General features: G+C 41.9%; 48 protein-coding genes and 3 other annotated features. Of the genes, 45 read left to right on the top strand and 3 right to left on the bottom strand.

Translation table 11 applies throughout. The features are described 5' to 3' along the window. Positions 1-121 precede the first annotated feature (121 nt). Complete coding sequence (locus BA1_RS08965; RefSeq protein ID WP_008357988.1) at positions 122-1,165, bottom strand: lactonase family protein; 1,044 nt, start codon at positions 1,163-1,165, stop codon at positions 122-124. A 432-nt stretch (positions 1,166-1,597) separates the two neighbouring features. Between BA1_RS08965 and ilvE the strand changes: the two genes are divergently transcribed. The 17 genes from ilvE (at position 1,598) to BA1_RS08885 (ending at position 21,938) form a co-directional block, all read left to right on the top strand. Further along, the gene (gene ilvE / locus BA1_RS08960) at positions 1,598-2,512 is read left to right on the top strand and encodes a branched-chain-amino-acid transaminase (protein WP_008357987.1); all 915 of its coding nucleotides are present in this window, start codon (positions 1,598-1,600) and stop codon (positions 2,510-2,512) included. 8 nt (positions 2,513-2,520) lie between these two features. Continuing rightward, positions 2,521-2,768: a binding site (T-box leader), on the top strand. A 122-nt stretch (positions 2,769-2,890) separates the two neighbouring features. After that, complete coding sequence (gene ilvB, locus BA1_RS08955) at positions 2,891-4,615, top strand: acetolactate synthase large subunit (protein ID WP_008357985.1); 1,725 nt, start codon at positions 2,891-2,893, stop codon at positions 4,613-4,615. Next, positions 4,612-5,130, top strand: a complete 519-nt coding sequence (gene ilvN / locus BA1_RS08950) for an acetolactate synthase small subunit (RefSeq protein WP_008357982.1) — start codon at positions 4,612-4,614, stop codon at positions 5,128-5,130. Before ilvB ends, ilvN begins: the two co-directional genes overlap by 4 nt. A gap of 18 nt (positions 5,131-5,148) precedes the next feature. Beyond that, complete coding sequence (ilvC, locus tag BA1_RS08945; RefSeq protein WP_008357979.1) at positions 5,149-6,177, top strand: ketol-acid reductoisomerase; 1,029 nt, start codon at positions 5,149-5,151, stop codon at positions 6,175-6,177. Continuing rightward, positions 6,164-7,717 carry a 2-isopropylmalate synthase gene (locus BA1_RS08940; protein ID WP_008357978.1) on the top strand — a complete coding sequence of 518 codons (1,554 nt, stop codon included), beginning with the start codon at positions 6,164-6,166 and terminating at the stop codon, positions 7,715-7,717. Before ilvC ends, BA1_RS08940 begins: the two co-directional genes overlap by 14 nt. Positions 7,718-7,735: 18 nt before the next feature. Beyond that, positions 7,736-8,833, top strand: coding sequence for a 3-isopropylmalate dehydrogenase (gene leuB / locus BA1_RS08935; protein ID WP_008357976.1), 1,098 nt, complete (start codon positions 7,736-7,738; stop codon positions 8,831-8,833). 42 nt (positions 8,834-8,875) lie between these two features. Beyond that, positions 8,876-10,291, top strand: a complete 1,416-nt coding sequence (gene leuC, locus BA1_RS08930; RefSeq protein ID WP_008357974.1) for a 3-isopropylmalate dehydratase large subunit — start codon at positions 8,876-8,878, stop codon at positions 10,289-10,291. 13 nt (positions 10,292-10,304) lie between these two features. Next, positions 10,305-10,904: a 3-isopropylmalate dehydratase small subunit gene (leuD, locus tag BA1_RS08925; protein ID WP_008357972.1), complete on the top strand. Its 600-nt coding sequence runs from the start codon at positions 10,305-10,307 to the stop codon at positions 10,902-10,904. A gap of 127 nt (positions 10,905-11,031) precedes the next feature. After that, on the top strand, positions 11,032-12,039 hold the full coding sequence (gene ddcA, locus BA1_RS08920; protein WP_008357970.1) for a DNA damage checkpoint antagonist DdcA: 1,008 nt from the start codon (positions 11,032-11,034) through the stop codon (positions 12,037-12,039). 241 nt (positions 12,040-12,280) lie between these two features. Then, positions 12,281-13,555 (top strand): trigger factor, encoded by a 1,275-nt coding sequence (tig, locus tag BA1_RS08915; protein ID WP_008357969.1) that lies wholly within the window; start codon positions 12,281-12,283, stop codon positions 13,553-13,555. Positions 13,556-13,806: 251 nt separating this feature from the next. After that, positions 13,807-15,072 (top strand): ATP-dependent protease ATP-binding subunit ClpX, encoded by a 1,266-nt coding sequence (gene clpX, locus BA1_RS08910; protein WP_008357967.1) that lies wholly within the window; start codon positions 13,807-13,809, stop codon positions 15,070-15,072. A 136-nt stretch (positions 15,073-15,208) separates the two neighbouring features. After that, the gene (gene lonB, locus BA1_RS08905) at positions 15,209-16,870 is read left to right on the top strand and encodes an ATP-dependent protease LonB (RefSeq protein WP_008357964.1); all 1,662 of its coding nucleotides are present in this window, start codon (positions 15,209-15,211) and stop codon (positions 16,868-16,870) included. A 171-nt stretch (positions 16,871-17,041) separates the two neighbouring features. Continuing rightward, positions 17,042-19,366 (top strand): endopeptidase La, encoded by a 2,325-nt coding sequence (gene lon / locus BA1_RS08900; RefSeq protein WP_008357962.1) that lies wholly within the window; start codon positions 17,042-17,044, stop codon positions 19,364-19,366. Next, the gene (gene yihA, locus BA1_RS08895) at positions 19,363-19,950 is read left to right on the top strand and encodes a ribosome biogenesis GTP-binding protein YihA/YsxC (RefSeq protein ID WP_008357961.1); all 588 of its coding nucleotides are present in this window, start codon (positions 19,363-19,365) and stop codon (positions 19,948-19,950) included. The genes lon and yihA overlap by 4 nt, the downstream gene beginning before the upstream one ends. A gap of 230 nt (positions 19,951-20,180) precedes the next feature. Next, positions 20,181-20,321, top strand: coding sequence for a hypothetical protein (locus BA1_RS19020; protein ID WP_155887859.1), 141 nt, complete (start codon positions 20,181-20,183; stop codon positions 20,319-20,321). A 72-nt stretch (positions 20,322-20,393) separates the two neighbouring features. Then, entirely contained in the window at positions 20,394-21,542 is a 1,149-nt protein-coding gene (locus tag BA1_RS08890; RefSeq protein WP_008357959.1) for an MFS transporter, read from the top strand. Beyond that, positions 21,543-21,938 carry a glycine-rich domain-containing protein gene (locus tag BA1_RS08885; protein WP_008357957.1) on the top strand — a complete coding sequence of 132 codons (396 nt, stop codon included), beginning with the start codon at positions 21,543-21,545 and terminating at the stop codon, positions 21,936-21,938. 216 nt (positions 21,939-22,154) lie between these two features. On the opposite strand, the gene BA1_RS08880 is transcribed toward BA1_RS08885, so the two are convergent. Then, positions 22,155-22,640, bottom strand: a complete 486-nt coding sequence (locus tag BA1_RS08880; RefSeq protein WP_008357955.1) for a hypothetical protein — start codon at positions 22,638-22,640, stop codon at positions 22,155-22,157. 240 nt (positions 22,641-22,880) lie between these two features. Between BA1_RS08880 and hemA the strand changes: the two genes are divergently transcribed. The 8 genes from hemA to ysxE all read left to right on the top strand — a co-directional run bounded on the left by hemA (position 22,881) and on the right by ysxE (position 31,724). Further along, the gene (gene hemA / locus BA1_RS08875; protein ID WP_008357953.1) at positions 22,881-24,248 is read left to right on the top strand and encodes a glutamyl-tRNA reductase; all 1,368 of its coding nucleotides are present in this window, start codon (positions 22,881-22,883) and stop codon (positions 24,246-24,248) included. Between the two features lie 7 nt (positions 24,249-24,255). Then, complete coding sequence (locus tag BA1_RS08870; protein ID WP_008357950.1) at positions 24,256-25,086, top strand: cytochrome c biogenesis protein; 831 nt, start codon at positions 24,256-24,258, stop codon at positions 25,084-25,086. A gap of 37 nt (positions 25,087-25,123) precedes the next feature. After that, the gene (gene hemC / locus BA1_RS08865) at positions 25,124-26,059 is read left to right on the top strand and encodes a hydroxymethylbilane synthase (protein ID WP_008357947.1); all 936 of its coding nucleotides are present in this window, start codon (positions 25,124-25,126) and stop codon (positions 26,057-26,059) included. Beyond that, the gene (locus tag BA1_RS08860) at positions 26,056-26,847 is read left to right on the top strand and encodes a uroporphyrinogen-III synthase (RefSeq protein ID WP_008357945.1); all 792 of its coding nucleotides are present in this window, start codon (positions 26,056-26,058) and stop codon (positions 26,845-26,847) included. The genes hemC and BA1_RS08860 overlap by 4 nt, the downstream gene beginning before the upstream one ends. Continuing rightward, positions 26,847-27,815, top strand: coding sequence for a porphobilinogen synthase (gene hemB, locus BA1_RS08855; RefSeq protein WP_008357943.1), 969 nt, complete (start codon positions 26,847-26,849; stop codon positions 27,813-27,815). The genes BA1_RS08860 and hemB overlap by 1 nt, the downstream gene beginning before the upstream one ends. A 27-nt stretch (positions 27,816-27,842) precedes the next feature. Next, on the top strand, positions 27,843-29,135 hold the full coding sequence (gene hemL, locus BA1_RS08850; RefSeq protein WP_008357941.1) for a glutamate-1-semialdehyde 2,1-aminomutase: 1,293 nt from the start codon (positions 27,843-27,845) through the stop codon (positions 29,133-29,135). Positions 29,136-29,419: 284 nt separating this feature from the next. Next, positions 29,420-30,655, top strand: a complete 1,236-nt coding sequence (locus BA1_RS08845; protein WP_008357939.1) for a LysM peptidoglycan-binding domain-containing protein — start codon at positions 29,420-29,422, stop codon at positions 30,653-30,655. A gap of 37 nt (positions 30,656-30,692) precedes the next feature. Then, on the top strand, positions 30,693-31,724 hold the full coding sequence (ysxE, locus tag BA1_RS08840) for a spore coat protein YsxE (protein ID WP_008357936.1): 1,032 nt from the start codon (positions 30,693-30,695) through the stop codon (positions 31,722-31,724). 65 nt (positions 31,725-31,789) lie between these two features. Here ysxE and BA1_RS08835 read toward each other — a convergent pair whose 3' ends face one another. Further along, positions 31,790-31,978, bottom strand: a complete 189-nt coding sequence (locus BA1_RS08835) for a hypothetical protein (protein ID WP_003216497.1) — start codon at positions 31,976-31,978, stop codon at positions 31,790-31,792. Between the two features lie 169 nt (positions 31,979-32,147). Next, positions 32,148-32,377: a binding site (T-box leader), on the top strand. A gap of 59 nt (positions 32,378-32,436) precedes the next feature. On the opposite strand from BA1_RS08835, the gene BA1_RS08830 reads away from it, so the two are divergent. The 20 genes from BA1_RS08830 (at position 32,437) to pheA (ending at position 50,510) form a co-directional block, all read left to right on the top strand. Then, complete coding sequence (locus tag BA1_RS08830; protein ID WP_008357933.1) at positions 32,437-35,079, top strand: valine--tRNA ligase; 2,643 nt, start codon at positions 32,437-32,439, stop codon at positions 35,077-35,079. 65 nt (positions 35,080-35,144) lie between these two features. Further along, positions 35,145-36,449, top strand: a complete 1,305-nt coding sequence (locus tag BA1_RS08825) for a bifunctional folylpolyglutamate synthase/dihydrofolate synthase (RefSeq protein ID WP_034738903.1) — start codon at positions 35,145-35,147, stop codon at positions 36,447-36,449. A gap of 148 nt (positions 36,450-36,597) precedes the next feature. After that, the gene (locus BA1_RS08820; RefSeq protein ID WP_008357929.1) at positions 36,598-37,329 is read left to right on the top strand and encodes a prepilin peptidase; all 732 of its coding nucleotides are present in this window, start codon (positions 36,598-36,600) and stop codon (positions 37,327-37,329) included. Beyond that, positions 37,310-38,503 (top strand): SPOR domain-containing protein, encoded by a 1,194-nt coding sequence (locus BA1_RS08815; RefSeq protein WP_008357926.1) that lies wholly within the window; start codon positions 37,310-37,312, stop codon positions 38,501-38,503. Before BA1_RS08820 ends, BA1_RS08815 begins: the two co-directional genes overlap by 20 nt. 177 nt (positions 38,504-38,680) lie before the next feature. Then, positions 38,681-39,250, top strand: a complete 570-nt coding sequence (locus tag BA1_RS08810; protein WP_008357924.1) for a Maf family protein — start codon at positions 38,681-38,683, stop codon at positions 39,248-39,250. Between the two features lie 48 nt (positions 39,251-39,298). Beyond that, positions 39,299-39,973, top strand: coding sequence for a RadC family protein (radC, locus tag BA1_RS08805; RefSeq protein WP_034738900.1), 675 nt, complete (start codon positions 39,299-39,301; stop codon positions 39,971-39,973). A 90-nt stretch (positions 39,974-40,063) separates the two neighbouring features. After that, positions 40,064-41,086: a rod shape-determining protein gene (locus BA1_RS08800; RefSeq protein ID WP_008357919.1), complete on the top strand. Its 1,023-nt coding sequence runs from the start codon at positions 40,064-40,066 to the stop codon at positions 41,084-41,086. 17 nt (positions 41,087-41,103) lie between these two features. Next, the gene (gene mreC / locus BA1_RS08795; protein ID WP_008357916.1) at positions 41,104-42,003 is read left to right on the top strand and encodes a rod shape-determining protein MreC; all 900 of its coding nucleotides are present in this window, start codon (positions 41,104-41,106) and stop codon (positions 42,001-42,003) included. Beyond that, positions 42,000-42,518, top strand: coding sequence for a rod shape-determining protein MreD (gene mreD / locus BA1_RS08790; protein WP_008357915.1), 519 nt, complete (start codon positions 42,000-42,002; stop codon positions 42,516-42,518). Before mreC ends, mreD begins: the two co-directional genes overlap by 4 nt. 54 nt (positions 42,519-42,572) lie before the next feature. Further along, on the top strand, positions 42,573-43,256 hold the full coding sequence (gene minC / locus BA1_RS08785; RefSeq protein ID WP_008357913.1) for a septum site-determining protein MinC: 684 nt from the start codon (positions 42,573-42,575) through the stop codon (positions 43,254-43,256). Positions 43,257-43,258: 2 nt separating this feature from the next. Next, entirely contained in the window at positions 43,259-44,062 is an 804-nt protein-coding gene (gene minD / locus BA1_RS08780) for a septum site-determining protein MinD (protein ID WP_008357911.1), read from the top strand. 109 nt (positions 44,063-44,171) lie between these two features. Further along, positions 44,172-44,963, top strand: coding sequence for a M23 family metallopeptidase (locus tag BA1_RS08775; RefSeq protein ID WP_008357909.1), 792 nt, complete (start codon positions 44,172-44,174; stop codon positions 44,961-44,963). Then, complete coding sequence (locus BA1_RS08770) at positions 44,956-45,825, top strand: M50 family metallopeptidase (RefSeq protein WP_008357907.1); 870 nt, start codon at positions 44,956-44,958, stop codon at positions 45,823-45,825. Before BA1_RS08775 ends, BA1_RS08770 begins: the two co-directional genes overlap by 8 nt. Before the next feature lie 66 nt (positions 45,826-45,891). Next, positions 45,892-45,964: a sequence feature (ribosomal protein L21 leader region), on the top strand. 12 nt (positions 45,965-45,976) lie between these two features. Then, complete coding sequence (gene rplU / locus BA1_RS08765) at positions 45,977-46,285, top strand: 50S ribosomal protein L21 (RefSeq protein ID WP_008357905.1); 309 nt, start codon at positions 45,977-45,979, stop codon at positions 46,283-46,285. Positions 46,286-46,299: 14 nt separating this feature from the next. Next, a complete protein-coding gene (locus tag BA1_RS08760; RefSeq protein ID WP_008357903.1) occupies positions 46,300-46,638 on the top strand; it encodes a ribosomal-processing cysteine protease Prp in 339 nt (112 codons plus the stop codon). Between the two features lie 12 nt (positions 46,639-46,650). Beyond that, on the top strand, positions 46,651-46,935 hold the full coding sequence (gene rpmA / locus BA1_RS08755) for a 50S ribosomal protein L27 (RefSeq protein WP_003216586.1): 285 nt from the start codon (positions 46,651-46,653) through the stop codon (positions 46,933-46,935). 277 nt (positions 46,936-47,212) lie between these two features. After that, the gene (locus BA1_RS08750) at positions 47,213-47,806 is read left to right on the top strand and encodes a sporulation initiation phosphotransferase B (RefSeq protein WP_008357900.1); all 594 of its coding nucleotides are present in this window, start codon (positions 47,213-47,215) and stop codon (positions 47,804-47,806) included. A gap of 21 nt (positions 47,807-47,827) precedes the next feature. After that, the gene (obgE, locus tag BA1_RS08745) at positions 47,828-49,114 is read left to right on the top strand and encodes a GTPase ObgE (protein WP_008357898.1); all 1,287 of its coding nucleotides are present in this window, start codon (positions 47,828-47,830) and stop codon (positions 49,112-49,114) included. Positions 49,115-49,169: 55 nt separating this feature from the next. Beyond that, the gene (locus BA1_RS08740) at positions 49,170-49,613 is read left to right on the top strand and encodes an ACT domain-containing protein (RefSeq protein ID WP_008357896.1); all 444 of its coding nucleotides are present in this window, start codon (positions 49,170-49,172) and stop codon (positions 49,611-49,613) included. A gap of 18 nt (positions 49,614-49,631) precedes the next feature. After that, positions 49,632-50,510, top strand: coding sequence for a prephenate dehydratase (pheA, locus tag BA1_RS08735; protein ID WP_008357894.1), 879 nt, complete (start codon positions 49,632-49,634; stop codon positions 50,508-50,510). Positions 50,511-50,571: the final 61 nt, after the last annotated feature.

The raw sequence follows: 50,571 nt of genomic DNA, 5'->3' as shown, positions 1-50,571 counted from the left end.
CGTCCTTCCTAGACTGCAAAGGTTTTCAGTTGACGCTGAAAAGAAGATAAAGGGCTAAAATAAAGATCATTTTAGCCCTTTGTCAACAATCTGAAGCCTCCAAAACGGAGGCTTTTTTTCATTACCCTAAAAATTTCACGCAAACTGGATGAGGAACGGTGATGTCTGATTGTAAGACAGTGAGTCGTCCTGTTTCTTTGTCGCGTTTGTATAATACAAGATTGCTAGATTCTTGGTTTGAACCGACAAGGAATTCTTCTGTTGGGTCAAGAACAAAGTCTCTAGGCCAATTTCCTTCAGATGAAGCGATCTCGACAAGGCTTAATTTGCCGTTCGCATCTGCTTTGAAAATTGCGATGCTGTCATGTCCGCGATTTCCTGTATATACAAATTTGCCGTCTGAAGAGACATGAATTGCGCTGCCTTGATTGTTCTCTGTAAAGTCACTTGGAATGGTTGCAATCGTTTGAATCTCTTCAAAATGACCGTCTTCAAAGTAACGAAGCACAATAACCTCTGAGCTGAGCTCTGTCATGACATATGCCACCGGTTTCGTTGGATGGAATGTGATATGGCGCGGACCGCTACCTGGTTTTGTTTCAAATGTATGAACGAGCTCGAGCTTGCCGTCTTCTTTCTTGTACGTATAAATCCCGTCTGTTCCAAGGTCAACAGCCACTGCAAATTGTTCATCTGGTGTCAGACCCATAAAGTGCGTATGCGGTTTTTCTTGACGGTCTTCGTTAGGGCCAGTTCCTTCATGCTGCGCCTGTGACAGCGTGCGGATGACTGAGCCGGTTTCAGCATCGATTTCATACATCTCTGCTGTTCCTTTATGATAGTTCGCTGTAAAAGCTGTTTTCGTTTGACTGTCCACACTGACGTGACAAGGAGAAGCGCCATCGGCAAGCTCTTGGTTGATGAAACTCAGTGCGCCGGTTTCTGGATCAATTTGATATGCAGCAAGACCGCCCTGCGATCCTTTTTTGACAACAGCATACACAAATTTTTGAGAATCTGAGACTGTTAAATATGTAGGATTTTCAAGTTCAGCAGCCACTTCTACTTGTTCAATCTGCTGCTTGTCCGTATTTAATGTAAAAGAATAGATTCCTTTGCTATCTCCCTTAGTATACGTTCCGATATAACCTCTGATGTTAGCCATGTGTTGCCCTCCTTCTATAAGATGCTCTCATTCTATCATAATTTGATAGGAAAACGCTTTATAAAGGCATTCCGAATGAAAAAACAAAAAAGATGAAATCTGACAACATTCATCAAAAACCATGTGAAAAAATATCACAAAAGTTTGTTCAAAAGAAAACCGTTCATGTAAAGTAAATAAATTGAAGAGAAAATACAAAAAAATTAAAGTTTTTTTATTCCTTGTCTAGCAAAGGTGTAAGCGTATACATTTTATTTTGATTAGTCTAAATTGTCTAATAATTTTAAAAATGCTGTTGACACTGCATGGAAAGCGACGTAAGATGGGTTCAACAAAAGCAAACAAACACGCAGAGCATGCGAGAGAAACTTCAAAATTAAGTGTCAGAAAATTCAACTACTTCTTGATTGAAAGAGAGGGTGCTCACTGAAAATGGAAGACCAAAAGGAACAGTGGATCTTTTTAAACGATGAACTCGTGAAAAAAGAGGATGCGAAAATTTCAGTTTATGATCATGGCTTCTTATATGGTGACGGTGTGTTCGAAGGAATACGCGTGTATAACGGAAATATCTTTCGAATGAAAGAGCATTTAGACCGCCTGTATGATTCCGCCAGATCCATTATGCTGAACATTCCATATTCACTTGAGGAACTCACTGAAAAAATGATTCATACAGTTGAAAGGAACGGCCTAAAGGATGCCTACATCCGTCTTGTCGTCTCAAGAGGAGCGGGTGATCTTGGTTTAGATCCTAACAACTGCGGGAGAGCCAACACAGTGATCATTGTAGAGCCGCTGGCCATCTTTCCAAAGCACCTATATGAAACAGGTATTGATATTGTGACAGTACCAACGAGACGAAATCGTCCGGATGTACTCAGTCCAAAAGTGAAATCATTAAATTATTTGAATAACATTCTTGTCCGAATCGAAGCCCAAATGGCTGGTGTAAGTGAAGCGCTGATGCTGAACGATCAAGGGTACGTGGCAGAAGGTTCTGCGGACAACGTGTTTATTTATAAAAAAGGCAAGCTTTATACACCGCCAGGTTATATCGGCGCACTTGAAGGCATCACAAGAAATGCCATCATGGAGATTGCAGAAGACCTAGGCTACGAAGTGAAAGAAGAACCATTCACAAGACATGATGTGTATACAGCTGAAGAAGTCTTCCTGACAGGAACCGCAGCTGAAGTCATAGCCGTTGTCAAAGTTGACGGTCGTACAATTGGTGAAGGAAAGCCAGGATTCCACACAAACAAACTTCTTGAACAATTCCGTAAGCGAGTCGTTGAAGAAGGAGAAAAAGTAGTCTTTGCAGATGAAAACATTCACGCAAGCTAAATAGATATCGATAAACGTTGAAGAGGAATAGTAGCTTTAGAGTCAGTATCTACAGAGAGCCGGTGCTAGCTGAAAACCGGTGTTACTTTCTAAAGTGAACTCACCTCTGAGTGTCTGCTTGAAATGATAGTAGGGCAGGCCGAGTGACATTGCTTCACTCGTTACCAAAATGGACGAAAGATGTCCATGAGACGGCAGCATGATTTGCCGTGAACAAGGGTGGTACCGCGAAAAACAAAGCTTTTTCGCCCCTTTGACCTAGTGAAAAGTAGTGTCATTGTGGGGTGAGAAGGCTTTTTTATATGGTCTCATATCTCGATCTTGAATGGAAAAGGGTGAAAAAACTTGACTGAAGCAAGACAAAGAGGAGGAAATCAAATGGGGACAAATGTACAAGTGGAGACGGAAAAATCAACTGCACCACAAACGATGAACGGTGCACTCATGTTAATTGAAGCACTCAAAAGAGAAAAAGTAGAAGTCATTTTCGGATATCCAGGCGGAGCCGTTTTACCAATCTACGATAAAATTTACGATTCTGGTTTATTTCATGTTCTGCCAAGGCATGAGCAAGGAGCGATTCACGCAGCAGAAGGGTACGCAAGAGTATCTGGTAAACCAGGCGTTGTGATTGCAACATCAGGACCGGGGGCGACAAACCTTGTTACAGGTATTGCAGATGCAATGATTGATTCACTGCCTCTTGTTGTATTCACAGGACAGGTGGCGACCTCAGTCATTGGATCAGATGCTTTCCAAGAAGCAGATGTACTCGGTATCACAATGCCGATTACAAAGCACAGCTATCAGGTCAGACGTCCAGAAGATTTACCAGGTGTCATTAAAGAGGCGTTCCACATCGCAACAACAGGCAGACCTGGTCCAGTCTTAATTGATATTCCAAAAGATGTCGCAAGCATTGAAGGAACATTTGAATACGATCAGCCGATTGATTTACCTGGCTATCAGCCCAAAATCGAGCCGAACTATTTGCAAATTCGCAAATTAGTAGAAGCTGTAAGCAGAGCAAAGAAACCAGTCATTTTAGCAGGAGCTGGCGTTCTTCATGGTAAAGCGTCAGAAGAATTAAGAAAGTATGCGGAGCAGCAGCAAATTCCGGTTGCTCATACGCTCCTTGGACTTGGCGGGTTTCCGGCTAAGCATCCACTTTTCCTTGGGATGGCAGGGATGCACGGCACATACGCATCAAACATGGCGCTTCATCAATGTGACCTGCTCATTTCAATCGGAGCTAGATTTGATGATAGGGTAACAGGCAACCTCAATCATTTTGCAAAGCATGCGAAGGTTGCTCATATTGACATCGATCCAGCGGAAATTGGCAAAAACATTCACACGCATATCCCGGTTGTTGGCGACAGTAAGCTAGTGCTTCAAGAGCTGATCAAGCAGGACGGGAAACAAGGTGAATCAGATGAGTGGAGAAGCCAGCTAGATCAGTGGAAGGAAGAATATCCACTTTGGTACGTTGAAAACGATGCTGAGGGCTTTAAGCCTCAAAAGCTGATCGAATACATTCATCAATTTACAAAAGGTGAAGCCATTGTCGCAACAGATGTTGGACAGCACCAAATGTGGGCTGCACAATTCTACCCATTTGAAAATGCAGATAAGTGGGTAACATCTGGAGGGCTTGGCACAATGGGATTTGGTTTGCCGGCAGCCATTGGCGCACAGCTAGCTGATCAAGAGGCAACCGTTGTGGCGATTTTAGGAGACGGAGGTTTCCAAATGACCCTGCAAGAACTTGCCGTTATCCGTGAGCTGAACCTTCCAGTGAAAGTGATTGTTCTCAATAATCACAGTCTTGGAATGGTAAGACAATGGCAAGAAATTTTCTACGAAGAACGCTACTCACATTCTAAATTTTCAGAGCAGCCAGACTTCGTAAAATTATCTGAAGCTTATGGCATTAAAGGAATCAGAATTTCATCAGACGAAGAAGCGAAAGAAAAGCTTGAAGAAGCGTTAACGTCTAGAGAGCCTGTTTTCATCGATGTCAATGTAGCGAGAGATGAGAAAGTATTCCCGATGGTAGCGCCGGGGAAAGGACTTCATGAGATGGTGGGGGTGAAACCTTGAAAAGAATTATTGTGTTGACTGTATTAAATCGATCAGGCGTACTGAACAGAATCACAGGCCTTTTTACAAAAAGACATTATAACATTGAAAGCATTACGGTCGGCCATTCTGAGATTCAAGATGTATCACGCATCACGTTCGTCGTCCATGTAGACCAAGAGAAAGACATCGAACAGCTGACAAAACAGCTCAACAAACAAATCGATGTCCTCAAAGTAATTGATATTACAAACCAATCAATCGTTCAGCGAGAGCTGGCTTTGATAAAAGTCGTATCTGCACCAGCATCTAGAATGGAAATCACAGGGGTCATTGAGCCTTTTAGAGCTTCTATTGTCGATGTGAGCAGAGAGAGTGTCGTCATTCAGGTGACAGGTGAGTCTTCAAAAATTGAAGCACTCATTGAATTACTTAAGCCATATGGCATTAAAGAAGTCGCCAGAACTGGCACAACGGCCTTTGCGAGAGATAATCAGCAAAAGCCGCAAACAAATAAAACAATTTCAATTGTCTAAACAAAAGGAGAGAGTCAAATGGTAAAAGTATATTATAACGGTGATATTCAAGAAAACGTATTAAACGGTCAAAAGGTTGCCATCATTGGTTACGGATCACAAGGTCATGCACATGCACTAAACTTAAAAGAAAGCGGCGTAGATGTGATCGTCGGCGTGAGAAAAGGTGGTTCTTATAATAAAGCTCAAGAAGACGGCCATCAAGTGTTCACAGTAAAAGAAGCAGCAGCACAAGCAGATGTTGTGATGGTTTTACTTCCAGACGAACAGCAAAAGAAAGTATATGACGAAGAAATCAAAGATCAATTAGAAGCAGGTAACTCACTTGTATTCGCACACGGATTCAACGTTCATTTCCATCAAATTGTTCCTCCTAGTGACGTAGATGTGTATCTTGTGGCTCCAAAAGGTCCAGGACATCTTGTAAGAAGAACTTATGAGCAAGGCGCTGGTGTACCTGCACTATTTGCCATCTACCAAGATGTATCAGGTCAAGCGAAAGACAAAGCACTTGCTTATGCAAAGGCAATCGGCGGAGCAAGAGCGGGTGTACTTGAAACAACATTTAAAGAAGAAACGGAAACAGATCTATTCGGTGAGCAAGCAGTACTTTGTGGAGGTCTTACTTCATTAGTAAAAGCAGGATTCGAAACGTTAACAGAAGCTGGATATCAGCCAGAGCTTGCATACTTCGAGTGTTTACATGAGCTGAAGCTGATCGTTGACCTAATGTATGAAGAAGGATTAGAAGGCATGAGATATTCAATCTCTGATACGGCACAATGGGGTGACTTCGTATCAGGACCACGCGTTGTTGATGCAAAAGTAAAAGAATCAATGAAAGCAGTCTTGACTGACATCCAAAACGGAACATTTGCAAAAGAATGGATCGTTGAAAACCAAGTGAATCGTCCACGTTTCAATGCGATCAATGCAAGTGAAAGTGAGCACCAAATTGAAATCGTAGGAAGAAAGCTTCGTGAAATGATGCCTTTCGTTAAACAAGGAAAGAAAAAGGAAGCGGTGAGCGTCGGTGCGAAAAATTAATTTTTTTGACACAACACTTCGAGATGGTGAGCAATCACCAGGAGTGAACTTAAATGCACAAGAAAAGCTAATCATTGCAAAGCAGCTTGAGCGCCTTGGGGTAAATATCATTGAAGCGGGTTTTCCCGCTTCATCCCGAGGGGATTTCTTAGGTGTACAAGAAATTGCAAGAACCATCAAAAACTGTTCTGTAGCAGGGCTTGCACGATGTGTGAAGGGTGATATTGATGCTGCATGGGAGGCGCTAAAAGATGGGGCGCAACCAAGAATCCACGTTTTTATTGCAACTTCTGATATTCACCTTAAGCATAAACTAAAGAAAACACGTGAAGAAGTTGTGGAACAGGCTGTTTCAATGGTGAAATACGCAAAAGAACGTTTTCCAGTTGTTCAGTGGTCAGCAGAAGATGCATGCCGTACCGATCTAGCTTTCTTAGCAGAAATTGTAGAAAAGGTCATTGATGCAGGAGCCAGTGTCATTAACTTACCTGATACAGTTGGATACTTGGCGCCAAAAGAGTACGGAAATATCTTTAAATATATGAAGGAACACGTTCCAAATATTGACCGCGTGAATTTGTCAGCACATTGTCATGATGATTTAGGGATGGCGGTGGCAAACTCACTTGCCGCGATTGAAAATGGAGCGGATCAAATTGAAACGGCTGTCAACGGGATTGGAGAGCGAGCAGGGAATGCCGCTTTAGAAGAAATTGCAGTGGCTCTTCACATTCGAAAAGATTTTTATCAGGTCGAATCAACGATTCAATTGAATGAAATTAAGCGCACAAGTGATGTAGTGAGCAAATACTCAGGTATGATTGTGCCGCGTAATAAAGCAGTCGTTGGAAACAACGCGTTTGCACATGAATCAGGCATTCACCAAGATGGTTTCCTCAAAGAAAAAACAACCTATGAAATTATTTCTCCAGAGCTTGTAGGTGTCACAACAGATGTGCTTGTCCTTGGTAAACACTCCGGAAGACATGCGTTTAAAGACCGCTTGAAAACACTAGGCTTTAAACTAACTGAAGAAGAAATCAATAAGTTCTTCCAAACATTTAAGAACTTAACAGAGAAGAAGAAAGAAATCACAGATGATGATTTGATCTCTATTATATTAGAAGAAAAAGTAGCAGACCGTAAAATCGGCTATGAATTTGAAAGCCTTCAAGTCCACTATGGGACAGAACAAATGCCAACTGCGACGGTTTCTCTTAAAAACCAAGAAACGCAGGAACTCATTCAAGAAGCAGCTACAGGTGCTGGCAGTGTAGAAGCTGTATACAACACACTCGAGCGCTGTATGGAGGAAAGAATTCATTTGCTAGACTACCGTATTCAATCAAATGGAAAAGGTAGAGACGCGCTAGCGGAGGTATATGTCACTGTTTCAATAGAAGGAAAAGAAACAGCAGGACGCGGTGTAGCGCAAGATGTGCTGGAAGCATCGGCTAAAGCTTACGTCAATGCGGTGAACAGGCATTTAATCTTTAAATCAAATCTCATTGAAATTGAGAAACATCACGCAATCTCATAGGAAAGGAGGAAGGGACTCATGAAAAAGAAAATTGCACTTTTGCCCGGCGATGGAATCGGACCGGAAGTCGTGACATCAGCAGTCGCTGTTTTGCAAGAAACAGCGGCTCAATTTCAACACGAATTTGAATTCGAAACAGCCCTCATTGGCGGTATAGCGATAGATGAAAAAAACCATCCGCTTCCTAAAGAAACAGTAGATGTGTGTAAAAGCGCAGATGCGATTTTATTAGGAGCAGTTGGCGGACCTAAGTGGGATCAAAATCCGCCAGAACTTCGCCCGGAAAAAGGCTTGCTCGCTATTCGTAAACAGCTGGACTTATTTGCAAACATCCGTCCTGTCAAAGTATTTGATAGCTTGAGCGAGGCTTCACCGTTAAAACAGGATCATATTAGCGGAGTAGATTTTGTCATCGTTCGTGAATTAACAGGAGGCCTTTATTTTGGTGAACCTAGCGAGCGCTATACGGATGATGAAGGCAAAGAAGCTGCTGTTGATACGCTTCTTTATACAAAGGAAGAGATTGTCCGTGTATTAAAAGAAGCGTTCGACATGGCGTTAACGAGACGGAAAAAAGTAACGTCTGTGGATAAAGCGAATGTTCTTGCTTCTAGTAAACTATGGCGGGATGCGGTTGAAGAAGTTGCTTCCCAATATCCAGAAGTCGCATATGAGCACATGCTCGTCGATAATGCTGCCATGCAGCTTATTTATAAGCCCGCTCAATTTGATGTCATCGTGACAGAGAATATGTTTGGGGACATTTTAAGTGACGAAGCTTCTATGATTACTGGCTCACTCGGTATGTTGCCATCTGCTAGTTTATCAAGCACCGGACTCCATTTATATGAGCCGATTCATGGTTCAGCACCCGATATTGCGGGGCAAAACGTTGCAAACCCTCTGGCTACCATTTTATCAGCAGCCAGCTTGCTAAGAACATCTTTTGCATTAGAAAAGGAAGCGGCTGCAATCGAAGAAGCCGTCGAAGCCGTTCTTGCCTCTGGCAAACGAACAAAGGACTTAGCAGCAAAAGAGGGAACGTACCAAACGACTGACGAAATTACGACAGCCGTTGTAGACGCACTTAAACAGCGCACGAAAACAACTGTATAAATAGAAATCTTGTTGAATTAGGTAGAGGGAGGAAAAAGGGTTATGCCTCGAACAATCATCGAAAAAATATGGGATCAGCATGTTGTGAAAAACGGCGAGGGAAAACCAGACCTTTTATATATTGATCTGCACTTGGTGCATGAGGTGACGTCACCTCAAGCATTTGAAGGATTAAGACAAAAAGGACGCAAGGTGAGAAGGCCTCAAAACACATTTGCAACGATGGATCACAACATTCCGACTGTGAATCGATTTGTGATCAAAGATGAGATTGCAAAGAAGCAAGTTAGTGCTTTGGAGCGCAACTGTGCTGAATTTGGAGTCCGTCTAGCTGACCTTCACAGTGTAGACCAAGGAATTGTTCATGTCGTTGGACCAGAGCTTGGTTTGACACTTCCGGGGAAAACAATCGTTTGTGGAGATAGTCATACATCCACACACGGCGCATTTGGCGCACTTGCCTTCGGGATCGGTACAAGTGAGGTTGAACATGTACTTTCCACACAAACACTTTGGCAGCAGCGTCCGAAAACACTAGAAATTAGAGTAGACGGAAAGCTTCAAAAAGGGGTAACAGCCAAAGATGTCATTTTAGCAGTCATTGGCGCACATGGCGTGAAGTTCGGTTCAGGCTATGTCATTGAATACACTGGGGAAGTATTCAGAAACATGTCAATGGATGAGCGGATGACCGTTTGTAATATGTCGATTGAAGCAGGTGCAAGAGCAGGATTGATCGCACCTGACGAAGTGACCTTTGAATATTGCCGCGGACGCAAATATGCACCGCAGGGTGAAGATTTCGAAGCAGCCATTAAAGAATGGAAAGAACTAAGAACAGATCCGGGTGCAACCTACGATAAAACCATTGTTTTAGATGGAAATGAGATTTCACCAATGGTGACGTGGGGGATTAACCCAGGAATGGTGCTCCCTGTGGATGCAGCGATTCCAGGACCAGAGGATTTTGCACAAGAAGATGATCAAAAAGAAGCCATGCGTGCTTATGAATACATGGGAGTTCACCCGCATCAGCGTATTGAAGATATTAAGATTGAGCATGTATTTATTGGCTCATGTACGAACTCAAGAATGACTGATTTACGCCAAGCAGCTTCTATGATTGAAGGACAAAAAGTAGCTGATCATGTTAGAGCGATTGTGGTGCCTGGCTCTCAAAGTGTCAAACTGCAAGCAGAAAAAGAAGGTCTTCATGAAATTTTCCTTGAAGCAGGTTTTGAATGGAGAGAATCTGGCTGCAGTATGTGCCTGAGCATGAATAACGATGTGGTGCCAGAAGGCGAACGCTGTGCGTCCACATCAAACCGTAACTTTGAAGGGCGTCAAGGGAAAGGCGCAAGAACACACCTTGTCAGCCCGGCAATGGCTGCAATGGCTGCAATACATGGCCGATTTGTCGATGTCAGGAAGTTTAATCAAGAGAAAACAGTCGTGTAAGGAGTTGTCATAGATGGAGCCTTTAGTCACTCATAAAGGAAAAGCCGCTGTGCTTAACCGTATTAATGTAGATACAGATCAAATTATTCCGAAGCAATTTTTGAAAAGAATCGAACGAACAGGCTATGGCCGATTTGCCTTTTTTGACTGGCGTTATTTAGATGATGGCAGCCTGAATCCAGATTTTGAGCTGAATCAGCCGATTTATGAAGGAGCATCCATTTTGATCGCAGGAGAAAACTTCGGCTGCGGCTCATCAAGGGAACATGCACCTTGGGCACTAGATGATTATGGCTTCAAAATTGTCATTGCGCCATCATTCGCAGATATTTTTCATCAAAACTGCTTTAAAAACGGGATGCTTCCGATTCGTCTTGATTATGATGTGTGGAAAACATTTGCTGCATCATATGAAAACAAAGGATATGAGATGACGGTTGATCTGGAAAAACAACAGATTCAAGACCACGAAGGGAACATGACTCCTTTTGATGTAGATCCTCACTGGAGAGAAATGCTCCTGAATGGCTATGATGAGATTTCATTAACATTGTTACTAGAAGATGAGATTCAGGCATTTGAAGAAAAGCGCAGCAGCTGGCTGCGTGCATAAACAACGAGAAGCTGTCCGCCCGAGGTGAGACAGCTTCTTTTTTTTTCATGAAAACCTCTCGTTACTTGTGTTTACTAACCTTCGTTGGTAAACTGATAAAAAATATGCGCCCGAAAGGAACGTAAGCATGAAACATGACAAGAAGAAAGATAATGTCATTTTGTTTCCTGGTCTGAAAGAAAGACTGATTGAAAAAGGAATGGCAGCATTAAAAGATAAACAGTATCAAGAGGCGCTTCACTTATTTTCTGAAGCGAAATCTTATGATGACGATGAAGAATCCGATATTCACCTCGGTATGGCGATTTGTTTTCTAGAGCTTGGTGAGCTGCAGGATGCAAAGCGTGTGTGTGAAAAGATGTTAAATGAAGGATATGGTCACTACTTCACAGTGCTTCAAGTATATATGACCATCTTAATTCAGCTGAAAGAATACGAGGAAGTCAAACAGACGATTGAGGCTGTACTCGAGGAGAACCACCTTCCAGCAGAAAGTGCGGAGCATTTTTATAAGCTGCTTGAATTTAGCAGAAAGATGATTGAATCGCCGGAAGAGATTTTAGACGAAGACGAGAATGACAGCGGTGAAATCAATATAGATGATATGCTGGAGCGGCCAGAAGAGCAGGTGCAGTTTATCCATTCTTTAAAAGACCGCAATATTACACCGCACATGGGTCTATTAAATACAATTTTACAGAAACCTGACGGAAACCCTTTGGTCAAATCATTGATCTTACAGCTCTTGTCAGACCATGATGTGGCAAAGCCGGTTCATGTGACAAAATTCGGAGACTCTTTAACGCTTGTTCCTTCGGAGGCGGTGAAGCCAGAGCAGATGCCGCTTCTTCAGCAAGTATTGCGTTTGCTGGATGACACACTCGGCAATGAGAATCCAACCCTTTATCAAGGGGTGGAAGAGTTATGGCGCAGACACTTATTTGTGCTTTATCCATTTCTTCCAAAATATACTGATCCAAACCTTTGGGCAGCGTCACTTCATAAAGTCGGCTATGAAATGCATGGGATCGAAATTGACCTTGAAGAATTGCATCTATTGTATGATTTTAACGAACGAGAGCTGAGAGAGGCTTGTACAATGCTGAAAGATATTGAAGAAATTTCTTATTTGTAATTTGTCGATTTAGTTGAAAGACGGACTTGTTATGTTATAATATAATGGTTGTATTTGTGCTTATATCGTGTAGTTGTACGATTCAAATGGTTGAAAGACGATATGTATAATCAAGTCAAATGTTGTATACATAATACCGCTGCTTTAGCGGAGTGCGTGGTTTTTTGATTGGACGAAGTCTTTGTGATGCTTTAGAATGTAACAACGCACAATCTGAATAGATTTTTGGAGGGAAACACACATGTCAGTAAAATGGGAAAAACAAGAAGGTAACGAAGGTGTCTTAACTGTAGAAGTTGACGCTGAAACATTTAACAAAGCACTTGATGATGCATTTAAGAAAGTGGTTAAGCAAGTATCAATTCCTGGATTCCGTAAAGGGAAAGTACCACGTGGTCTTTTCGAGCAGCGTTTTGGAGTAGAATCTCTTTATCAAGATGCATTAGATATTCTTCTTCCAGTTGAATATCCAAAAGCAATCGACGAAGCTGGTATCGAACCAGTTGACCGCCCTGAAATCGATGTTGAGAAAATCGAAAAAGGCGAAAGCTTAATCTTCACTGCAAAAGTAACAGTGAAGCCAGAAGTGAAACTTGGTGACTACAAAGGTCTTAACGTAGAAAAAGACGACACAACAGTCACTGATGAAGATGTACAAGAAGAGTTAAAAGCAATGCAAAACCGTCAAGCTGAGCTTGTTGTCAAAGAAGAAGGCGCAATTGAAAACGGCGATACAGTTGTTCTTGATTTCGAAGGATTCGTTGATGGAGAAGCATTCGAAGGCGGAAAAGCGGAGAACTACTCTCTTGAAGTAGGTTCTGGTTCATTCATCCCTGGTTTCGAAGAGCAATTAGTTGGTCTTGAAGCAGGCGCTGAAAAAGACGTAGAAGTGACATTCCCAGAAGAATACCATGCTGAAGACCTTGCAGGTAAACCAGCTGTATTCAAAGTGAAAATTCATGAAATCAAAGCAAAAGAACTTCCAGCACTTGACGATGAGTTCGCTAAAGATGTTGATGAAGAAGTAGAAACGATTGCTGAATTAACTGAAAAAACGAAGAAACGTCTTGAAGAAGCAAAAGAAAACGAAGCGGAAGGAAAACTTCGTGAAGAGCTAGTTGCGAAAGCTTCTGAAAATGCGGAAGTTGACATCCCACAAGCGATGGTTGACACAGAGCTTGACCGTATGATGAAAGAATTCGAACAACGTCTTCAAATGCAAGGGATGAACCTTGAGCTTTACTTCCAATTCTCTGGACAAGATGAAGAAGCGCTTAAAGAGCAAATGAAAGAAGATGCTGCTAAACGTGTAAAATCTAACCTCACTCTTGAAGCAATTGCTGCTGCCGAAGACTTACAAGTGTCTGACGAAGAAGTGGAAGAAGAACTTTCAAAAATGGCTGAAGCATACAACATGCCAATTGAAAATATCAAACAAGCGATTGGATCTACTGACGCAATGAAAGAAGATCTAAAAGTTCGTAAAGCAATTGATTTTCTTGTAGAAAACCGTTAATATGGTGCATAATAATAAAACAGGGCGCGAGTGACTCGTGCCTTGTTTTGTACAATTTTTGACTTATCATCGCTTCTTTTGGAAACGATAGTGTAAGTCACGCTTTTCTGTCATACATATTTCAATGTGCAGTGTTAGAAACACATCATTACCGTCTTTTAGGAAAGTATGGTAAAATGCATACATACTGGACCCAAAAAGGTAGCTGACTGTTAGCTACAGGCAAGTGAAGAAGAATAAGGGGTGAAAGAATGTTTAAATTCAACGAGGAAAAAGGTCAATTAAAATGCTCGTTTTGCGGAAAAACGCAAGATCAAGTGCGTAAACTGGTCGCAGGACCTGGCGTATATATATGTGATGAATGTATCGAGCTTTGCACGGAAATAGTTGAAGAAGAACTTGGTACAGAGGAAGAAGTTGAATTCAAGGATGTTCCGAAACCTCATGAAATTCGGGAGATTCTTGATGAATATGTCATCGGACAAGAGAAAGCGAAGAAATCCTTAGCTGTAGCGGTTTATAACCATTATAAACGGATCAATTCCAACAGCAAGATTGATGATGTTGAGCTTTCGAAAAGTAACATTTCGATGATTGGACCAACAGGAAGCGGTAAAACATTACTTGCTCAAACGCTTGCTCGCATTTTAAATGTTCCATTTGCGATTGCAGATGCAACGTCACTAACTGAAGCAGGTTATGTTGGTGAAGACGTAGAGAATATCTTACTAAAGCTGATCCAAGCAGCGGATTATGATGTAGAAAAAGCGGAAAAAGGCATTATCTACATCGATGAGATCGATAAAGTAGCAAGAAAATCAGAAAACCCTTCTATCACTCGTGATGTATCTGGGGAAGGTGTACAGCAAGCCCTTTTGAAAATTCTAGAAGGAACGGTCGCTAGTGTACCGCCTCAAGGTGGTCGTAAGCACCCTCATCAAGAATTCATTCAAATTGATACAACAAATATCCTCTTTATTTGTGGTGGAGCCTTTGATGGTATTGAGCAAATCATCAAACGCCGCCTAGGGCAAAAAGTCATTGGATTCGGTGCAGAAAATAAAGTCGAAGACCTTGAAAAAGAAGTTCTTCTATCAAAAGTATTGCCAGAAGACTTGCTTCGCTTCGGTTTAATTCCAGAATTCATCGGCCGTCTGCCGGTGATTGCAAGCCTAGAGCCGTTAGATGAAAAAGCACTTGTAGAAATCTTGACGAAGCCTAAAAATGCGCTAGTCAAACAGTATACAAAAATGCTTGAGCTTGACGATGTAGAGCTTGTATTCGAAGAGGATGCTCTTAGCGAAATTGCGAAAAAAGCAATTGAGCGTAAAACGGGTGCTCGTGGTCTTCGCTCCATCATTGAAGGCATCATGCTTGATGTGATGTTTGACCTTCCATCTCGTGATGATATTGAAAAATGTGTCATCACTGGTGCAACGGTTGCTGATGGTGAGCCACCGCGTCTTGTGTTAAAAGACGGTACAGTTGTGAATAAAGATACAAAAACATCGGCGTAAGCCAATGGATCACTCCTGAATCTTTTGATTCAGGAGTTTTTTATTTATCGTGGAAGTTGTGTTTATTCCGTCCAGCTCTAGGAAATACTAGCAGACAGAAACCAATACATACAATAGATGAAGGAGGGAGCACCGATTGAGCTGGACAGGAATCGTATTATTCATACAGTTGTTCTTTGGTATCGTCATCGGGCTGTACTTTTGGAACTTACTGCGAAATCAACGCACACAAAAGGTGACGATTGACAAAGAATCAAAGAAGGAAATGGAAGCACTTAGAAAGATGAGATCAATTAAGCTGAGTGAGCCTTTATCAGAGAGAGTCCGGCCAAAGGGGTTTCAAGATATTGTAGGACAAGAAGACGGCATTCGTGCACTCAAAGCCGCCCTCTGCGGACCGAACCCGCAGCATGTCATCGTCTACGGACCGCCTGGCGTTGGAAAAACAGCTGCTGCTCGTCTTGTCATGGAAGAGGCGAAGCGCCATGCTGACTCGCCATTTAAAAAAGATGCAGTGTTTGTAGAGCTTGATGCCACAACCGCAAGATTTGATGAACGAGGCATCGCAGACCCCTTAATCGGTTCTGTGCATGACCCGATTTATCAAGGAGCAGGGGCAATGGGACAGGCAGGCATTCCGCAGCCTAAACAAGGAGCGGTCACACACGCTCATGGCGGGGTTCTCTTTATTGATGAAATTGGAGAACTGCATCCGATTCAAATGAACAAAATGCTCAAAGTGCTTGAGGATCGAAAAGTGTTTTTAGACAGTGCCTATTACAGTGAGGAAAATACGCAAATCCCAAATCACATTCATGATATTTTCCAAAATGGACTGCCGGCTGATTTTCGATTGATTGGTGCTACGACAAGAACACCGGATGAAATTCCACCAGCGATTCGGTCGAGGTGTTTGGAAATTTTCTTTAAGGACCTCGATCAGCACGAGCTCAAAATAGTCGCAGCGAAAGCTGTCCAAAAAATACAAAAGGAATTAAGTGATGAAGGCTTGAACCTGTTAACGTCTTATGTAAAAAATGGGCGTGAAGCGGTCAATATGGTGCAGATCGCAGCTGGTATGGCTGTCACTGAAAACCGAAAAGACATTACGATCGCTGATATAGAGTGGGTGATTCATTCAAGCCAGCTGACACCAAGATATGAACAAAAAGTACCGGAAAAGCCAAAGGTAGGAGTCGTAAATGGTCTTGCCGTTTATGGACCGAACAGCGGCGCTTTGCTTGAAATTGAAGTGAACATATGTAAAGCGCTTGAAAAAGGCAGTATCAATATTACGGGCATTGCAGAAGAAGAAAGCATTGGCAATCAGTCTAAGTCCATCAGACGGAAAAGTATGGCGAAAGGCTCTGTTGAAAATGTATTAACCGTGCTGAGAAACTTAGGCATACGGACAAATGAATATGATATCCATATTAACTTTCCAGCCGGTGCTCCGATTGATGGCCCGTCTGCCGGAATTGCGATGGCCACAGCGATTTTCTCAGCCATTCATCAGATTCCAATTAATCATCTGACAGCGATGACCGGTGAGATTGGATTGCAGGGCCAGGTAAAACCGATCGGCGGTGTGATACCGAAAATTAAGGCAGCTAAACAAGCTGGTGTTCAAACAGTGATCATCCCTTATGACAACCAGCAGTCGATTCTAAAAGAGATTGAAGGGGTTACGATTGTGCCTGTGAAGCACTTCCAAGAGGTGCTGGATCATTGTTTGATCAATCCGCCAGATGAGAAGAAAGACGGACTAGAAGAAGAAATGAAAAGAAAATCTGTTTAATCCCCATCTCATATGGGGATTTTTTAGTGAAATAGATCTTTTTTTCTTTTTCAGGATAAAAAGAAAGGGTATACTACGGTAAGATCATCATTTCTCAAGTCTTTTACATTGTACAAGACTGAAACAGGTATATTATAATGATTCATACTAGTGACGGAGGTGTCTATCAACATGGCAGATGAAATCAAAAAGAATGTTCCGCTCCTTCCATTGCGAGGTTTGCTTGTTTATCCAACAATGGTCTTGCATTTGGACGTTGGACGCGAGAAGTCTGTTCAAGCATTAGAACAGGCCATGATGAACGATCATATGATTTTTCTAGCAACACAGCGGGAAATTTCAATAGATGAACCAGGTGAAGAGGAAATTTTTAAAGTCGGCACCTACACAAAAATTAAACAAATGCTGAAACTGCCAAATGGAACGATTCGTGTACTTGTTGAAGGTTTAAACCGAGCACAGATCGAATCGTACGTGGAGCTGGAGGACTATACGTCAGTCGATATTAAAGAGCTGGCAGAAGAAGAATTAAAGGACGCAGAAGCAGAAGCACTCATGCGCACGTTGTTAGATCACTTTGATCAGTACATAAAAATTTCTAAAAAAATCTCAGCTGAAACATATGCAACGGTAACGGATATTGAGGAACCTGGCAGAATGGCAGATATCGTCGCTTCTCACCTGCCGCTCAAATTAAAAGACAAACAAGAAGTGCTGGAAACAGTCGATGTCAAAAAGCGGCTGAATCGGGTGATTAGCCTGATCCACAATGAAAAAGAAGTGCTGGAGATTGAAAAGAAAATCGGACAGCGCGTCAAACGTTCAATGGAACGAACGCAAAAAGAATATTATTTGCGTGAACAAATGAAAGCCATCCAAAAGGAACTTGGAGACAAAGAAGGAAAAACAGGCGAAGTCAGTTCATTAATGGCTAAAATTGAAGAGTCCAGCATGCCGGATTCTGTTCGTGAAACGGCATTAAAAGAACTGAATCGTTATGAAAAAATTCCATCAAGCTCTGCTGAGAGCTCTGTCATTCGAAATTATATTGATTGGCTGATCAATCTGCCTTGGGGCATCTATACAGAAGATCGTCTAGACTTAAAGCTGGCAAGTGAAATTTTAGATGAAGAGCATCATGGGCTTGAAAAAGTTAAAGAACGTGTGCTTGAATATCTTGCTGTACAGAAGCTGACAAATTCATTAAAGGGACCGATTCTTTGCCTCGCTGGACCTCCAGGAGTAGGGAAGACGTCACTGGCAAAATCCATTGCAAAATCACTGGATCGAAAGTTTATCCGTATCTCACTTGGCGGTGTACGTGATGAATCTGAAATTCGTGGTCATCGAAGAACTTATGTAGGTGCGATGCCGGGCCGTATTATTCGCGGGATGAGCAAGGCTGGCACGATGAATCCGGTATTTCTTTTAGATGAAATCGATAAGATGTCTTCTGACTTTAGAGGCGACCCTTCATCTGCAATGCTCGAAGTGTTAGATCCAGAGCAAAATCATAACTTTAGCGATCATTATATTGAAGAGACATTTGATTTGTCTCAAGTGTTATTTATCGCAACTGCCAACAATTTAGCAACCATTCCTGGTCCACTTCGTGATAGAATGGAGATTATCACGATTGCAGGATATACGGAAGTTGAAAAAGCAGAAATTGTGAAAGATCACCTTCTGCCGAAGCAGCTAAAGGAGCACGGATTAAAGAAAGGGAACTTACAGCTTCGTGAAGCAGCGATTTACGATATCATTCGCTATTACACAAGAGAAGCAGGAGTCCGCGGGTTAGAGCGTCAGCTGGCGGCAATTTGCCGAAAAGCGGCAAAAGCGATTGTGGCTGAAGACCGTAAGCGTATCACAGTGACGGAAAAGAATTTATCTGAATATCTCGGAAAAAGACTTTACCGTTATGGTCAAGCTGAAACGACAGATCAGGTGGGCGTTGTCACAGGACTTGCGTATACCTCAGTAGGTGGAGATACCTTATCCATTGAAGTCTCACTCTCGCCAGGTAAAGGCAAGCTTTTGCTCACTGGTAAGCTTGGTGATGTCATGAGAGAATCTGCGCAGGCGGCATTCAGTTATATCCGTTCAAAAGCAGATGACCTAAACATTGATCCTCATTTTAATGAAAAGCATGATATTCATATCCATGTTCCAGAGGGTGCGGTTCCAAAGGACGGGCCATCAGCTGGTATTACCATTGCGACCGCTCTTGTATCAGCACTCACAGGACGTCCTGTATCAAGAGATGTTGGTATGACAGGAGAGATTACGTTAAGAGGAAGAGTGCTTCCAATTGGCGGATTAAAAGAAAAAGCATTAGGCGCACATCGTGCAGGACTGAAAACGATTATTCTTCCAAAGGACAATGAGAAGGATATTGATGATATTCCTGAAAGTGTGAGAGAAGGACTGACCTTTATTCCGGTCTCACATGTAGATGAGGTGCTTGAGAAAGCGTTAGTAGGAGAGGGAAGATGAAAGTAACAAAATCAGATATCGTCATTAGTGCGGTGAAACCAGAGCAGTACCCAAGCGGGGGACTGCCAGAGATCGCTCTTGCTGGACGATCAAATGTTGGAAAGTCATCGTTCATTAACTCATTGATTAACCGTAAAAACTTAGCACGTACGTCTTCTAAACCAGGGAAGACCCAAACGCTTAATTTCTACATTATTAATGATATGCTCCATTTTGTGGACGTACCAGGCTACGGCTTTGCCAAAGTATCAAAAACAGAGCGAGAAGCTTGGGGCAGAATGATCGAAACGTATATTACGATGCGTGAAGAATTAAAAGCAGTCGTCCAAATTGTGGACCTGCGTCATAAGCCATCAGTAGATGATGTGAACATGTATGAATTCCTTAAATATTACGGGGTTCCTGTCATCGTCATTGCGACAAAGGCGGATAAAATTCCAAAAGGCAAATGGGAAAAACATGCGAAGGTCGTCAAGCAGACACTCGATATTGACCCATCAGATGAATTAATCCTATTCTCTTCTGAAACAAAAAAGGGAAAAGAGGAAGCCTGGAATGCGATCCTTGCGAAGGTGAACAGCTAAGAAGTCTATAAAAAGTTGTAAGAAAACATTTGTTTTCTTACAGCTTTTTTTCATATGTCGAGAAAAAACGTAGAACTTGAATGATTCGTTTTTGTTTCTAGAAATACTCAAATGGTTGCGTGCTGAAAATTAATTAAAAAGATACAACATGTCAATTAAATACCATATTTACAAATAAAAGTAATTTTGATAATATGAATTTGAAAATATTTCAGATAGGAGTGGTCATAATGAAATTAAAAGCAAGAACTTGTTATCATTACTCACTAAATGAAATGAAGGAAAGGCAATCAAAACTGAAGGCGAGAACGTGCTATAATTACTCGCTCAATGAAATGAAAGAAATGCAAAAGGAATTAAAGAAAAAATAAGAGAGAATATGATGAGAAACAGAGGTTTTTTAAAATCTCTGTTTCTTAACACTTAAATAAGGAATAGTGTACATGAACATTCGGAACGTGAATACATTTGTCTATTTGGATACTATGATCGTTTTCATAGGGGCATTAGTTTGGACTGGACTGCCTCTTTATTTTTTTGAAATGACTGGTTCATATTTTTATTCAGGCAGTATGTATCTGGTTGGTGGCTTTTCGTTTATTTTAAGTAATATTGTGAGCAATTATTTATTTAAAGTCTTATCTAGATACACGGCAAAATTTTTCGTCATTACGTTGTCCACCTTAACCATTGCTTCGTTTTTTGCTTTAAACAATCAATTATTTAATCTCATGTTTTTCTTAATGCTTGCTTTTCAATTTTTTATAAATGGCTTATCGTTTATTTTAGAATCAGGTTTTAACATGTATTTATCCAATCAACCCCACAAAGATATTGCATACCGAAATATGTTTTTGCTTTCAGCTAAAACAATTGGTTTCTTTAGTGGGCCCATTTTGTTTATATTCTTTGGAGCGGAAATGTATCTTTTTTTTCTGGTCTTCTTTATTGGTTTGTTGGTGTATGAGTGTTTATATCCAATTGTTGCCCAGTTGAAAATCGAAAGTCTATCTTTTGCGAATGTTGGAATATTCAAAAAAACACCAAAGAATTATTTGTTCATCATGCTTATTGATGGGATGTTTTTACCTATTGTAATGAATTACTCGTTTATTATTCTGAAAGAAACGTTTTCTGCAAGTGATTTCACTGTATCGTTATTTTGGCTAATTGGCGGGGGATCGGTTTTACTAGGAAATCTATTGATCCGAAGAATGGATATAAAAAAAATCCATTCGAAGATCTATTTTATAACAATATATCTCATGTTTGGGTTAATTCTAATGATTTTAGCGCCCAATAGTTCGTTGTTTTTAATTGGTTTTTTTATTTTGACACTCATTAACCCGCTGTTTATGAGTTTAATCAAATCATCTTTTTTAGTTTTTTTTGAGCCTCACTATAGAAGTGTAGCGCTCGCAGGTATGAATACATTGAATCAGTTAGGAACGATATTGATTATTACAGTGATTACATTCATGCTGGAAAGCTCAAAATTTTTCAATATTCATGACATCATGCCATTATGTCTTTGTATAGGGATCATTCGATTTTTGATTCTAAAAAATATTTTAAAAAGGGGAATTCAATGAATGGATAAAGTGGATTATCCTGACTTTTCGGTGGACTTAGTAGAAGCGTGTTTGAAGTTTGGTCACTATTTTGAAGGAATGAGCAAAGAGAATGTCACTCGATTAGTAGATCAATACAAAAAATTTTGGTTTATGATAAAAAAATATCCTGATCGTTCTTTTGCCCCAAATACTGAAATTGATGAGGTTTGGCATTTACATATGCTATTACCGCAAAACTATTACTACGATTGTATGTCGTATTTCGGCATTATTTTAGCCCATGATGCTGGATTTGGGAACCAAGCTGATGAAGTTGATATATTAAATGAAATGTTTGATAGCGGGAATGATTTGTGGGAAAAAGAATTTGGTTTTAGATTGCCTGACGAAAATGAGCTTGAGAGGAAAACGTAAAATTGAGACTAATTGTTTGGCATCGACACTCATATCATTTTGACATGAGGAAAGAAAAACAAAACCGTCTTACCTGCAAAAATGTTGCTACACAAGCAACTGCAGATAAGGCGGTTATTGTCGTCTATCATCAATGAAACTGTTCTCTTAAGATGTGATTACAAACATTTATACAACAACCAATTGATGGCTTATTAAACATTTTGATTGTATAAGTTATTTCCTTTTTAAAAATAATAAGAGGAGACTGATGGCAATCAGTACATATGGCCAGTACAATTCAAAACCGGAAGTAGGGATCGAGAGCGTGCTCAGCTGTTTTGTAATTTGCTGAAAGAAATAAAGGAACAGGCCAAGTGCAATGAGAACTAGACTTTCGATACGATATTCCTTTTTCTGAGATGATTTCATGAAAAGCGCAAGGCCGACGATGAACACAATCATTGTAAATGTGTCTGGCCAGTGGTCCAATTTTGGCTGAAGGATAAAGTGTAGCGCAAGGCCCGTCATGAGCATACCGATAAACACATGAGAGGTTTCCTGCTCCTTCTTTCCTTGGTATAAGAAAGCAAGGCCAAAAAGCAGTACAAGTGTATACCATTTCTCCTGGTCTTTCCAAATGTCAAATTGACCTCCTGAGAGAATGGCATATAGCGCTACAGCCAGCAATGTGAGCGGCAGCAAAATGGATTTCTTCTTCAAAGATGTCACCTTCTTTTAAGCAGATCATTTGTTCACACTCGCCAAATCTGATAAATTGCTTGAAGTGATGATATGGCATCTGATGTCGAACATTTTTCTACTATATCACAACATTTTTGAAATCTGTTCACAATTTTTATCCAGTTAAAAATGAATATATGTTATAATCATTATAAATAATAAATTCTATATTGTAATTATTATAAATTAGACAGGGCGTTGGGGGTGCAAGCTGAAGTTATGCATATTCTTGTTGTGGGTTTAGATTATAAAACAGCCCCTGTTGAGATACGGGAACAGCTAAGCTTTGAACCGAGCGAGCTCGGAACAGCGATGTCCAAGCTTAAAGAAGAAAAAAGCATTCTAGAGAATATCGTCATCTCAACATGTAATCGAACAGAGATCTACGCAGTAGTAGATCAGCTTCATACTGGTCGGTTTTATATAAAAAGATTTTTAGCAGATTGGTTCGGTTTAGAAAAAGAAGATGTATCTCCGTATTTGAAGTTTTATGAAAACGATGGTGCGGTTGAGCATTTATTCCGTGTGGCCTGCGGACTTGATTCCATGGTCATTGGTGAAACACAAATACTCGGTCAAGTGCGATCCAGCTTTAAACTAGCTCAAGAGGAGAAAACCATTGGTACCGTTTTCAATTATTTATTTAAGCAGGCGGTCACCGTGGCGAAGCGCTCTCATGCGGAAACAGATATTGCATCTAATGCTGTATCTGTCAGCTATGCGGCAGTGGAACTTGCGAAAAAAATCTTTGGACGTCTTTCTGATAAGCATGTCCTTATTCTTGGTGCGGGTAAAATGGGCGAGCTTGCGGCGCAAAACCTTCAAGGTCAAGGAATTGGTCATGTGACGGTCATCAACCGAACGTATGAGAAGGCAAAAGAACTGGCCGGCCGTTTTTCAGGAGAGCCTAAGAGTTTAAACCAATTAGAAAAGACATTATCTGAAGCGGACATTTTAATTAGCTCAACAGGTGCTAAGCAATTTGTCATTACAAAAGAAATGGTCGAAAATGCGAACAAACAGCGCAAAGGCAGACCGCTATTTATGGTAGATATTGCAGTGCCCCGTGATTTAGATCCAGCCATTTCTGAAGTAGAAGGTGCTTTTTTGTATGACATTGATGACCTAGAAGGCATTGTGGCAGCTAACTTAAAAGAACGCCGTGCGGTGGCTGAGCAGGTGGAGCTCCTCATTGAAGCTGAAATTGTAGAATTTAAGCAATGGCTCAATACGCTCGGAGTGGTTCCAGTCATTTCTGCTTTAAGAGAAAAAGCACTCTCGATTCAAGCAGACACGATGCAAAGCATTGAACGAAAGCTTCCAAACCTTACAAATCGTGAAATGAAGCTGTTAAATAAGCATACGAAAAGCATCATCAATCAAATGCTGAAAGATCCTATTTTAAAGGCAAAAGAAATTGCCGGGGAACCGAATGCAGAGGAAAAGCTTTTACTCTTTAAAGAAATCTTTGATTTACAGGTTGAAGATGAAGAACAAAAGGTAGAGCCGATGCAGGTGGATCAAGGGTCATTTCAGCTGTTCAAATCAAATATGGCACAAGGCTTTGCTACAGTTGCCAGTGAGTGATTAGGCGATGATGGAATCCATTGTAGCGAGACTAGGCGAAGCGACGACCTTGATTTATGCACTCAGTGTCTTGTTCTATTTCATAGATTTTCTTCAACACAACCGGAAGGCTGGAAAAATGGCTTTCTGGTTGCTTTCTATTGTCTGGCTGCTGCAAACAGTCTACATGTTTTATATTATGATGGAAACAGACCGATTCCCTGTGTTGAATGTAGCAGAGGGGTTATATTTTTATACATGGGTGCTTGTGACACTGTCACTCGTTCTCACAAAAGTATTACGCGTTGAATTTATTGTCTTTTTTACAAATGTGATTGGTTTTTCCATGATGGCGATTCACACCTTTACACCATCTGATCTCCATTCTGCGGAATTGACGGGGAGACTGACGAGTGAGCTGCTTGTCATTCATATTACGATGGCCATTTTATCGTACGGTGCCTTTTCACTTTCATTTGCTTTTTCACTTCTTTATCTCTTTCAATACCGTTTGCTGAAAAAGAAAAAATGGGGAAAATGGCTTCTAAGAATTGAAGACCTATCAAAGCTTGATCATATGGCGTACGTATTAAATATAATTGGCGTACCCATGCTCCTGCTTAGTTTAATTCTTGGTATTATATGGGCATATATTTCGTATGATACGTTGTACTGGACAGATGCCAAGGTGCTTGGTTCGTTTATTATGCTGTTTTTATACGGCTTTTACTTATACATTAGATTGGTGAGGAATATGCAGGGCAAAATCGTGGCACGCTGGAATGTCGCTTCATTCCTTGTGCTGATGATCAATTATTTTCTGCTTGGGAGCTTATCAACCTTTCATTGGTTTCAATAATGATGAGTCTTAAGGGCATTGTCGGGAGGAAGACGTAATGCGTACAATTAAAGTAGGTTCTAGACGAAGTAAGCTTGCGATTACACAAACAAAATGGGTCATCCAAAAGCTGTCTGAACTAACCCTTTCTTATTCTTTTGAAATAAAAGAGATTGTCACAAAGGGTGATCAAATTTTAGATGTGACTTTATCGAAGGTTGGCGGAAAAGGGCTATTTGTCAAAGAGATTGAACAAGCCATGCTGAATCATGACATCGACATGGCGGTTCACAGCATGAAAGATATGCCGGCCGCTCTTCCAGAAGGTTTAGTCATTGGCTGTATTCCTGAGCGTGAGGATGTGCGGGATGCACTGATTTCAAAGGGGCATCTTCGCCTTCATGAACTGCCAAAGGGAGCCATTGTGGGAACGAGCAGCTTGCGGCGCAGTGCACAGCTTCTTCAGGAGCGACCAGATCTTGAGATTAAATGGATTCGAGGAAACATTGATACCAGACTTGAAAAACTGAAAAATGAAGAATATGATGCCATTATTCTAGCAGCCGCCGGTCTGTCTAGAATGGGCTGGAGCAAAGAAGTCGTGTCGGAATTTTTATCTCCTGACACCTGTCTGCCAGCTGTTGGGCAAGGTGCATTGTCTATTGAATGCCGCGGAAATGATAAAGAGCTCTTGCAGCTTTTAGCTCAATTCACGCATGAGTATACGGAGAAAACAGTCCTTGCTGAACGAGCCTTTCTTAAACAAATGGACGGAAGCTGTCAAGTGCCGATCGCTGGTTACGCTACGATGAATGAGCGTGATGAAATTGAACTGACGGGTCTTGTGGCATCAGCTGATGGCCATACGATCATTCGAGAAACTGTGACGGGTACTGACCCTGAGGCAATTGGTACAGCGTGTGCGAAACAGATGGCTAATAAGGGAGCAAAGGATTTGATCGACAAGGTGAAAAAGGATCTGTCCTCCCAATGACAAGAGCCAAATCGCTTTACGGACAGACGGTGCTTGTCACTCGAAATGAACGTCAAGCGGGCGTGTTTCGGCAGAAAATTGAAGCGCTGAACGGCCGTGCTGTATTAACCTCTCTAATTAGGTTTGAGCCAACGCTCACAAAAGAAAAAGCGGAGGCATTTTTACAAGACTTAAAAGCCAGTCATTGGCTTGTGTTCACGAGTGTGAATGGTGCGTCGTTTTTTCTCAATTATATAGAGGAGCATCGTTTACATCAAAGCTTATCCCACTTGAAAGTGGCGGCTGTAGGTGAAAAAACATCTGCCTATCTTAAGCAGCATGGATTTAAGGTGGATGTCGTTCCAGAACAATTTATAGCAGAAGAGCTGGCAGATGCCTTAATTGAACATGTTCAGCCAAAAGAGCGTGTTTTTGTAGCGAAAGGTCGCCTGTCACGAGATGTGGTGAAGAAAACGCTCGTTCCGCTTGGTATTGAAGTGAAAGAATGGATTTTATATGAAACAGTGAAGGATGAGGACGGAATTGCGGCTCTCAAGTCGGCCATGATGGAGCAATCATTTGATTTTATTACATTTACAAGCTCATCTACTGTTCATTCTTTTATGCATGCCATGGAAGCGGATGTAGCAAGGTTAGCAGCATCTGACACATGTTTTGTGACCATTGGTCCTCTTACAAAAGAGGCACTGCTTCAATACGGGATTTCCTCTGAAACCCCAGATACTTATACGATAGACGGGATGCTTGATTTGATGTGCCGTTTATCTGAAAGGAAGTTGAATCATTGATGAAATTTAACAGACACCGTAGATTGCGTACAAGCGCAGGAATGAGAGAGCTAGTCAGAGAAACCTTTTTAAGACCATCTGATTTCATTTACCCTATCTTTTTTGTTGAGGGAGAAAATGTCCGGAAAGAAGTACCTTCGATGCCGGGTGTCTATCACATTTCAGTTGATCTTGTGAAAGAAGAAGTTCAAGAGCTTGTGAATCTTGGCATTCAATCCATCATTGTATTTGGAGTACCAGACCATAAAGACCATGTAGGCAGTGAAGCATATCACGATCATGGCATTGTTCAAAGAGCAACGCTTGAGATTAAAAAGCATTTCCCAGAGCTTGTTGTCATTGCAGACACTTGCTTATGCCAATATACCGATCATGGACACTGTGGAATTGTTGAAGATGGTGAAATCTTAAATGATGAATCGCTTCAGCTTTTAGCAAAAACAGCAGTTAGCCAAGCGCGTGCAGGTGCAGATATCATTGCACCATCAAACATGATGGACGGCTTTGTTATCGCAATCCGTGAGGCACTTGATGAAGCTGGTTTTGTTCATGTGCCTGTGATGTCATATGCTGTGAAATATGCAAGTGCTTTTTACGGTCCGTTTCGTGATGCGGCGCATAGTACACCGCAGTTTGGAGATCGTAAAACGTATCAAATGGACCCTGCAAACCGTTTAGAGGCGCTAAGAGAGGCGCAATCTGACGTAGAAGAGGGGGCTGACTTCCTCATCGTCAAGCCATCCCTTTCTTATTTAGATATTATGCGTGATGTGAAAAATGAATTTACACTTCCTGTTGTCGCTTACAATGTGAGCGGAGAGTACGCAATGGTGAAAGCCGCTGCTCAAAATGGCTGGATTTCTGAAAAAGAGCTTGTCCTTGAAATGCTGACAAGCATGAAACGTGCAGGTGCAGAATTAATCATTACGTATCACGCAAAAGATGCGGCAAAATGGCTCTCAGAATAAAGAACGGATAGACAGGAGGACGTTGAAATGGGACGTAGCTATGAAAAATCGAAGCAAGCATTTGAAGAAGCGCAGCACTTAATGCCTGGTGGTGTGAACAGCCCTGTGCGTGCATTTAAATCAGTCAACACAGACCCGATTTTTATGGAACGAGGAAAAGGCGCAAAGATATACGATATTGACGGAAATGAATACATTGATTATGTCTTATCGTGGGGCCCGCTTATTTTAGGACATACGAATGACCGTGTGGTTGAAAGCATACAGCGAGTAGCTGAACATGGTACAAGCTTCGGTGCTTCTACTTTAGTTGAAAATGAATTAGCTAAGCTTGTATCAGAACGAGTTCCTTCTATTGAGGTCATTCGCATGGTCAGCTCTGGAACAGAGGCGACCATGAGTGCACTTCGTCTAGCGCGCGGCTTTACAGGCAGAAATAAAATTGTGAAATTTGAGGGCTGCTATCATGGACATGGTGATTCTTTACTCATTAAAGCGGGATCAGGTGTAGCAACGCTTGGTCTTCCAGATAGTCCTGGTGTCCCTGAAGGTGTTGCAAGCAATACGATCACCGTTCCATACAATGATTTAGAAAGCATCAAAGTCGCTTTCCAGGAATTTGGTGACGACATTGCAGGTGTCATTGTAGAACCAGTTGCAGGAAATATGGGGGTTGTTCCTCCGCAAGAAGGTTTCTTGCAAGGCTTAAGAGACATCACAGAGCAATACGGCTCTTTACTCATTTTTGATGAGGTGATGACAGGCTTCCGTGTGGATTATCACTGCGCGCAAGGCTATTTTGGCATTACGCCTGATCTGACATGTCTTGGCAAAGTGATCGGAGGCGGTCTGCCAGTCGGCGCTTATGGAGGAAGAGCGGATATTATGAGACAAATTGCACCAAGCGGACCGATCTATCAAGCAGGAACGTTATCGGGTAACCCGCTTGCCATGACAGCAGGTTTAGAAACATTAAAACAGCTGACACCTGAGTCTTATGAAGAATTTAGACGAAAAGGGGATCGGCTGGAAGAAGGCATTTCAAAAGCGGCGAAAGCAAATGGAATTCCATTAACGTTTAACCGTGCTGGTTCCATGATTGGATTCTTCTTTACGAACGAGCAGGTCGTGAATTACGACACAGCGAAAACAGCAGACCTCGCTTTATTCGCTGAATTTTACAAGGAAATGGCTGATCATGGCATCTTCCTTCCACCTTCTCAATTCGAAGGGCTGTTCCTATCAACTGCTCATACGGATGAAGACATTGACTATACGATTGAGACAGTGGAAAAGGTATTTCAAAAATTACGTCGATAAACATATCGGCTTAGATTGTTGACAAAGGGCTAAAATGAACTTTATTTTAGCCCTTTGTCTTTTTTTTTCAGCGTGATAGAAAACCTTTGAAGTCTAGGAAGGGAGAGCACTGGAGCGCAGACCTGACAACGAATGCGAGGGTTTGTCTACACGATGAAGCCGGTATGGAGACATATCGGCTTTTTGCTTTACGTAAAACCAATCATATTTTCGCTGCCTCCTACATACATCTGTATTGACATCTAATTTTATTTTGAAGGATTAGATGAAAGGAGGACACCGACTTGTCTCAAAACAATCGATTACAGTTTTCGGTAGAAGAGTCCATTTATTTTAAAAACGGACAGGAAGTCAGTGAGCTGCTGTCAATTTCTCTCGATCCTGACATTCTCGTTCAAGAAGTGAATGATTATGTTTCCATTAGAGGTTCACTCGAGCTAACAGGAGAATACAACATAAATCAAGAGGAGCTAATGGGTGAATCCAGTTCCTATGCATCATACAGGCAAGCTGATGAGGTAAAGGTTAGAGAGGACGGAACGGCGGAGCTGCTGCATCAATTTCCGGTAGATATCACCATTCCTAAGAACAAAATTAGTCATTTAAATGATGTATTTGTGTTTATTGATGCGTTTGATTACCAGCTGACAGAAAGCCGTTTGCTCACCATTCAGGCTGATCTAGCGATTGAGGGCTTATTAGATGAAGGAACGCCCGAACCGGTTGTAGATGAGCCGTATGAATTTGTTCATCGTTCTGAAGAGGAATATGGCGATGTCACCTATGAATATCAGGCGCAGCCAGAATATGAAGAGCAAGAAGTGCTACAAGGCGATGAGCGTGAGGAAGATGAAGAAAAGCAGGCTGTGCGGCAACATGATGTACGAACTGAAGAAGAAATAGACATAGAGACGGTGATGGTGGAAGAAGCAGAAGAGGAAGAATATGAGGAGCAAGAAGAAGCAGTGGCACTCGGATATCGCTCCTTCCCGGAAGCTCAGGTGCAGGAGCCGCCATTTTTTGAACCGCCTAAGCTATTAGAAGAAGAGGAACGGGATGATACGTTCTTTGAGGTGGAAGTGAGGAAAGATCCTGAAGCGGAGGGACATGAGGAAGAACCACCGCCAGCTTATCCAGCATTTGAATCACCTGCGTATCAGATGGAACAAGCGCAGGAGGAGCGGGATGACAATTATCAATTCGAACGATTATATGAACGGGAAGCGCCAAAGGTGTATGAGTCAGCTCAAAAAGCGGAGGAGCATGAAGATGACGTGAGAGAAACGTCTGGCAGTGAGAATTCTCTTTATTTAACGAAGCTGTTCGCTAAGCAGGAGGAGGAAGATTTTTCTCGCATGAAAATATGTATAGTTCAGCAAGAAGATACGGTCGATCGTATTTGTGAACGATATCAGTTGAATGTGCAGCAGCTCCTTCGAACGAACTCGTTATCGATTGATGCGGATCTTGAGGAAGGGCAGATTCTTTATATACCAGAATATCAAAAAAGCAATGCATAAGAAGCGATGATCGACCGAGAAAATGTGGTGAGTGAACGTGGATGAAATCCAATCTGTTCTATATGAATACGGGCTTGAGGCTGAATATATGGAACCTGTCAGTTCAGCAGTCGTCAAAGTGTATACAAAGCAGGGCGTATTTGCACTAAAGCGAGTCAAACCTCATCGGCATATGCAGTTTACAGAGCAAATGCTTGAATTAGAATCAAAGGGCTATCGCTCCTTTGTGCCGATTTATCGCACGAAGAGCGGTTCCTTTTTCTCAAGTCATCGAGATAGCCAGTATGCCTATTACCTCATGCCATGGCTGACGAATGAAAAGAGAGAAGAGCAGGACGATAAGCATGAATATTTATTTCAAGAGATTGCAAGACTTCATAAACGAACTGAAGTGATGATGGACATCACAGAGCAAGAAATAGAAGCTCACTACACACAAATAAAAAGCAAATGGGAAGCAGAGAAAGACATGTATGAACGATTTATAGAGCGGGCAGAACAAACATGGTATATGTCGCCATTTGAACTGGCTGCTGCTATGTATTTTTCAGAAGCGATGTCTGCAAGTGAATTCGCGCTTGAGCGCTTAGAGGATTGGCACGAGGAAATGAAAGATCAAGAGACGACACGTATTGTGTTAAATCATGGGCAATTGTCGGTCCATCACTTTTTGTACAATGATGTAGGCACAGGACATTTCACCAATTTTGAGCGGTCCAAAAAGGCTGCCCCCATTTACGATCTTCTGACCTTTTACTTCCGAACCTTTAAAACCTATCCTACTCCTTGTCCTGAATGTACTTCCTTATTTTATACGTATCAAAAGGGGAATCCGCTTCGGGAGGAAGAGCTTCATTTGTTCCTAAGTTACCTCGCTTACCCGCAGGGCCTGTTTGATACGGTGAAAGCCTATGAAGCAGGCGGTCAGGATGAGATGGAAAGCTGTCAGGAGCTGTTAAGAGCGTATTGGCAAATGAAAAATTCAGAGCCGACTGTCATGAAGATTCACGAAATGGAGCAGGCTAGACGCCTTGAAGAAGAGCAAAATGCCTCGTCATCAGCAGAATGACGAGGTTTTTGTTTGAAAAATGGGAGGACCTTTACATAAGAGTGAGCCTGCATCTTTCAGCTCTTTTAAAACCAATCAAGGTGAAAGGCACAGGCGAGAAATATGAGAATACCTAAGATGAGGACGTCAAATGTTGTGGGAAAAATGATCGTGCGAAACCCTTGAAATATGGCAATCGGGAGAACGACTTGGGAGGCAACTGCCCGAATTTGTCTAAGCCAGGGGGGGAGTGTGTAAGGATTGATCTTCTTCAAAATCAAACGCCCTCCTTCTTTATTTTGTTATTATTATATGGGCAATGAGGCAAAGGGTGCCTGCCCAATTTGTATAAAGAAGAAGAAAAGCGGAAAAGATGATTGACGAAAACAAAAGGCATTTAGTAATATTAATAAAAGATGAGTATGTGCTGATGAACGTGATATATCGTAAGCGTGGACCAGGAAGAGTACAAGCAAGCCCCTAAAGAGAGGGAAACCAAGAGCTGAAAGGTTTCCTAGGATACACTTGTTTGGAAGGTCGCCTGTGAGCTTAATTTCTTGAATGATTGAGTAGAGAAATTCGGGAGAACCCCGTTATCCTTTAGAGTGTATGGGACACGTGTATGTGTTCCATGAAAAAAGGTGGTACCGCGAAAAAGCTTTTTCGTCCTTTTATAAGGATGAAAGGGCTTTTTTTATGTTTCATCAGCCGAAAAAATGTGGAGGTTACACAAATGGGAACAAATAATCAAGAAATGCCTACAAAGTACGATCCAAATGCGATTGAAAAAGACCGCTATACGTACTGGCTTGAAGGAAAGTTTTTCGAAGCAAAAAATGACAAAACGAAAGATCCATATACAGTCGTCATTCCTCCACCAAACGTGACAGGAAAATTGCACCTGGGGCATGCTTGGGATTCAACTCTTCAAGACATCGTGACACGCATGAAGCGGATGCAGGGCTATGACGTTCTATGGCTTCCAGGAATGGATCATGCGGGTATTGCCACTCAAGCAAAGGTAGAGGCAAAACTTCGCGAAGAAGGCGTGAGCCGCTATGACCTCGGGCGTGAAAAATTTGTAGAAGAAACGTGGAAGTGGAAAGAAGAATATGCAGATTTTATTCGCAGCCAGTGGGCGAAAATGGGTCTTGGCCTAGATTACTCGCGTGAACGCTTTACATTAGATGAAGGTTTGAATAAAGCTGTTCGCCAAGTATTTGTTCAATTGTATGAGAAGGGACTGATCTATCGCGGAGAGTACATCATTAACTGGGACCCAGCAACAAAGACGGCCCTTTCTGATATCGAGGTGATTTACAAGGATGTACAGGGTGCGTTTTATCACTTGAGATATCCTTTAGCAGATGGATCAGGTTCGATTGAAATTGCGACAACACGACCTGAAACGATGCTTGGAGATACGGCAGTCGCTGTACATCCTGAAGATGAACGCTATCAGCATTTGATTGGGAAAACAGTTATTTTACCAATTACAGGCCGCGAGATCCCAATCGTTGGTGATGATTATGTTGATATGGAATTTGGATCAGGAGCTGTGAAAATTACGCCTGCTCATGACCCGAATGACTTCGAGCTTGGAAACCGTCATAACTTAGAACGTATTCTTGTGATGAATGAAGATGGCACGATGAATGAGAATGCGCTGCAATACAAAGGAATGGACCGCTTCGAATGCCGTAAACAGCTTGTGAAGGATTTACAAGAAGCAGGCATTTTGTTCAAAATTGAGGACCACATGCATTCAGTTGGTCACAGTGAACGAAGCGGAGCTGTTGTAGAACCGTACTTATCTACACAATGGTTTGTGAAAATGCAGCCGCTCGCAGATGAAGCCATCAAACTGCAAAAAGGTGATGAGCAAGTTCAATTTGTTCCGGACCGTTTTGAAAAGACGTATTTACACTGGATGGAAAATATCCGTGACTGGTGTATTTCTCGTCAGCTATGGTGGGGGCACCGCATCCCGGCTTGGTACCATAAAGAAACGAAGGAAGTATACGTTGGACTCGAAGCACCAGAAGATATTGAAAACTGGGAGCAAGATAACGATGTGCTTGATACATGGTTTAGTTCAGCGCTATGGCCTTTCTCTACAATGGGCTGGCCAGATGAAGACAGTGAAGATTTCAAGCGCTACTATCCAACAAATCTGCTTGTAACAGGCTATGACATCATTTTCTTCTGGGTATCACGTATGATCTTCCAAGGGCTTGAATTCACAGGAGAAAAACCGTTCAAAGACGTCCTCATTCATGGGCTTATCCGCGATGAGCAGGGGCGTAAAATGAGTAAGTCACTTGGCAACGGAATTGATCCGATGGAGGTCATCGACAAGTACGGTGCGGATTCATTAAGATATTTCTTAGCCACTGGAAGCTCACCAGGTCAGGACCTGCGTTTTAGCTTTGAAAAGGTTGAATCCACTTGGAACTTTGCGAATAAAATTTGGAACGCATCCCGTTTTGCTTTAATGAATATGGATGGTTTAACGTATGACGAGCTTGATTTGACAGGAGAAAAATCAGTTGCGGATCAATGGATTTTAACACGACTAAATGAAACGATTGAAAGTGTCACACAGCTTGCTGACAAATATGAATTCGGAGAAGTGGGCAGACATTTATACAACTTCATTTGGGATGATTTCTGTGATTGGTATATTGAAATGGCGAAGCTTCCGCTTTATGGAGAAGACGAAGCAGCAAAGAAAACGACTCGTTCGATTCTGGCATATGTTCTAGATCAAACGATGAGACTTCTTCATCCATTTATGCCGTTCTTAACAGAAGAAATCTGGCAGCATCTGCCGCATGAAGGTGAGTCCATTACCGTTGCGAAATGGCCTGAAGTAAAGCCCGAGCTTTCGAACGAACAGGCTTCTGCTGACATGAAGCTGCTCGTTGAACTCATTCGCTCTGTTCGTAACATTCGCAGTGAAGTGAACACGCCAATGAGCAAACAAGTTGAGCTATATATCAAAGCATCTACATCTGATGTACAGGAACGTTTAGAAAAAAATCGTTCATATATTGAGCGTTTCACAAATCCAAGTGTGCTTGAAATTGGCACAGATGTCCCTGCAAGTGATAAAGCGATGACAGCTGTTATTTCTGGAGCTGAACTCATTCTACCGCTTGAAGGCTTAATCAATCTAGATGAAGAAATCGCTCGTCTGCAAAAAGAGCTTGATAAGCTCACAAAAGAAGTCGAGCGCGTACAGAAAAAGCTAGGAAATGAAGGCTTTATGAAAAAAGCGCCTGAAAGTGTCGTGGAAGAAGAGCGTGAAAAAGAACGTGATTATGTCGCAAAACGCGAAGCTGTTCAAAAGCGTATTGAAGAGCTGAAAGCATAATGTTGAAAAGACGGCTCCTAATGGAATGGAGTCGTCTTTTTTGAAAATTTCGTATGAAATGGGAGATGACATTGTTTACAACCTATCATGAAGCCATTGAATGGATTCATAGCAGACTGGCCTTCGGCGTCAAACCGGGACTTGAACGAATGAAATGGCTGATGGACAGACTAGGCCACCCAGAACAAAAAATAAAATCGGTGCATGTTGCTGGTACTAATGGAAAAGGGTCAACGATTGCGTTTACTCGTTCCGTTTTACAGTCAGCAGGCTATTCAGTTGGAACCTTTACCTCTCCGTTTATTTTAACGTTCAATGAAAGAATTAGTGTAAATGGGGAGCCGATTTTGGATGAAGAGTGGCTGAGCTTGGTGAATGAGATCAAGCCTTTAGTCGATGAATTAGATGATACAGAGCTTGGTGCAGCAACAGAGTTTGAGATCATTACAGCATGTGCGTTTGCTTATTTTGCCCATGTGCATCAAGTAGACTTTGTCCTATTGGAAACAGGGCTTGGCGGAAGGCTGGATTCAACAAATGTAGCAGCGCCCATCTTAACAGCGATTACGTCGATTGGGCATGATCATATGGCGATTTTAGGCGACACACTGGAACAGATTGCAGCAGAAAAAGCGGGCATTATCAAAAATGGCATTCCGATGATCACGGCCGTCCATCAACTAGAGGCTCTTTCTGTCATTCAAAACAAGGCACAAGAAAACAATGCACCGTTTCTTTCGTTACATGATACTTGTACCTTTGAGCATCAACAGCCGACGGAAACAGGTGAACGATTCACATTAACTACCCCAAAAAGGCAGTATCCACAGCTAGAGACAGGGTTAATCGGAACACATCAAAGACAAAATGCATCCCTTGCGGTTCTATTGATCGAATGGCTGGAGCAAGAGGGATATATCAATGTGTCAGAAGAGCAAGTGTATGAAGGAATTCGGCAAGCGGCATGGGCTGGAAGGTTTGAAAAGGTCAAAGATCAGCCTCTTGTCTATATAGACGGTGCTCATAATGAAGAGGGGATGGACCGTTTAATAGAAACCGTACAAGCTCATTTTTCCAGTAAACAAGTCCATGTATGTTTTAGCGCGTTAAAAGATAAACCGTACAGGCAAATGATTGACAAGCTTGAAGCTATTAGTTCCTCAATTCATTTTGTTTCCTTTGATTTTCCTAGAGCTGAATCAGCAGAAAAGCTGTATGCTTGCAGTCATTTAGAAGCAAAATCGTTTGATGAAGATCCTCGTGCAGTACTTGATTTCATTCAGAAAAAAAGTGCTGACCCTTCGGCAGTGATCCTTGTGACAGGCTCCCTTTATTTTATTTCAGATATACGAAATCGTATTTTAAGGTAATCAAAAGACGCAATTGCTTCGATGCAATGTGCGTCTTTTTTTCTTTTGAAATGAGAAAGAGGGGAGAAATCACATTTTCACTAGGTGCTCAAGATGAATCGCTATGGTACAATCCGGTCTATTCTATTTCTGGAAGGGGCTACTGAATTTGACGGATCTTTTTGTGTTTTTTGCGGGCATGATCATGGGGTCATTTTTTCATCTCGTTGGTGACAGGCTACCAATGAAACGGTCCATTCTTTTTCCACGTTCTCACTGTGAAATTTGTAAACAGTCGCTTTCTTTTCATGACATGCTTCCGCTCATCTCTTATATTGTATTGAAAGGGTCTTGTAAGCGCTGTGGCGCCCGCTTGTCTTTCCTGTATCCAATGACTGAGCTGCTAACAGGCTGCCTTTTTTTGCTCATTTATAGGACTGCTGGTTTTTCGTTTGAGGGCCTTTTTCTTGTGATTCTTTGTAGTTTATTCGTGATTGCTGTCGTGAGTGATCTTCTTTATATGAGAGTGCCAAACGAGCTCTTTCTTTTCTTTTTTCCTCTTTTCGTCATATACCGCACGCTAGAACCGCTTTTGATTTGGTGGGAAGGAGCGGCGTCTCTCCTTTTTTGTTTTCTTTTGTTTTATAGCTTAGACTGCTTCAAGCCAAATAGCATGGGCGGAGCGGATATGAAGCTGTTTGGTGTGCTTGCGTTTTGCTTTGGTTTCAAATGGTTTCTTATCATTCTTTTCCTTTCATCTGTCACTGGAATGGTTTATGCAAAGCTGTTTTCCTTCAGGCTGGATGAGCCATTTCCCTTTGTTCCTGCGATCGCTTTCTCTTTTTGGCTGTATCTTTTTTGGGGCGATAGGCTGATCGCAATTGGCGATTTTTTTGGATGAAAAAATTGGCGAACACTTTTTTAACCTGCCGACAAAAGTCTTGTTCTTTTTTTTATCTGCTATGTTAAAGTGTGAAGCAGAAAGAAGGACGGGTTACATTCGCGCTGATTCATTGGACAAAAAGGTCTTTCTTACAAACAATGTCAGAAAGCGGGGAATGACAGTGAAAAAAAGGCAGGCAAAAAAACAAGGGTTAAAGGTTAATATTAATGGCAAGGAAGAAATGCTTCATGAAGATGATCATCAGCCTCAAAAACAGCAAGAGGATCATGTAACGTTTTCGAACTGGGAGGAAAAGAGGCAATCGGAACAGGAGGCAGCAGCTTCCCATGAAGAACCGTCTAAACCGAAGGAAGAAGATTTCCAGTGGGACGATGCAGCTGATCATATTTATCACTCTGATCCAAAGGTTGTCACGCCTTATCAAAAGAAAAAAGGCTCATTTGATCAGAAGTTCAGTAAAAATCGGGGTCCCTTCAAAAGAGTGATGACAACGATTGTGTTTGCAGTGGTTCTTGGGACAGGCCTCGGTGTGTTTGCACTAAGTTTAAGTCAAAATGGTTCAGCCAATCCGTCAGACGGAGATCATATCAGCGTCTCAGCATCTGGAAGCGAGCCTTCGATGAAAGCAGGAGGAGAGACGCCGCCGGCTGATACTACAGATGAATCAAAAGACAATAAAGATGAAAAAAGTGTCTCTGGCAGCTTTTCAACCTTTGTCGTACAGGCTGGAAAGTTTTCTTCTGAAAAAGGAGCAGATGACTTAGTTGGCAGTTTAAAAGAGGCAGGATATGCAGGTAAAAAGGTATCAATGGATGATGGATATTATGTGATTGCCGGGCTTGCCACAGAACAAGGCATGACAAGCGCTGTTGGGAAAAAGTTGATCGATCAGCACTTTGAAGCATGGGGAGGGAAGGAGCTCTCGTTTCAAGTGCCGGATGAGCTGACTAGTTTAATAGAAAAGGCATCTGTCTTATCTTCAAAGGTCATTGCAGGGGATGATGTAGATCAAAAGGAAGTCACGCAGCTGATTTCTGAGCTGGAAAATGCAAAAACAACTGATGCATCAGCCAAGAGCAGTTTGCTGAAAGCAGTTCAGCTCTTAAATAACCCATCTGCTGAAAATGGGTGGAAATCTCAGCAAGCCCTGCTTGATCAATTAAATACGTAAAATCATTTTTTAATCAACTAAACTAGTCAAAAAATGACTAGTTTTTTTCTTTTCCTTCCAACATAATGATGAATGAACATGAAAAATGATTTTTCATCAATTGTCGGTAAGATGTACATTTGATAGGATGAATGGGTATCTTACTTCTTAGGCTATACCCTGAAAGGATGAACAAACATGAACCAATTGATTCTCGCATCTCAATCACCTAGAAGAAAAGAATTGCTTGATTTAGCAGGGTTTTCATATGACATTCAAGCAAGTCAATTAAAAGAAGAAATAAATCGAAACCTTTCTCCTGCTGAGAACGTCCAATGGTTGGCAGAACAAAAAGCAAATGATATTCAAAAAATACATCCCAACGCTGTGATCATTGGCGCAGATACAATTGTTGCAATGGACGGCAAATGCCTTGGAAAACCAAAAGGCAAGGAAGAAGCGGCTTCAATGCTTCAATTATTGTCAGGTAAGGCACATCAAGTCTTGACGGGTGTTACGATTCAATCAGAAAATAGAAAAGAAACCTTTTATGAGCAGACAGAAGTGACATTTTGGCCGCTTACGCAAAATGAAATAGACCGCTATATCGAAACAGGCGAACCTCTTGATAAAGCTGGAAGCTACGGCATTCAAGGGAAAGGTGCCCTGTTTGTACAAAAAATAGACGGTGATTATTTTTCCGTTGTAGGACTCCCTATTGCCAAAACAGTTAGAGTGCTTGAAACATTTGGAATCACCCCTTTTTGATGACGGGAAGGAATCTAAAAAGGAGTGTTTATCTTGAGTCATTTCCCTATGTTGCTGAAGCATTTTCCTCATGATGAAAAGCCGCGAGAACGATTTATCAAATATGGTCCAAGTAGTTTATCAAACCATGAACTTGTCGCAATCCTGTTGAGAACAGGCACAAAAAAGGAATCGGTTCTTCAAGTTTCTGCAAGGCTTCTGCAAACATTTGGCGGTCTTCGTACTGTGAAGGGAGCTTCAATTGAAGAACTGTCAAAGATTCGCGGAGTTGGAAAAGCGAAGGCGATCTCTCTTTTAGCTGCTTTAGAACTAGGCACAAGATTACACCATCAAACGACGGACAACCGTTATGTGATTCGCACGCCAGAAGATGGGGCGAACTTTGTGATGGAAGATATGAGATTTTTGACGCAAGAAAATTTCGTTTGTCTTTATCTTAATACGAAAAATCAGGTTCTTCATAAACATACTGTGTTTATTGGAAGTTTGAATTCGTCGATTGTTCATCCGCGTGAAATTTTTAAAGAGGCCTTTAAACGTTCGGCCGCTTCATTTATCTGTGTGCACAACCATCCATCTGGAGACCCGACACCTAGCAGGGAAGATATTGAAGTGACAAAGAGACTTTTTGAATGTGGAAAGCTGATTGGAATCCAGTTGCTTGATCATCTTGTGATAGGTGATCAAAAATTTGTGAGTTTGAAGGAAAAAGGGTATTTGTAACACTTTTTTTTTCAATGTTTTACGATATAATAGAGTTTATGAGTTTTTCCCTAAAGGGAATTTTGGTTTAAGAAAGGAAGATACATACATATGTTTGGAATTGGTACAAAAGACCTTGGAATAGATCTTGGAACAGCGAATACGCTTGTTTTTATTAAAGGAAAAGGCATTGTTGTGAGAGAACCTTCGGTCGTAGCTTTGGAAACCGATACGAAGTCTATAGTGGCGGTCGGAAATGACGCTAGAAATATGATTGGCCGTACACCAGGTAATGTGGTGGCGCTCCGTCCAATGAAAGACGGTGTCATTGCAGATTATGAGACGACAGCAACAATGATGAAATACTACATTAATCAAGCATTAAAAAACAAAGGACTATTTGCTCGTAAACCTTATGTGATGGTATGTGTACCATCCGGTATTACAGCTGTAGAAGAGCGCGCAGTCATTGATGCAACAAGACAAGCTGGTGCACGTGATGCATACCCAATTGAAGAACCATTTGCTGCGGCGATTGGTGCGAACCTGCCTGTATGGGAGCCAACAGGAAGTATGGTTGTGGATATTGGCGGCGGTACAACAGAGGTAGCGATTATTTCACTTGGCGGCATTGTGACATCTCAATCCATCCGTGTTGCAGGGGATGAAATGGATGATGCGATCAGCAGTTATATCCGTAAAACGTATAATCTAATGATTGGTGATCGTACTTCAGAAGCGATAAAAATGGAAATCGGTTCAGCGCAGCCAGATGTGCATGATGAGATGGACATTCGCGGACGTGACCTTTTAACAGGTCTGCCAAAAACAATCTCTATTACGGCGGAAGAGATTGCAAAAGCGCTTCGCGATACAGTGGAAACAATTGTCGATGCGGTAAAAATGACGCTTGAAAAAACCCCGCCTGAGCTGGCAGCAGATATTATGGACCGTGGAATCGTTTTAACAGGCGGCGGTGCATTGCTGCGTAATCTTGATAAAGTCATTAGTGATGAAACGAAAATGCCAGTCATTATTGCTGAAGACCCACTTGACTGTGTGGCGATCGGAACAGGGAAAGCACTAGAACATATTCACTTGTTCAAAGGAAAATCAAAAGATAATCGGGCGTAAATAAAGAGGTGTAAGACATGCCGCAGTTTTTTATGAATAAAAGATTAATGTTGCTCCTTGTCTGCGTCATCGTGCTGGTGGCCATGATTGGTTTTTCAGTGAAAAGCGGCAGAGGTGCTTCATGGCCGGAAAAATTAGTGGGGGATACGACAGGCTTTTTTCAAGGTGTCTTTCATAAACCATCACAATTTATTGCCGGTATTTATGAAAATGTACAAGATTTAAAGAACACATACGATGAAAACGAGCGTCTTCGAAAAAAACTTGATGGACAAACCCAATATGAGGCGAAACTTCAAGAACTAGAAGATGAGAACAAAAAGCTTCGCAAGCAGCTCGGATATGTAAACTCTATTCGTGACTACACGCCGATCCTTTCAACAGTCATCGCAAGAAATCCCTCCCTTTGGGATAGCTTTGTGATGATCGATAAAGGCAAAAAACAAGGCGTTGAAAAAGATATGGCGGTCACAAATGAGAGTGGTGCGTTAATTGGAAAAATTGAAAGTGATAAGCTCAACAATTTTACTTCGACTGTAAGGTTGCTAAGCTCTACAGACCAAAATAATAGAATTTCAACGAAAATTTTTGCGAAAAAGGGCAAAGAAGAACTCAATGGAATTATTAACGGCTATGACAGCAAGAAAAAAATGCTGACAATGAACATTTTAAAATCCGATGCTGATGGGGATGTCAAAAAAGGAGATCTTGTTGAAACATCTGGAGCAGGGGGCGTATTCCCGCAGGGCTTGACGATTGGAAAGGTGAGTGAAATCGAGCCTGACCATTACGGACTGACAAAAATTATTTATGTAGAACCAGCTGCTGAACTCAATAATTTAGACCATGTGATTGTTGTGAATCGCAGCACAAGTACGGCAGATGCATCTCAATTAACGAAGGAGGAAGGCTCGTGAAACGTGTCCTTCTTGCTTTCGTCATGTTGTTTATTTTCGTATTTGACAGTATTTTTGTTGATTTAGTGAGGCTCCCATTTGTTTCAGAGGATCAAATTTTAGCACCTCATTTCATCTTACTCGCACTTGTATTTTTGACAGCTTTTGTGAATCAAAAATACGGCGTGATTTACGGATTTATCTTTGGACTTTTATATGATATTTCGTATACAGGTATTCTTGGTGTTCATATGTTTGGCTTTGGTGCGCTCTGCTATTTGCTGGCGAAAGCCTTCAAAGTGCTTCAGACGAATATTTTAGTCGTTGTCTTTCTGTCAATTATTGCTGTTGCAGTGATGGAGTTTTATGTGTACGGCGTTCAAGCGACGATTCAACCAGGGATCATGCCGTTTAATACGTATGTGATCGAACGCTTTATTCCAACGATTCTTTTAAATACTGCTGCGTCTCTCATACTTGTTGTGCCGCTTAGGCTCTTTTTCATCAATGTGAAACAAGGACTGGTCGACGAATAAAAGCAGGAGTTTGTCCAATTACGGCGAAATGAGTATGTTGTTGAGGTGAGCATCTTGAAAACTCAAAAACAGCAATATGTGACAATAAAAGGTACAAAAAACGGATTAACACTACAGTTAAATGACGACTGTTCGTTTGAAGACCTTCTTTCTGGCCTGCGAGAGGTTCTTTTACTTGAGCAATATACAGATGGAAGAGAAGGACATAAGGTCAATGTGCATATTAAACTTGGTTTTCGGTATTTAACAGAGGATCAGGAGGCGCGTTTGACTGAAGCGGTGTCTGAAAATGAACATCTCGTCATTCACTCTATTGAAAGTGACGTCATGTCAACTGAAGAGGCGAGACGGTTAAAAGCAGAGGCCGAGATCACCTCTGTAGCAAAAATTGTACGCTCTGGACAGGTGCTGCATGTCGAAGGAGATCTTCTATTAATAGGGGATGTAAATCCTGGCGGAACCATTCGCGCAGGGGGTAATATCTTTGTGCTTGGTGCGTTAAAAGGTGTAGCACATGCTGGATGTAATGGAAACAAACAAGCTGTCATTGCGGCATCTCATATGATTCCAACTCAGCTTCGCATCGCACAAGTGTTTAACCGTGCACCAGATCAAAAAGAAGATGGAAATGAAATGGAATGTGCTTATTTAGATATAGATGGCAATATGATCATTGAACGCCTGCAGCAATTGGCTCATATAAGACCTAATCTGACAAGGCTTGAGGGAGGAATGTGAAATTGGGCGAGGCTATTGTGATTACCTCAGGAAAAGGCGGCGTTGGCAAAACAACAACATCTGCAAACTTAGGCACAGCACTAGCAATTCAAGGAAAAAAAGTGTGTCTAGTTGATACCGACATTGGCCTTCGGAATTTGGATGTCGTGATGGGGCTTGAAAACCGCATTATTTATGATCTAGTCGATGTAGTAGAAGGAAGATGCAAAATTCACCAAGCGCTTGTGAAAGATAAGCGTTTCGAGGATCTTTTGTATCTTTTACCCGCTGCTCAAACAAGCGATAAAACGGCTGTAGAGCCGGAGCAGATCAAAGAATTAATTCAATCATTGAAACAAGACTTTGATTATGTTGTCATTGATTGCCCTGCTGGAATTGAGCAAGGCTTTAAAAATGCTGTATCAGGTGCTGACAAAGCGATTGTGGTCACGACACCTGAAATCTCAGCTGTGAGAGATGCAGACCGAATTATCGGCTTGCTGGAGCAAGAAGATATTGAACCGCCTCGTTTGATTGTGAATCGCATTCGTACACACATGGCGAAAAATGGCGACTCAATGGATGTGGATGAAGTGGTCCATCATTTATCGATTGATCTTCTCGGCATTGTAGCAGATGATGATGATGTCATTAAGGCTTCAAACAATGGTGAACCGATTGTCATGGATGCCAAAAATAAAGTCTCGATTGCGTATCGCAATATTGCTCGCCGCGTACTAGGTGAATCTGTTCCGCTTCAATCATTTGAAGATGACAACAAAGGAATGTTTGCAAAGCTGAAAGCATTTTTCGGTGTAAGAGCATAATCATTCACGTGAGATCAGACCGATTCTTTTTGAATCGGTCTTTTTGTTGCATATCACATGAGGTCGTCACATAAAATGTACAAACTGTTTGTATGTAAAGGGTGATCTCATGAAAAGAGTGGACGAGTATCGAAAAAAAATAGCGCAGCGCCGCAAAACGAAGCAGCCGGCTGCTGCTCCTAAGAAGGCGGCTTCCAAGAAAAAAGGAGACATACCGCCATGGGTCATGTTAACGGAAGAAGAAAAGCATTCTGGGTCAGCTTCCTACGAGTCGACGTCTCATCAGTCAAAAAAATATCGTCATCCACTATTTAACCCCAATACTTTTGTGCTTAAATGTTTACTTTCTGCGTCGCTTGTTTTGATTGCAGCTATTTCATTTAAAGGTCAGGCAGGTCCTTTTCAGCAGCTGAAGCCGGTGATTAGTCAAACCTTTGAACAAGATTTTCAATTTGCCGCCGCCAACCGGTGGTTTGAGAAGACAATTGGGAACCCGCTTGCCTTTTTAACCGAGAAAAAGGATGGTCAAAAGGACGTACAAGCCAATCAAGAATTGGCTGTGCCTGCTTCTGGAAAAGTGCAGGAATCATTCACACAAAATGGTGCAGGTGTCAAAGTGGAGACATCCGCAGAAGCCATTGATAGTATGAAAGAAGGCTATGTTGTAGAGGTGAAAAAGAAAAGCGACACAGGGCTCACAGTGGTGGTGCAGCATGCAGATAACAGCTACAGCTGGTACGGTCAACTAAAGGAAGCCGATGTGGCCCTATACGATTTTGTCGATAAAGGTGAAAAAATTGGCCGAATTTCGCTAGATGAACAAGGGAAAGGTACGTATTACTTCGCCATTAAGCAAAACGAACAGTTTATTGATCCCATTCAGGTGATGACCTTTGAATAGATGGCTGCTCATGCTGACAAAGGTTCACATCCATCCGCTTCTTTGGATTGTGATGGCGTTTGCCATTCTATCAGGTCAAATTAAGCCGCTGCTTTGTCTGCTCATTATCGTCTGTGTCCATGAACTTGGACATGCAGCGGCTGCTTGCTATTATCATTGGCGCATTCGGCGGATATTTTTACTTCCATTTGGCGGAGCGGTAGAAGTAGAAGAACATGGGAACCGTCCGCTAAAAGAAGAGCTGGCGGTGATTTTATGCGGACCGCTTCAGCATGTGCCGCTCCAGCTTATGGCGTGGCTTTTCATGCAAGTTTCTTTTATTTCTCAAGACGTCTTTACGATGTTCACCTTTTTCAATATGGCGATTTTTCTTGTCAACCTTTTACCTATTTGGCCGCTCGATGGCGGAAAATTATTTTTTTTGCTCTTATCTGTTTTTTACCCTTTCCAGCGCGCACATGCCCTTGCGATAAAAGGCTCACTTGGCTTTTTCGGTCTTTTGACAGCAGGGCTGATCTGTTTTGCTCCGCTGCAATTCAACGGCTGGGTCCTGCTCACTTTTTTAGCCTATTCCCTTGTGATGGAACACCGGCAGCGGCATTACGTCAGGGTACGCTTTTTACTAGAGCGGTATTACGGCAAAAAAGAGCAAAAGGTAGAGAAACTCATTCCGCTGAGAGCCAGTGCTGAGGAGAAAATATACGAAGTCATGTCACGATTCCAAAGGGGTTGTAAGCACCCCATTATTATCGAACGAAATGGTGTGAAAATGAGCCAGCTCGATGAAAATGAATTGCTCCATGCCTATTTTTCAGATCGAAGAACGACCTCCTCGATGGAAGAGCTTCTTTTACCTTACTAATGGTGAAAATACATTGACATTCTGCGTCTAGTTTGATATATTTTTTAATGTTATGGATATGTAGCACCCGTGCTACAACCGCGCGGAGCAGGTGTAAAGTGCCTATGGCCCCCTGTATTCGGCGAGTCTGAGTTTATTAGGAGGTGCAGAGATGTACGCAATTATTGAAACTGGTGGTAAACAAATCAAAGTTGAAGAAGGCCAAACTGTTTATGTTGAAAAACTAGCTGCTGATGCAGGTGAAACAGTTACTTTCGAAAACGTATTGTTTGTCGGCGGAGACACTGTCAAAGTGGGTAACCCTTCAGTTGCTGGAGCAACAGTAACGGCTAAAGTTGAAAAACAAGGTCGCGGTAAGAAAATTACTGTGTTCAAGTATAAACCGAAGAAAAACAACCACAAAAAACAAGGTCATCGTCAACCTTACACTAAAGTTGTTATCGAAAAAATCAACGCTTAAGGCGTGTGAGTGATATGATCAAAGCAACCATTACTCGGTCGCCAGCAGATGAGAGCATTACGTCTTTTCAGATGACTGGACATGCCGAGTTTGCTGAAAAAGGTCAGGATCTCGTTTGTGCAGGTGTATCTGCAGTTGTTTTCGGTTCAGTCAATTCAATTATTGCACTGACAGGAATTGATCCACTGCTTGATATAGGAGATGAAGGCGGATATTTCTCTTTTGAATTACCAGCTGATACAGATCCAGTCACCTTTGAAAAAGCCCAGCTGCTTTTAGAAGGCATGGTCGTTTCCTTAGAGACAATCGAACGAGATTATCACGATTATGTGAGAATATCTACAAAAAAATAGGAGGTGAACTTCATGCTTAGATTAGATCTTCAATTTTTCGCATCTAAAAAAGGGGTAGGTTCTACAAAGAACGGACGTGACTCTGAGTCTAAACGTTTAGGCGCTAAACGTGCGGATGGTCAATTCGTAACTGGTGGTTCTATCCTTTATCGTCAACGTGGAACGAAAATCTATCCAGGTGAAAACGTTGGACGCGGAGGCGACGACACTCTTTTCGCTAAAATCGACGGAACAGTTAAATTCGAACGTTTCGGTCGTGACCGTAAAAAAGTGAGCGTATATCCTGCGGCACAATAATTGCTAAAAACTCCGGTCATTGACTGGAGTTTTTTTCACTGTTCAGGGAGCTTTTGCGCTTTTTACAAGTGGTACCGAAGATGATAAAAGAAGATGCACTCCATAAATATCAGAGTACGTTTGCTGACTTTGCCTCATTTTCTCCTATACGATCAGAAAAAACAACCTTTCCTCACATAACTAGTGTTTTTCTAAGCTGTCTTCTCTGTTATAATTCAGGGAGACATAGTGATGATAAGACTCCTAAAAGAGAGACCAAACGATTGGGAGTGCGATAATGGAAGAGATACCAAGTAAACAAACTGAAAAATTAACTCACGTTGCATTAACAAATGAATTGATTTATCTACTTAGTCGCTCAAGACACGACTGGATGAATAAATTGCAGTTAATCAAAGGCAACTTGACATTAGAAAAATATGACCGAGTGTTCGAAATAATAGAAGAAATGGTCATTGAAGCACAGCATGAATCCAAACTCTCAAATTTAAAAATTCCCCAATTGGCCTATTACTTTCTAACATTTAATTGGGAGTCGCATTTTATCACCCTAGAATATGAAGTGCTTGGTGAAACCCGAGACTTATCAGCATATGAATCGCAGCTGCTAACGGTATCACGGGAGTTGTTTTCGATATTCGATCAATCAGTTTGCCAAAAAACTGAAAATCATTTAACGGTCACGTTCCAAACAGATCATGATGAGAATGATGTGGTCTTATATTTTGATTTCAAAGGAAAATTAACAAGTTTGGATGCGTTAAATGCGTTTCATGACGCAAACTATCCATGTATGAGTATAACGCAATTTCATGTGACCTCTCATGAGTCCATGATTGAGCTTTGTTTGAGGCAAGAACGAGATATGTGATGCAGAGAAACGGAGGAAGTTATGTTTGTAGATCAGGTTAAAGTGTATGTTAAAGGCGGTGACGGCGGAAACGGTATGGTAGCGTTCCGTCGTGAAAAATATGTGCCAAAAGGCGGTCCAGCAGGCGGCGACGGCGGAAATGGTGCAGATGTTGTATTTGAGGTGGACGAAGGACTCAGAACGTTGATGGACTTTCGTTATAAACGTCATTTCAAGGCGGATCGCGGCGAGCACGGGATGAGTAAAAACCAGCATGGCCGTAATGCGGAAGAAATGGTCGTCAAAGTTCCACCTGGTACAGTGGTAACAGATGCAGAAACGGGACAAGTACTTGCTGACTTAACAGAGCATGGGCAGCGGGCAGTCATTGCAAAAGGTGGACGAGGCGGACGTGGAAATACACGCTTTGCAACACCTGCAAACCCTGCACCACAGCTTTCTGAAAATGGTGAACCGGGTAAAGAACGTGACGTTATCCTGGAATTAAAAGTACTTGCAGATGTTGGACTCGTTGGTTTCCCAAGTGTCGGGAAGTCGACGCTGCTTTCCATTGTCTCTTCTGCGAAACCGAAAATTGCAGATTATCATTTTACAACGCTTGTGCCGAATCTTGGTGTTGTCGAGACGGATGATAACCGAAGCTTTGTCATGGCGGATCTGCCGGGACTAATTGAAGGCGCGCACCAAGGCGTTGGTTTAGGTCATCAATTTTTACGCCACATTGAGCGTACACGTGTCATTGTCCATGTCATTGATATGTCAGGACTTGAAGGACGTGACCCTTACGAAGATTATGTGACGATTAATGAAGAGCTTGAGCAGTACAATATGAGATTGACAGAGCGTCCACAAATCATTGTGGCTAACAAAATGGACATGCCAGATGCAGCTGACAATCTAGCAGCATTTAAAGAAAAACTAACGGATGACCATAAAGTGTTCCCAATTAGTGCGATCACAAGAGAAGGGCTTCGTGAGCTCTTATTTGAGATCGCCAATCAGCTTGAAACAACACCGGAATTCCCGCTCTACAATGAAGAGGATCTGTCTGATAACCGCGTGATGTACAAGTTTGATGAAGGAGAAGCACCATTTGAGATCTCAAGAGATCCTGATGGCACGTTTGTTTTAACGGGTAAAGCACTGGAGCGACTGTTTAAGATGACAGATTTCTCAAGAGACGAGTCAGTGAAACGATTCTCTAGACAGCTTCGCGGAATGGGTGTCGATGATGCCCTGCGTGAGCGTGGTGCGAAAGATGGCGACATCATTCGTCTGCTTGAATTTGAATTTGAATTTATTGATTGATCAAAAGGAGGGTCCAGTTCATGGGCTCTCCCGTTTTTAAAAGGGGAGAAAACAGGTGAAAGAAGAAACGTTCTATTTAGTAAGAGAGGATGTACTTCCAGATGCGATGCGAAAAACGCTTGAAGTCAAAAAGCTTCTCGATCGCAAAAAAGCGGATTCAGTTGCGGATGCTGTTCAGAAAGCGGATTTAAGCCGCAGTGCTTTTTATAAATACCGGGATGCTGTTTTTCCATTTTATACGATGGTGAAAGAGCAGATCATCACATTGTTTTTCCACCTAGAGGATCGGTCTGGGGCTCTGTCAAGGCTGCTGCAAATTGTGGCTGACTCTGGCTGTAATGTGTTATCCATTCACCAAACCATTCCGCTGCAAGGAAGAGCCAATGTAACCCTATCGATCAGTACGGCTGGCATGGTAGATGATATCAATACAGTCATGAATCAATTAAGAAAACTTGAATTTGTCGAAAAAGTTGAAATTCTCGGTTCTGGGGCGTAAAAGGAGAGATCATAGCAGATGAAGCAATTAACTGTAGGTTATTTTGGACCAGAGGCAACATTTACTCATTTGGCCGTATGTTCTTGCTTTCCAAAAGATGCAGTGCAGCGGGCTTATGCAACCATTCCGCAATGTATGGATGCTGTGTCAAAGGGCGAAGTAGATTTGGCGGTCGTTCCACTTGAAAATGCACTCGAAGGATCTGTAAACTTAACGATTGATTATTTAATCCATGAAGACGCACTGTCCATTGTTGGCGAAATGACAGCACCGATTCGCCAGCACCTGCTTGTCCATCCATCAAAAGCGGAGAGCTGGGAGACATTAGATGTGATTCAGTCACATCCGCACGCAATTGCGCAGTGTCATCAATTTTTGAAAAAGCAGTACCCTGATATTCCGCATAGACCGGTGGAATCAACAGGCTATGCAGCGAAATATATTAGTGAGCATCCCGATGAAGCTGTTGGTGCGATTGCCAATGAGATTGCCGCAAAAACGTACGGATTGGCCATTGCGAAAAAAGACATTCATGATTATCCGCACAATCACACACGCTTTGTTATTTTACATAAAGACCCTAAGGCATCGTTTCCAATGAATTCAGGCTTTTCTTCGAAGCCAAAAACAACCATTGTTGTCAGTCTGCCAAAGGATGACCAATCAGGTGCATTACACCGCGTGTTATCTGCTTTTTCTTGGCGGAATCTGAACTTGTCAAAAATTGAATCCCGTCCGACAAAAACGGGTCTTGGACACTATTTATTTATCATTGATATCGAAAAAGAGATGGATGACGTGCTTGTCCCTGGTGCGATTCAAGAATTAGAAGCGATTGGCTGCGAGGTCAAACTGCTTGGCAGCTACCAAACATATGAATTAACGAATGAAAAATAGTGTCCCAACAGGACACTATTAAGATTGTAGAAAATAAATTTTATTTTTTGTTATTATTGTG

The organism is Bacillus xiamenensis, assembly GCF_000300535.1.
Taxonomy (GTDB): domain Bacteria; phylum Bacillota; class Bacilli; order Bacillales; family Bacillaceae; genus Bacillus; species Bacillus xiamenensis.
Note: the sequence above shows the minus strand (reverse complement) of the source record. Positions and strands in the feature narration are given on the sequence as shown.

What these genes read in the sequence shown, in the direction of transcription:
- BA1_RS08810 (WP_008357924.1), top strand. Translation starts at nt 38,681, where the DNA reads ATGAACCAATTGATTCTCGCATCTCAATCACCTAGAAGAAAAGAATTG.
- BA1_RS08870 (WP_008357950.1), top strand. Translation starts at nt 24,256, where the DNA reads ATGATGGAATCCATTGTAGCGAGACTAGGCGAAGCGACGACCTTGATT.
- hemC (WP_008357947.1), top strand. Translation starts at nt 25,124, where the DNA reads ATGCGTACAATTAAAGTAGGTTCTAGACGAAGTAAGCTTGCGATTACA.
- ilvB (WP_008357985.1), top strand. Translation starts at nt 2,891, where the DNA reads ATGGGGACAAATGTACAAGTGGAGACGGAAAAATCAACTGCACCACAA.
- pheA (WP_008357894.1), top strand. Translation starts at nt 49,632, where the DNA reads ATGAAGCAATTAACTGTAGGTTATTTTGGACCAGAGGCAACATTTACT.
- rpmA (WP_003216586.1), top strand. Translation starts at nt 46,651, where the DNA reads ATGCTTAGATTAGATCTTCAATTTTTCGCATCTAAAAAAGGGGTAGGT.
- lon (WP_008357962.1), top strand. Translation starts at nt 17,042, where the DNA reads ATGGCAGATGAAATCAAAAAGAATGTTCCGCTCCTTCCATTGCGAGGT.
- BA1_RS08800 (WP_008357919.1), top strand. Translation starts at nt 40,064, where the DNA reads ATGTTTGGAATTGGTACAAAAGACCTTGGAATAGATCTTGGAACAGCG.
- tig (WP_008357969.1), top strand. Translation starts at nt 12,281, where the DNA reads ATGTCAGTAAAATGGGAAAAACAAGAAGGTAACGAAGGTGTCTTAACT.
- radC (WP_034738900.1), top strand. Translation starts at nt 39,299, where the DNA reads ATGTTGCTGAAGCATTTTCCTCATGATGAAAAGCCGCGAGAACGATTT.
- hemB (WP_008357943.1), top strand. Translation starts at nt 26,847, where the DNA reads ATGAAATTTAACAGACACCGTAGATTGCGTACAAGCGCAGGAATGAGA.
- obgE (WP_008357898.1), top strand. Translation starts at nt 47,828, where the DNA reads ATGTTTGTAGATCAGGTTAAAGTGTATGTTAAAGGCGGTGACGGCGGA.
- leuB (WP_008357976.1), top strand. Translation starts at nt 7,736, where the DNA reads ATGAAAAAGAAAATTGCACTTTTGCCCGGCGATGGAATCGGACCGGAA.
- BA1_RS19020 (WP_155887859.1), top strand. Translation starts at nt 20,181, where the DNA reads ATGAAATTAAAAGCAAGAACTTGTTATCATTACTCACTAAATGAAATG.
- BA1_RS08965 (WP_008357988.1), bottom strand. Translation starts at nt 1,165, where the DNA reads ATGGCTAACATCAGAGGTTATATCGGAACGTATACTAAGGGAGATAGC.
- BA1_RS08775 (WP_008357909.1), top strand. Translation starts at nt 44,172, where the DNA reads ATGAAAAGAGTGGACGAGTATCGAAAAAAAATAGCGCAGCGCCGCAAA.
- BA1_RS08890 (WP_008357959.1), top strand. Translation starts at nt 20,394, where the DNA reads ATGAACATTCGGAACGTGAATACATTTGTCTATTTGGATACTATGATC.
- BA1_RS08750 (WP_008357900.1), top strand. Translation starts at nt 47,213, where the DNA reads ATGGAAGAGATACCAAGTAAACAAACTGAAAAATTAACTCACGTTGCA.
- BA1_RS08825 (WP_034738903.1), top strand. Translation starts at nt 35,145, where the DNA reads ATGACATTGTTTACAACCTATCATGAAGCCATTGAATGGATTCATAGC.
- ilvE (WP_008357987.1), top strand. Translation starts at nt 1,598, where the DNA reads ATGGAAGACCAAAAGGAACAGTGGATCTTTTTAAACGATGAACTCGTG.
- hemA (WP_008357953.1), top strand. Translation starts at nt 22,881, where the DNA reads ATGCATATTCTTGTTGTGGGTTTAGATTATAAAACAGCCCCTGTTGAG.
- BA1_RS08760 (WP_008357903.1), top strand. Translation starts at nt 46,300, where the DNA reads ATGATCAAAGCAACCATTACTCGGTCGCCAGCAGATGAGAGCATTACG.
- yihA (WP_008357961.1), top strand. Translation starts at nt 19,363, where the DNA reads ATGAAAGTAACAAAATCAGATATCGTCATTAGTGCGGTGAAACCAGAG.
- ddcA (WP_008357970.1), top strand. Translation starts at nt 11,032, where the DNA reads ATGAAACATGACAAGAAGAAAGATAATGTCATTTTGTTTCCTGGTCTG.
- mreC (WP_008357916.1), top strand. Translation starts at nt 41,104, where the DNA reads ATGCCGCAGTTTTTTATGAATAAAAGATTAATGTTGCTCCTTGTCTGC.
- BA1_RS08830 (WP_008357933.1), top strand. Translation starts at nt 32,437, where the DNA reads ATGGGAACAAATAATCAAGAAATGCCTACAAAGTACGATCCAAATGCG.
- rplU (WP_008357905.1), top strand. Translation starts at nt 45,977, where the DNA reads ATGTACGCAATTATTGAAACTGGTGGTAAACAAATCAAAGTTGAAGAA.
- hemL (WP_008357941.1), top strand. Translation starts at nt 27,843, where the DNA reads ATGGGACGTAGCTATGAAAAATCGAAGCAAGCATTTGAAGAAGCGCAG.
- leuC (WP_008357974.1), top strand. Translation starts at nt 8,876, where the DNA reads ATGCCTCGAACAATCATCGAAAAAATATGGGATCAGCATGTTGTGAAA.
- ilvC (WP_008357979.1), top strand. Translation starts at nt 5,149, where the DNA reads ATGGTAAAAGTATATTATAACGGTGATATTCAAGAAAACGTATTAAAC.
- BA1_RS08885 (WP_008357957.1), top strand. Translation starts at nt 21,543, where the DNA reads ATGGATAAAGTGGATTATCCTGACTTTTCGGTGGACTTAGTAGAAGCG.
- clpX (WP_008357967.1), top strand. Translation starts at nt 13,807, where the DNA reads ATGTTTAAATTCAACGAGGAAAAAGGTCAATTAAAATGCTCGTTTTGC.
- leuD (WP_008357972.1), top strand. Translation starts at nt 10,305, where the DNA reads ATGGAGCCTTTAGTCACTCATAAAGGAAAAGCCGCTGTGCTTAACCGT.
- BA1_RS08860 (WP_008357945.1), top strand. Translation starts at nt 26,056, where the DNA reads ATGACAAGAGCCAAATCGCTTTACGGACAGACGGTGCTTGTCACTCGA.